41 protein-coding genes (1 of these 41 cut by a window edge) are annotated in these 44,679 nt (G+C 41.9%); 32 read left to right on the top strand and 9 right to left on the bottom strand.

Annotated features, from left to right (window positions below; genetic code table 11):
* From KHM83_RS10905 to KHM83_RS10920, 4 genes are all read left to right on the top strand, one after another.
* Positions 1–1,309: the 3' portion of an ATP-dependent DNA helicase gene (locus KHM83_RS10905; RefSeq protein ID WP_213237048.1), read on the top strand. 1,073 nt of this gene lie to the left of the window's left edge; 1,309 of the gene's 2,382 nt are visible here — the last part of the coding sequence; the start codon falls outside the window, past its left edge; it ends in the stop codon at positions 1,307–1,309.
* Positions 1,306–2,166 (top strand): UTP--glucose-1-phosphate uridylyltransferase GalU, encoded by an 861-nt coding sequence (gene galU, locus KHM83_RS10910; RefSeq protein ID WP_213237049.1) that lies wholly within the window; start codon positions 1,306–1,308, stop codon positions 2,164–2,166. Before KHM83_RS10905 ends, galU begins: the two co-directional genes overlap by 4 nt.
* Positions 2,167–2,651: 485 nt before the next feature.
* Positions 2,652–3,419, top strand: coding sequence for an AzlC family ABC transporter permease (locus tag KHM83_RS10915; protein ID WP_213237050.1), 768 nt, complete (start codon positions 2,652–2,654; stop codon positions 3,417–3,419).
* Entirely contained in the window at positions 3,416–3,709 is a 294-nt protein-coding gene (locus KHM83_RS10920) for an AzlD domain-containing protein (RefSeq protein ID WP_246543050.1), read from the top strand. Before KHM83_RS10915 ends, KHM83_RS10920 begins: the two co-directional genes overlap by 4 nt.
* A 44-nt stretch (positions 3,710–3,753) precedes the next feature.
* Here KHM83_RS10920 and pepV read toward each other — a convergent pair whose 3' ends face one another.
* Positions 3,754–5,136 (bottom strand): dipeptidase PepV, encoded by a 1,383-nt coding sequence (gene pepV, locus KHM83_RS10925; protein ID WP_213237052.1) that lies wholly within the window; start codon positions 5,134–5,136, stop codon positions 3,754–3,756.
* Positions 5,137–5,271: 135 nt separating this feature from the next.
* On the opposite strand from pepV, the gene KHM83_RS10930 reads away from it, so the two are divergent.
* Together KHM83_RS10930 and KHM83_RS10935 are read left to right on the top strand one after the other, a co-directional pair.
* A complete protein-coding gene (locus KHM83_RS10930) occupies positions 5,272–6,462 on the top strand; it encodes a class I SAM-dependent methyltransferase (protein WP_213237053.1) in 1,191 nt (396 codons plus the stop codon).
* Positions 6,463–6,606: 144 nt separating this feature from the next.
* The gene (locus KHM83_RS10935) at positions 6,607–7,890 is read left to right on the top strand and encodes an adenylosuccinate synthase (RefSeq protein ID WP_213237054.1); all 1,284 of its coding nucleotides are present in this window, start codon (positions 6,607–6,609) and stop codon (positions 7,888–7,890) included.
* A 126-nt stretch (positions 7,891–8,016) separates the two neighbouring features.
* Here KHM83_RS10935 and KHM83_RS10940 read toward each other — a convergent pair whose 3' ends face one another.
* From KHM83_RS10940 to KHM83_RS10955, 4 genes are all read right to left on the bottom strand, one after another.
* Entirely contained in the window at positions 8,017–9,375 is a 1,359-nt protein-coding gene (locus KHM83_RS10940; protein WP_213237055.1) for a citrate/2-methylcitrate synthase, read from the bottom strand.
* 142 nt (positions 9,376–9,517) lie between these two features.
* Positions 9,518–10,522, bottom strand: a complete 1,005-nt coding sequence (locus tag KHM83_RS10945; RefSeq protein ID WP_213237056.1) for an isocitrate/isopropylmalate dehydrogenase family protein — start codon at positions 10,520–10,522, stop codon at positions 9,518–9,520.
* A 228-nt stretch (positions 10,523–10,750) separates the two neighbouring features.
* The gene (locus tag KHM83_RS10950) at positions 10,751–11,731 is read right to left on the bottom strand and encodes an ATP-binding protein (RefSeq protein WP_213237057.1); all 981 of its coding nucleotides are present in this window, start codon (positions 11,729–11,731) and stop codon (positions 10,751–10,753) included.
* 9 nt (positions 11,732–11,740) lie between these two features.
* A complete protein-coding gene (locus KHM83_RS10955; RefSeq protein ID WP_213237058.1) occupies positions 11,741–12,769 on the bottom strand; it encodes a DnaD domain-containing protein in 1,029 nt (342 codons plus the stop codon).
* Between the two features lie 379 nt (positions 12,770–13,148).
* Here KHM83_RS10955 and KHM83_RS10960 point away from each other — a divergent pair, with 379 nt between their 5' ends.
* The 9 genes from KHM83_RS10960 to KHM83_RS11000 all read left to right on the top strand — a co-directional run bounded on the left by KHM83_RS10960 (position 13,149) and on the right by KHM83_RS11000 (position 24,895).
* Positions 13,149–14,753 carry a M23 family metallopeptidase gene (locus KHM83_RS10960; RefSeq protein WP_213237059.1) on the top strand — a complete coding sequence of 535 codons (1,605 nt, stop codon included), beginning with the start codon at positions 13,149–13,151 and terminating at the stop codon, positions 14,751–14,753.
* Positions 14,754–14,991: 238 nt separating this feature from the next.
* Positions 14,992–15,684: a response regulator YycF gene (yycF, locus tag KHM83_RS10965; RefSeq protein WP_213237060.1), complete on the top strand. Its 693-nt coding sequence runs from the start codon at positions 14,992–14,994 to the stop codon at positions 15,682–15,684.
* Between the two features lie 263 nt (positions 15,685–15,947).
* On the top strand, positions 15,948–17,732 hold the full coding sequence (locus tag KHM83_RS10970) for an ATP-binding protein (protein WP_213237061.1): 1,785 nt from the start codon (positions 15,948–15,950) through the stop codon (positions 17,730–17,732).
* Positions 17,733–17,866: 134 nt separating this feature from the next.
* Positions 17,867–18,709: a hypothetical protein gene (locus tag KHM83_RS10975; RefSeq protein WP_213237062.1), complete on the top strand. Its 843-nt coding sequence runs from the start codon at positions 17,867–17,869 to the stop codon at positions 18,707–18,709.
* A 14-nt stretch (positions 18,710–18,723) separates the two neighbouring features.
* On the top strand, positions 18,724–20,166 hold the full coding sequence (locus tag KHM83_RS10980; protein ID WP_213237063.1) for a hypothetical protein: 1,443 nt from the start codon (positions 18,724–18,726) through the stop codon (positions 20,164–20,166).
* An 89-nt stretch (positions 20,167–20,255) separates the two neighbouring features.
* The gene (locus KHM83_RS10985; protein ID WP_213237064.1) at positions 20,256–21,104 is read left to right on the top strand and encodes a two-component system regulatory protein YycI; all 849 of its coding nucleotides are present in this window, start codon (positions 20,256–20,258) and stop codon (positions 21,102–21,104) included.
* Positions 21,105–21,148: 44 nt separating this feature from the next.
* Positions 21,149–21,952 carry an MBL fold metallo-hydrolase gene (locus KHM83_RS10990; RefSeq protein ID WP_213237065.1) on the top strand — a complete coding sequence of 268 codons (804 nt, stop codon included), beginning with the start codon at positions 21,149–21,151 and terminating at the stop codon, positions 21,950–21,952.
* Between the two features lie 49 nt (positions 21,953–22,001).
* Positions 22,002–23,072: a M42 family metallopeptidase gene (locus KHM83_RS10995; RefSeq protein ID WP_213237066.1), complete on the top strand. Its 1,071-nt coding sequence runs from the start codon at positions 22,002–22,004 to the stop codon at positions 23,070–23,072.
* On the top strand, positions 23,069–24,895 hold the full coding sequence (locus KHM83_RS11000) for a serine hydrolase domain-containing protein (protein ID WP_213237067.1): 1,827 nt from the start codon (positions 23,069–23,071) through the stop codon (positions 24,893–24,895). The genes KHM83_RS10995 and KHM83_RS11000 overlap by 4 nt, the downstream gene beginning before the upstream one ends.
* Positions 24,896–25,134: 239 nt before the next feature.
* Here the strand turns inward: KHM83_RS11000 and lysA are convergent, their stop codons facing one another.
* Complete coding sequence (gene lysA / locus KHM83_RS11005; RefSeq protein WP_213237068.1) at positions 25,135–26,433, bottom strand: diaminopimelate decarboxylase; 1,299 nt, start codon at positions 26,431–26,433, stop codon at positions 25,135–25,137.
* Between the two features lie 310 nt (positions 26,434–26,743).
* On the opposite strand from lysA, the gene KHM83_RS11010 reads away from it, so the two are divergent.
* Positions 26,744–28,639: a sigma-54 interaction domain-containing protein gene (locus tag KHM83_RS11010; RefSeq protein ID WP_213237069.1), complete on the top strand. Its 1,896-nt coding sequence runs from the start codon at positions 26,744–26,746 to the stop codon at positions 28,637–28,639.
* A 58-nt stretch (positions 28,640–28,697) separates the two neighbouring features.
* Here KHM83_RS11010 and KHM83_RS11015 read toward each other — a convergent pair whose 3' ends face one another.
* Positions 28,698–29,225: a DUF1836 domain-containing protein gene (locus tag KHM83_RS11015; protein WP_213237070.1), complete on the bottom strand. Its 528-nt coding sequence runs from the start codon at positions 29,223–29,225 to the stop codon at positions 28,698–28,700.
* 351 nt (positions 29,226–29,576) lie between these two features.
* Between KHM83_RS11015 and trhA the strand changes: the two genes are divergently transcribed.
* On the top strand, positions 29,577–30,215 hold the full coding sequence (gene trhA, locus KHM83_RS11020; protein WP_213237071.1) for a PAQR family membrane homeostasis protein TrhA: 639 nt from the start codon (positions 29,577–29,579) through the stop codon (positions 30,213–30,215).
* Positions 30,216–30,461: 246 nt separating this feature from the next.
* On the opposite strand, the gene KHM83_RS11025 is transcribed toward trhA, so the two are convergent.
* On the bottom strand, positions 30,462–31,631 hold the full coding sequence (locus KHM83_RS11025) for an AI-2E family transporter (protein ID WP_213237072.1): 1,170 nt from the start codon (positions 31,629–31,631) through the stop codon (positions 30,462–30,464).
* Positions 31,632–31,766: 135 nt separating this feature from the next.
* Here KHM83_RS11025 and KHM83_RS19860 point away from each other — a divergent pair, with 135 nt between their 5' ends.
* The 6 genes from KHM83_RS19860 (at position 31,767) to KHM83_RS11050 (ending at position 35,782) form a co-directional block, all read left to right on the top strand.
* Entirely contained in the window at positions 31,767–31,895 is a 129-nt protein-coding gene (locus KHM83_RS19860; protein ID WP_281415048.1) for a hypothetical protein, read from the top strand.
* Positions 31,896–32,022: 127 nt separating this feature from the next.
* The gene (locus KHM83_RS11030) at positions 32,023–32,982 is read left to right on the top strand and encodes an aromatic acid exporter family protein (RefSeq protein ID WP_213237073.1); all 960 of its coding nucleotides are present in this window, start codon (positions 32,023–32,025) and stop codon (positions 32,980–32,982) included.
* Positions 32,983–33,179: 197 nt separating this feature from the next.
* Positions 33,180–33,983: a CHAD domain-containing protein gene (locus tag KHM83_RS11035; protein WP_213237074.1), complete on the top strand. Its 804-nt coding sequence runs from the start codon at positions 33,180–33,182 to the stop codon at positions 33,981–33,983.
* 1 nt (position 33,984) lies between these two features.
* Complete coding sequence (locus KHM83_RS11040) at positions 33,985–34,350, top strand: DUF134 domain-containing protein (RefSeq protein WP_213237075.1); 366 nt, start codon at positions 33,985–33,987, stop codon at positions 34,348–34,350.
* 636 nt (positions 34,351–34,986) lie between these two features.
* Entirely contained in the window at positions 34,987–35,250 is a 264-nt protein-coding gene (locus KHM83_RS11045; protein ID WP_213237076.1) for a glutaredoxin domain-containing protein, read from the top strand.
* An 85-nt stretch (positions 35,251–35,335) separates the two neighbouring features.
* Positions 35,336–35,782 carry an HNH endonuclease gene (locus tag KHM83_RS11050; RefSeq protein ID WP_213237077.1) on the top strand — a complete coding sequence of 149 codons (447 nt, stop codon included), beginning with the start codon at positions 35,336–35,338 and terminating at the stop codon, positions 35,780–35,782.
* Positions 35,783–35,933: 151 nt separating this feature from the next.
* Here the strand turns inward: KHM83_RS11050 and KHM83_RS11055 are convergent, their stop codons facing one another.
* Positions 35,934–37,073, bottom strand: coding sequence for an iron-containing alcohol dehydrogenase (locus KHM83_RS11055; protein ID WP_213237078.1), 1,140 nt, complete (start codon positions 37,071–37,073; stop codon positions 35,934–35,936).
* 78 nt (positions 37,074–37,151) lie between these two features.
* Between KHM83_RS11055 and KHM83_RS19865 the strand changes: the two genes are divergently transcribed.
* From KHM83_RS19865 to KHM83_RS11095, 9 genes are all read left to right on the top strand, one after another.
* Positions 37,152–37,277: a hypothetical protein gene (locus tag KHM83_RS19865; protein WP_281415049.1), complete on the top strand. Its 126-nt coding sequence runs from the start codon at positions 37,152–37,154 to the stop codon at positions 37,275–37,277.
* Between the two features lie 562 nt (positions 37,278–37,839).
* On the top strand, positions 37,840–38,319 hold the full coding sequence (rlmH, locus tag KHM83_RS11060; protein WP_213237079.1) for a 23S rRNA (pseudouridine(1915)-N(3))-methyltransferase RlmH: 480 nt from the start codon (positions 37,840–37,842) through the stop codon (positions 38,317–38,319).
* A gap of 249 nt (positions 38,320–38,568) precedes the next feature.
* Positions 38,569–40,026: a hypothetical protein gene (locus KHM83_RS11065; RefSeq protein WP_213237080.1), complete on the top strand. Its 1,458-nt coding sequence runs from the start codon at positions 38,569–38,571 to the stop codon at positions 40,024–40,026.
* A gap of 620 nt (positions 40,027–40,646) precedes the next feature.
* Positions 40,647–42,146, top strand: coding sequence for a protein kinase domain-containing protein (locus tag KHM83_RS11070; protein ID WP_213237081.1), 1,500 nt, complete (start codon positions 40,647–40,649; stop codon positions 42,144–42,146).
* Between the two features lie 226 nt (positions 42,147–42,372).
* On the top strand, positions 42,373–43,212 hold the full coding sequence (locus KHM83_RS11075; RefSeq protein WP_213237082.1) for an ATP-binding protein: 840 nt from the start codon (positions 42,373–42,375) through the stop codon (positions 43,210–43,212).
* On the top strand, positions 43,202–43,429 hold the full coding sequence (locus tag KHM83_RS11080; protein WP_213237083.1) for a hypothetical protein: 228 nt from the start codon (positions 43,202–43,204) through the stop codon (positions 43,427–43,429). Before KHM83_RS11075 ends, KHM83_RS11080 begins: the two co-directional genes overlap by 11 nt.
* Positions 43,419–43,667: a hypothetical protein gene (locus KHM83_RS11085; RefSeq protein ID WP_213237084.1), complete on the top strand. Its 249-nt coding sequence runs from the start codon at positions 43,419–43,421 to the stop codon at positions 43,665–43,667. Before KHM83_RS11080 ends, KHM83_RS11085 begins: the two co-directional genes overlap by 11 nt.
* Position 43,668: 1 nt before the next feature.
* On the top strand, positions 43,669–44,031 hold the full coding sequence (locus KHM83_RS11090) for a hypothetical protein (RefSeq protein ID WP_213237085.1): 363 nt from the start codon (positions 43,669–43,671) through the stop codon (positions 44,029–44,031).
* A 245-nt stretch (positions 44,032–44,276) separates the two neighbouring features.
* Positions 44,277–44,573 carry an ATP-dependent nuclease gene (locus KHM83_RS11095; RefSeq protein WP_213237086.1) on the top strand — a complete coding sequence of 99 codons (297 nt, stop codon included), beginning with the start codon at positions 44,277–44,279 and terminating at the stop codon, positions 44,571–44,573.
* The last annotated feature ends 106 nt before the right edge of the window (positions 44,574–44,679 follow it).

A 44,679-nucleotide genomic window follows, 5' to 3' on the forward strand; every position in this document is an offset into this window, starting at 1 on the left:
TGCTTTTGATCCAAGGGTTTACTTAAGGCGCTTTTTTGATGTGCCCAGTGAATCTTACCTATTTCTCGTAGATGAAGCGCATAATCTGGTAGACCGGGCGCGGACAATGTTTTCTGCGACGCTTAGCAAGGAGAAGGTCATGTCGGTTAAACGCATTGTCGGTGACCGAGACCGCTATTTAAAAAAGGAACTCGATGGCGTTAATCGCATGTTTTTAGAGGTGCGGAAAAAGTGTGATGAGACGGGATTATATGTGGATAATGATGAAATTCCGGAGATTTATACACAGCTTAGAAGGCGTGCTGTGAATATTGAAAAGTGGCTCGCCAGTGGTCATGCTTTTGAAGGTTATGATTTGGTACTGGATCTTTATTTTGATATTTTGTCTTATCTTAGAATTAGTGAACTTTATGATAAAGGGTTCTTGTTCTACATGGTGAATGGGCATCGCCCAAGTACGATGATTAGACTTTTTTGCATCAATCCTGCGACACAGCTTCAACGGTTTATTGGTAATAGCAGGGCAACTGTGTTTTTTTCAGCAACATTGTCGCCGATACACTATTACCGTAGGCTGCTGACGACAATTGAGGCGCCGCAGTGCTATCGGCTGCCATCGCCTTTTGACCAGTCAAAAAGACTCGTTTTAACAGCACGTGAAGTCAGCGTCAAGTATAAAGACCGTGAACAGTCACTTGAACAGATTTGTCAGTATGTCCACGTAATGGCTGCGGCCAAGGCGGGAAACTATATGGTTTTTATGCCTTCCTATCAATATATGGATCGCATCGCAGACGCTTTTGTTGAAGCTTACGATGGTATTTATGATATAATAGTGCAGGGTAGGCAAATGTCTGAAGAAGACAGGAACGACTATTTGCAGTCTTTTGAGATACACCGAAAAGGGCGTGCAAATGGTGAGGACGTCAGGACGCTCATCGGTTTCGCCGTACTCGGCGGCATTTTTTCCGAGGGCATTGATCTAAAAGGCGATTTGCTGATTGGCACTGCGATTATTGGCGTTGGTTTACCCATGATTTCGTTTGAAAACAATTTGATAAAGGCGTATTTTGAAGCAGATGGCTACGATTTTGCCTATCGTTTTCCAGGCATCAATAAAGTGATGCAGGGTGCAGGGCGTGTGATTAGAGATCACGAGGATCGCGGTGTTATCTTACTAATGGATACGCGGTTCATGCAGCGGCAATACACGGCCATACTGTCGGACCATTGGGTGCAAAAAACAGTTCACATCGACACCATTGAGGATGTACTACAATCATTTTGGAGAGAGGAGCCTGATTTATGAAGGTTAAAAAGGCCGTTATACCGGCAGCCGGGTTTGGCACGCGATTTTTGCCGGCGACGAAGTCAATGCCAAAGGAAATGCTGACCATCGTCGATCGACCTGCTATTCACTACAATGTGGAGGAACTCATTGATGCTGGCATTGAAGATATTCTCATCATTATTGGCCGCAACAAAGAAGAAATTGTGAATTATTTTGATAAATCACCGGAGTTGGAAGTCTTTTTAAAAGAACAGCAAAAAGAAGCACTCTATGAACTCACCGAGCGCATTGCCAACATGGCCAATATCTTTTTCGTAAGGCAGAAAGAAGCGAAGGGACTGGGACATGCCGTCTATTGTGCGAAGAGTTTTGTCGGCGACGAACCGTTTGCACTGCTGTTGGGCGATGATATCGTCTATTCGCAGACGCCTTGTATTAAACAGCTCATGGATGTCTATGAAACTTATGAAAGTACGATTGTGGGCGTGCAGGGTGTTGCGCGCGATCAAGTGAATAAATATGGGATTGTCGACGGTGTCAAGGTAGAGGACAAACTTTATGAAATTAAGGGCATGGTGGAAAAGCCAGGTGTCGAAGAGGCGCCGTCCAATATTGCGATTTTAGGGCGCTATATTTTAACACCGGACATCTTCGATATGATTGAGAAGACGAAACCAGGCAAGGGTAATGAAATTCAATTGACGGATGCGCTGATCCATCTCAGCAAACATAAAGAACTCTATGCCTATGAATTTGACGGCAAGCGATATGATACCGGTGATAAACTGGGTTATCTCAAAGCAACGGTGGAATATGCACTGAGAACAGAAGCGCTTTCAGAAGATTTTAGAGATTATCTCAGAAGTATTATCTGAGGCAATTGCAATATAGCCTCAAGTTGCCTTTTCACCACAATCTGCTGCATGCCCGTCCTTTGAAAGATGCCGTTTACGCATCTGATTACGGATGAAAGTGCGTCAAGTAAAATGACCGTAAATGATGAAGAATTGTACAATTGCCGAGACAGGGATTCCGTGGCCCCCTGTCTTTTGTTCGTTTTTGAAGATTTTGATGATTATGCTGTATGAGTAGATTCTAGCTAAAAATTTGTCATGGAATATGATTGGGTGCATGCTAAAGCAATTCGTTAAATCATATTGCACGTTTGTATCATATAACGTATAATGCATTTAATATAACGCATTTGACAGGATGTATTTGATTTGATGATTTTCATAGAACGTGTAGAATATAGTACCTTATGACATTATATCAATGGGCATGAATAAAAATGGATGACGAGAGATAATAAGGAGATGACGTGCAATAAAGATTGTGTGGGGATTAGGAGGCTATACGATTGAAGAATGGCGAAGAACCATCAAAATTAAAATTCAAAATACCTTTTAAAACAGCAGCAGCTGGCATAAGAGAAGGCTTGCCGTTGGCGTTTGGCTACCTGCCTGTTTCCGTAACATTTGGTATTCTCGCAAAGGCGTATGGTTTTCCGGTTGCGGTGCCAATCTTGATGTCGCTGCTGGTCTATGCCGGCAGCAGCCAGTTTGTGGGAATCCAGATGATGGCCATGGGAACATCGCCTGTACAGATCGTGCTGACGATTTTTATCGTCAACATTCGCCATTTTTTAATGGGTACGACGATGACACAACGACTGTCGCCTGATTATAAGTCCCGCCATCGTGCCCTTTTAGGGTATTTTCTCACAGATGAGGCTTTTGTCTATTTATCGAGCAGGGAGACACTGCCTGATTTTTGGCATATGGTTGGTTTTGAGTTCTCACTCTACATGGCGTGGATTAGTGGCACTGCCATCGGAACATTTGCCCCCAGTCAGTTATCGCCTATTTTATCGGCGAGTCTGGGCATTACCATCTATGCACTGTTTATCAGTTTATTGATTCCAACGGTTAAAAGAGAAAAGAAAATGGCATTATTGTGCATTGGTGCCGGTGTGTTCTCCTATGTTTTAGCAGCCTATCACGTGCCGACGGGATGGCGCATTATTATTGCGACCGTTGGATCGGCGCTGCTGGGAACTTTATTGATTAAGGAGACGCATTTGGATGGTGAATTTGAAAGAGAGGGGGACGCGTCGTGCGACAAATGATGGCTGTGATTCTCGGCATGTCATGTGTGACGTTTTTGCCTAGGATTGCGTCGATGGTCTGGTTTAAAGATTTAAAGCCAAATGCCTTTTGGCGCCGTTTTTTTAATAATATCCCCTATGCAATGCTCAGCGTGCTCATTTTTCCGGATGTACTGTCCGCCTGCGGCACCGCTGAAGCTTCACTGGTGGGCGTAGCAGCTGCGGCACTGCTTTCTCTGATGCAAAAAAGCGCCACAACGGTTGTGTTGGGCGCTGTTATTAGCGTCTATGGTTTCTTATGGCTGTTTTGACAATCAATGTTTTGAAGCATCGCTGCTGTTTGCTGTTTAACCACTTAACTTAATGCGCGAATGGCCTTTTCGAAAATGGTTAGCATTTTTGAAAGATCATCCAGTGAAATGTACTCATCTTTTTGATGCATGAGATCTTCACTGCCTTCAAAGAGCGCACCGAACGCAACGGCGTTTGGGACACTACGCGCATAGGTACCGCCACCGATGGTAATGGGTTCTGCCTTTAAATCACCTGTAAATTCTCGATAGACGTCCATGAGCGTTGCTACCAGTGGATGGTCTTTTTCATAAAAGAGCGGATCAATATTTAACCAGTTGCCAATTTGAATGCCGCTGTTTGAAATGGTTGTATCAATGCCGCGTTTGACGTCTGCTTCTTTCAAGGTGATGGGATAACGGATATTGATAGTGACACTGGCTTCGGTTTCGTTAAGATCAATCATCCCCAGATTGAAGACGAGTGGGTTGTAGGCGTCTTTAAGGTTTAGATGAAAGGATGTGCCATCTGTTTCAGAGCCGACGGTACGATTGAAAAAGCGAACAAAATTTGCAGCATCGCCGATTTCGAGATCAATGAGATCCAAAAAGCCAAGCAGCGCCGCAATGGCGTTTTTGCCTTTTTCAGGAGTGCTCGCATGGGCGCTGACGCCTGATGCGCGGATGATGAGCGTATCGCCGGCGCGTTCATACGACAAGCTGGTACCCTTTGTTTCATTGTAGGCTTCCAAAATAGGAATGACGGGTTTGGTATCGATCAAAACAGCTTCGGCAGTATCGGGCACCATATTTGGAGCAGTGCCCCCTTTTAAATTTAAGAGGCGTACACCGCCGTCTTCGAGTCGATCGGAAAATGTTTTTTTCAGCTCGAACAACAAGATGCCCATCTCGCCGTGTATGACGGGAAAATCTGCATCAGGGCTAAAGGCGAGCGTTGGTATTTCTGCATGTTCGACATAATAGTCCATGCATTTACTGCCGCTTTCTTCGTTTGTGCCGAGGATGAGTCTGATGCGTCTCGACGGTTTATAGCCGCTGTCCTTTAGGCGTTTCATGGCAAAGAGACATGCCATTGCCGGGCCCTTGTCATCAAGTGTGCCGCGGCCGTAAAGCCGATCCTCGACGAGAGTGCCCTCGAAAGGCGGATAAGTCCAACCGTCGCCTGCGGGAACGACGTCGAGATGGCAGAGGATACCGAGCATTTCTGCACCATCGCCGAATTCAATATAACCGGCGTATTCATCAATGTTTTCAGTTTTAAAGCCATAGCTTTTGCCAAGTGCCAGCATATAATGAAGCGCCTCAGCAACGCCTTCGCCAAAAGGGTATACTGCCGTCGCCCGACCTTCGGTACTGTCGATGTCAATAAGGCCTTTCAACGCTTCAATAAGCATTTTGCCTTCTGACGTTTCTAAAAATGCATTCATATTTTTCCTCCTCTTTACGTGACGCTGCGATGCCATAACACCGACTTGGTCGATAGATGATGAAAATTTGTCTTTGGGAATCCATTGTATATTTTTTCACGGGCATATACAATAGTAGCTGGAGCGGAGGTGTATATGGAACACTTAAATCCTAAAATTACAGAAATTATGAAAGAGGGCCTTTTGCGCGTGGTGCTAAGCAGTGTACGCCGAAATGTTGAGGCTGCCTACTATAAAATTGACGTTAAACCGATTCTCATGAAAGAATTGCGCTTTTTTCACGCCTGTTACTATTTTGATAAGAAGGTAACCCATGAGAATATTCCTGAAAGTGAGTTCGTCGAGTGGCTGACGACGATGCTTGGTCATCAGTTCAAACAGGGGATGCTCTATACTGCCGAAAATAATTATCAAATTCTCATTAGCAAAAAGGGCAAGGCAACTGTGATTAAACAGGCTGCGACCATGAAACCCGCCGAGGTGGATTTTACGCATAACCGTCAAAAACAATACATCTTGAACGAAGGAGAGCCTATTGATTTTCTCGTACATTTAGGGGTCATGGACGATCAAGGCAATGTGTATAAGAAAAAATATGATAAATTCAGGCAGCTGAATAAATACCTTGAATTTGTTTCAGATGCTGTTAAGGAGCTAGAAAGCAGTTCAAATGATGTGCTGACACTCATTGATTTTGGATGCGGCAAAGCTTATTTGACATTTGCACTCTATTACTACTTGGTTAAAATACGCGGCAAGCGCGTTCGCATCATTGGACTTGATTTAAAGGAAGATGTCATCGCCTTTTGCAATGAGGTGGCAATGGCACTCGCATACGATGGGCTGACCTTTAAAGTCGGCGATATTAAAGACTATCAATATAAGGGTAAAGTCGATATGGTGGTTTCACTGCATGCTTGTGATACGGCAACAGATGCCGCCATCGGCAAAGCGGTGGCATGGGATGCTAAAGTTATTTTCGCGGTCCCCTGCTGTCAGCACGAATTGTTTGGACAAATGCAGAGCGATGTGCTTTCGCCGCTGTTGAAGCATGGAATTGTCAAGGATAAACTCGCCACAGTTGTGACGGATACGCTTAGGGCGCAGGCTCTTGAAGTGGTTGGCTATGATGTACAAATGCTGGAATTTATTGATATGACACATACGCCAAAGAATATCCTGATCCGTGCGTATCGGCAAGACGGCAAACGAGAAGAAGATGAAATTCAGATGGCCGCTGAGGACTATCTGAATCTGAAAAATTTCTGGCATGTGACGCCATCCATTGAAAAAGCGTTAGGCGACCGTTTGATTAATCGCCTTTAGCCGAATGATTGTTAAAACATCGGTATAAACATTCGTTATTGTGTTGACTTTGAAGGGCTTATCTGTTAGTATGACTATGGATTATTTTCAGCTTTGTCAAATGCATATGCATTTTTGAATGAATATATTGAAAAGAGGTGTTTTATGTCAACAGTTGTAATCGTCGGCGCCCAATGGGGTGACGAAGGTAAGGGTAAAGTGATTGACTATTTGGCGAAACAGGCGGACGTCGTCGTGAGAGGACAGGGCGGTAACAATGCCGGCCATACTGTTGTCGTCGGAGACAGCAAATTTGCACTGAGGTTGATTCCATCTGGTATTTTGAACAAACACACGATTAATGTCATCGGCAACGGTGTCGTCTTTGATCCGCAGGGGTTTTTAACAGAAGTTGAAGGCCTTAAGGCAAAGGGCGTTGCGACGGATTCTATTCGTATCTCTGATCGTGCACACGTGGTATTTCCCTACCACAGAGAGATCGACCGGCTGGCTGAAGAGGCTAGAGGGGCGGCAATGATCGGTACCACGAAGAATGGTATTGGCCCGTGCTATATGGATAAAGTTGAACGCAGCGGCATTCGCATTTGTGATTTCATTGACCCAGAGGTTTTCGAACCATTATTCAGAGCACAAATTGAAGCGAAAAATCAAATGATTACGAAAATTTATGGCGGCGAACCGCTGGATGTGGATTCGCTCGTTGAAACATATAAAGGCTATGCAGAGTGCATTAAACCGTTTGTAGACGATACATCTGTCATCGTTCACGATGCGGTGCAATCAGGTAAAAAAGTATTGCTCGAAGGCGCGCAGGGAACACTGCTCGACTTGGATTACGGCACCTATCCGTATGTGACGAGTTCACATCCAACAGCAGGCGGTTTTACCATTGGTTCAGGTATTGGTCCCAATGTCATTGGCGAAGTAGTGGGCATTACAAAAGCTTATACGACGCGCGTCGGCAAAGGGCCCTTTGTGACAGAGCAGGAAAATGAGATTGGTGATCGCATTCGCGTTGCCGGTAGAGAGTTTGGGACTGTCACCGGCAGACCAAGACGCTGCGGCTGGATTGATACAGTCATGGTGAATTATTCCGCACGCGTTAACGGCATGACGTGTATTGCATTGATGCTGCTGGATGTATTAACGGGTTTTGAAACCGTTAAAATCTGCAAGGGTTACCAGTACAATGGTGAACTGATGCTTAACTTTCCGGCGAGCTTAAATGTACTCGCGAAATGTGAGCCCGTTTATGAAGAAATGCCGGGTTGGTCGGAAGATCTTTCTGCCTGCGAGTCTTTTGAAGATCTGCCCGAAGCAGCTCAAAACTATATTTTAAAAATTGAAGAACTCACAGGTATTCCTGTAAAACTTGTTTCCGTTGGACCAAAGCGCAGCCAAACCATTGTGAGAGGCAGTATTTACTAATATTATATCTATAAACATAAAATGTTTTTCATAAAAAAATCCGATATCAGCTGATATCGGATTTTTTATCGTTAAGGAAATTGCATCATAACCTTTCAAATGTCTATACCATTTGCATTGGTATGATTAGCGGTTATCCAATGCGATGTATTCTTTTTCATGACTGACGCAAACGTAAGCAGGTCGAATAATCTTGTTGTCGCTCATGACCTGTTCAATGCGGTGTGCACACCAGCCTGCAACCCTTGCAACGGCAAATAGCGGCGTGTAGAGTTCCTGAGGGATATCGAGCAGTTGGTAGACCAGTCCGGAATAGAGATCGACATTGGCACAGATGTCAAGGTGTTCACCCTTTGCTTTTTTTAACAGTTCAATGCCGATGCGTTCGACGGATTCGTATAGGTTGAAGAGATTCATTTTGCCCTTTTCTGCGGCTAGTTCGCGTGCTTTGTCTTTGAGGACGACACTTCTGGGGTCTGATTTGGTATAGACGGCGTGTCCAATGCCGTAGATGAGCCCCGAACGGTCATAGGCTTCACGATTGATGAGCTTTTGCAGATAATCGCGAAGCTGTGCTTCGTCTTCAATATTGTCGACATTTGCATTGAGATCCAGCATCATTTCTCGAACCCTGATATTGGCACCGCCGTGTTTAGGACCTTTCAGGCAGCCGACTGCCGTAGAGATGGCCGAATAGGTATCGGTGCCGCTTGATGAGACGACGTGCGTTGCAAAAGCCGAGTTGTTGCCGCCGCCGTGATCAGCGTGAAGCACCAATGCGAGATCAAGCGTTGCCGCTTCAGTCTCCGTGTACTTATTATCGCTTCTGATCATATAGAGTATATTTTCTGCCGTGCCCAAATTATTTTGAGGTGGGTGTATGAAAAGGCTCTGATGATCAAAATAGTGACGCTTTGCCTGAAAGCCGTAGGAAATAATCGTCGGGACTCTGGCAATCAGCTTGATGCACTGAAGGACGAGATTTTCCATGTCCAAATCGTCTGGGCGATCATCGTGTGAGTAGAGCACGAGAATGCTGCGCTGGAGCTTATTCATAATATCATGGCTTGGAATTTTTAAAATCATATTTTCAGTATAACCAGCCGGAAGATTGCGGTATTCATCCAGCATAGCGTTGAAGCTCTCGAGTTCGCAGGCGGTTGGCAGCTGCCCAAAGAGCAGTAAAAACATCGTTTCTTCAAATAGTCTTTTCCCCGGGCGCCTATCTGAATGGCGGACGATGTTGTAGATATCGATTCCACGATAATACAGGCGTCCTTCCTGAGGCACCTTGACACCATCTTCGATTGTGTAACCTTCAACATTACAGATACCGGTAATGCCGACGAGAACACCCGTGCCGTTGCTGTTGCGTAAGCCGTGTTTGATATTGTATTTTTTGAAATCATCTTTTGAGATTGTATTGTTCTGCATGGCCATTGTCACCAATTGCTGATTGGTTGCCTGGATATCACAGTAATCCATTTATTCACCCTCTTTCCCAAATATTTTGCAGCATTTCAAAGTGAATGCAAATGCCGTCTATGAATGTAACTGTAATTGAATGTAACGAGATTGAATGCATTGCGTTGTATGGTATTGATAACGTGAATGCAAAAGTGTTTGTTTAAAGACTTCCAAGTGATTCTAAAATAGCCTCCGTATAAGCTTTTGTTCCCAATGTCCCACCGAGGTCTTTTGTGCGCTTTGACGGTGTATTGAGTGTGTCCACAACTGCCTGATAAAGTGAATGTGCTGCCTCGATTTCGCCGAGATGTTCGAGAAGCATGACGCCGGATAAAATACATGCCGTCGGATTCGCCAGATCCTGTCCTGCGATGTCGGGAGCGCTGCCGTGTACAGGTTCGAAGACGGCCATGTCATCATTGAGGTTGGCACCCGGCACGAGCCCCAATCCGCCAACAAGACCTGCGGACAAATCGGAGAGGATATCACCGTAAAGGTTCGTCGTCACAATGACTTGATACTTAGAAGGCGTCATGACCAGCTGCATTGCCATATTGTCCACGATGACAGCTTCGAGGTCGATATCGGGATAATCCTTTGAAACCTTGGTGACGCTCTCTAAAAAGAGGCCGTCGCACTGTTTTAAAATGTTGGCTTTATGCACCACGGTTACTTTATTTAGCCCAAGCTTGTGTGCATAGTCAAAAGCAGCGCGGCCAATGCGTTCCGAGGCTTGGCGCGTGGTAATTTTCTCTGCGATGATGCGATCCGGGGAATCGACGCGTTCTACACCGGCATAAAGTCCCTCGGTATTTTCCCTGAAAATAACAAAGTCGATATTTTCATCATATCGCCCTTCAATTATTTTTTTGACAGGTCTTACATTGGCGTAAAGACCGTATTTTTGTCTAAGCTGTACATTGATGCTCTTAAAACCCTTCCCGATCGGTGTCGTGATAGGACCTTTTAAAGCAATTTTGTTCTTTTCCAAACTGTTTAAGAGTACATCCGGCAATATGGTTTCAGCCGTTTGACCTGCATTTTGAATATCCCATGCAATCTTTGGCGATTGGTGCTTTTCCAGAGCAGCTTCGATCAGCGCCTTTGCTGATGCTGTTACCTCAGGGCCAATACCGTCCCCAGGAATTAATGTAATTTGGTACATTGTATACCTCCCAATTCTATTTCCGTCAATTTTTATGCTTTATCATGCATATGTACACAATATAATTGTATACAATTATACAAACCTTGCGATGAACTGTCAAGTGGTGTGTTACAAAAAAGTCATAAAAAGCACCTGAACAAAATCAGGTGCTGAGGTGTGTGCCTATTGAAATGCTTCATTAAAATAATATTTTGTCAAAGCGACGTCTTTGCCGAATGTTGTTTATTAATATTCCCAGCGAATATCGGGACCGAAGAATTTTAAAAGTTTAAAATGTCCTTTGATTCGAGAATCGATACGATCATTGTAAAAAGTAGCGATTTCTGAGAGCTTGATATTTGTTGAGATAATCATGGGCTTTTCACTGAGAATGCGTGCATTGATAATATTGTAAAATTCACTGATGGTGAAGGTGTTTGCCGTTTCTGTACCGAGGTCGTCAATGATGAGCAAATCAGCTTCAAAGAGCTGTTGGTAAGCAATGGTGACCATCAGATTGTTACGATCGGTAAATTGTTTGCGCTCAAGGATGTCGATAATGCTGAATGGTGTTTGATAAATGACGGAATGACCGCGGTCAAGCAGTGCTTTGGCAATGCAGTTGCAAAGATATGTCTTTCCAAGACCGCTGCTGCCGTAAAAGAACAGGTGCCCGACATCTGGAAAAGCGGTAACAAACTGTTCGGCTTCACTCAATAGATTTTTCATGTTATCCCGCTGCGTCAGCCGTTCTTTTGGCAGAATTTCAGCTGAAAACCGCATGAGGTCAAAATGATTAAAGTTTTGACTTTCCAGCTGCTTTTCAATATTGGACATTTGATAAGCGGCTGAAATAAGCTTTTGATTAAAGCAGGTACATCGTTCGTTGGTTTCCAAAAAACCGGTGTCTTTACATTTTTCACATCGGTGCTGCACTTCCAGATATGTGGCTGGTATATTGTGTGATGCCAGTAATGCGGCTTTTTCCCGTTTAAGTTGTGCAAGCGTTTGTTCGAGTTCCATCATCATCACTTCTGTTTGAGATGGATTTTGAAGGATGGCCTTGGCGATTTCAGCACCAATTTGACTCATCTCGAGATCAATTTCCCGAAGCCTCGGCATACGTTCATAAAGTGACAGCTTTCGCATTTTACGGTCATATTTATTATGATCCCTTTGGACGGCGTATTGTTCGAGAATTTGTTTATAGACAGTTGGATCCAGCATGAGAACTCCTTACTTTTTATTCAACAGCATGCTTTCAAGTTCATCTTCAGTATAAGTGCGATCCTTTTCCACGGTATATTGATGACGTCGTTTGGGTGATGAAGCGGTCTGTTTTGTTGGTTTTGTCACCGTTGATAGTTCCGAGGCCGTTTTAAGCCCCTTCCCGTGAAGATCGGTTATCTGCGCCTCAAGATAATTGAAGTTGACATTGGTGGTACGCTTTGACAGCGATTTGATAATCTCGACGAGATCGGCTGGCTCAAATCCATAGGAATCCAGCCAGCGGTCAATGGCGTCGCTTTCCGCTTGGTAGGGCAATCGATGCCGGACGCCGAGTACCGCAAGAATTTCTTTATAAACCGCATAGCGGGCACCGGTATGTTCAATATGTGCCTCAATGGCCTCAATGGAAGTCAGTCCAGCTTTAAGCCATTGATCCAGCAGTATTTTAATGCGTTTAAAGCCAAAGCTCTTGCGCTCCTTGTAGTTGTATACAAAAGCGCGCTTTAAGATATCTGCATCGGGATAGTAGTGCTCATAGAAGTCGGAGAGTTCGCGGTGCTCATTAGGACTCAACGGATGACCGACGATCTGTTCAACTTCGCGGATCAGCGATGAAAAGACTGCCTGCTGAGAACTAAAAGCGTTATTTGACGCCGATTGCGAATAAGGTGTATTGGTGGCATTTGACCGCTTTTTTTGTTTTGGAACAAAATTGTTTTCTATATATAACGCTCTTAATGAGAAAAATTCAACATCAAAATCTGTGTCACTTTCGTGTGGATGACATTTTATGATTCCCTGTCGCTCCCAGTACTGCCAGGCATCAATGACATCTTGAAGCGGCAGCTGCAATGCAGTGGCGAGCGCTCGATTGTCAGCATGATAAGTTCTTTGACTGGCGCTGGCAAACATGGCACCCATCAAGTATACTTTCACATAGGTACCGCTGGCAACTGGCATAAAATCCGTTATAAAAAGACGTTCAATATGCAGTTCGCTTAGATCAAAGTTGGGTGCTTTATTGGCAAAACTCACTGGGGTACACTCCTTATTCGTAAAATGCAACAGGCAATCGTTAAGTTATTTCTATTATATCATTTTACACAGATGTGCAATGAAAAGAAAGAGTTAACAGAAATGTTTCAAAAACCGTCGGTTAGTCGGGACTTTTACCTCAGAAATGTGTTTTTTGAATATTTTCAAAAAATAATTGAATGACAGCAATTGGCATATAATGAGGATTAAGAAGATCACGAACGCTAAATCTGGTAGTTTTTGTCGACTAATGGCGGCAACTGTTTGAAAAGTCTGTCTGGTCAACATAATTTCATTTTCTTGAGATGATTCCTGTGGTATAATGAGAATGGTATTTTTAGAGAGATAAGCACCGCAAATAGTAACCAAGGAGCTAAGAATGGGGAGAAAGAATAGATCGACTCAGAACAAGGTCTATAAGCGTCATGCTCAAAAAGTGTATGTAAAAGGGGATGCGAAGTCATCGCGATGGGACAAGACAACAGATGTCTTTGCGAGAGTCATCGCAATGCTGTTCTATCCATTTTATCTTTTATACACGAAGATTTCAGGTCATCAAAAAATGTCGAAAAACAGTAACGTGTCAAGCAAGGCTTCGACTAAGCTATCTGTTTCGACTCTGATAGAAAAATTAAAAATGCGTTTAAGAACATTGGATTTTTCAGCTTTGAAAGCGCTTGATCGCGAGAAAATCAAAGCGATAACCAGTAAATATGCTTCTTTTCTAAACCATCATAAAGTGGTTGTTTCAGGTGTTATCGGCGTTATGGTCGTTGCATTAATCGGCGTTCAAGCACTTTCGAGCTTTAATGCAGTGGATGTTACTTCCGGCGAGATGTCTGAAGCGCATATGGTATCTGTGACAGAGGCAAAAACGTCAGATGCGGCACTGGAACCGCTAGAAGCGCTTCCAACGCTTCCGGATATTAGTTTTGCAGCTGTCAGAGCTTATGAAATCGTTGTCAATGATACAGTCCTTGCGAAGTTTAAATCAGAATCAGAATGTGATAATGTTTTAGATCAGCTGGTTTCAATGTATACAACGGTTGGTGAAGAGGAGACATCAGAAATACTGGACTGGTATTACAGTGAAGATGTCAAGATCTTGCACGGTTTTGTACCATTAACTGATTTTGAAGGTTATGATGATGTTGAAGCAATGCTTGCCTATATTGTCAAAGGTACAAAAGAAGAGCGGACGCATATCGTACAAAAAGGTGAAAACTATTGGGTAATCGCAGCCTATTACGGCATTCAGCCGTCAGACTTGGAAGCTGCGAATCCAAATGTTAAGCCTGAGGCACTTCAAATTGGCCAGGAGATCAGCTTGGTTGTACCGAAACCAATGATTAGTGTTTGTACCGTAGAACGCGCAGAATACATTGATAATATTCCTTTTGAAGTTACTTATGAAGATACATCATCCCTTTATCGTGATGAAACGAAAGTCAAAGTCAAAGGGATTGAAGGGGAACGCGAAGTTGTTGCCAATGTTACGAAACAAAACGGTCGAGAAATCGGACGTACTGTTTTAGAAGAAACCGTGTTATCAGAACCGACGACGAAAGTCGTCTACAAGGGTACCAAAGAGCCGCCGCCTCGTATGGGGACGGGAACACTTAAAAGGCCCGCTTCACGCGGTTCTGTTACTTCCGAGTTCGGATGGCGATGGGGTGCACGTCATGAGGGCATTGACATTGGCTTGCCGGTTGGTTCTGATGTCAAAGCGGCAGACGGCGGCGTCGTTACATTTGCAGGCTACAGTTCTTCATATGGTTATTATGTTATGATTGATCACGGCGGCAACATTAAGACAGTCTATGCGCATTGCAGCAAGTTGCTGGTGAGTAAAAATGATAAAGTCTATCAGGGACAGGTTATTGCGCGCAGTGGTAATACAGGACGCAGTACGGGACCGCATCTGCATTTCGAAGTTAGGGTAAACGGTACACCGGTTAACCCTAGAAACTATGTTTCATTTTAATAATTGCCATTAAGTGCACTTCTCCATTGGAAGTGCACTTTTGTTATGATTGAGAAAAGCTGGCTGAATAGCGTCATAGTGATGCTAAGCATAATTGTGGACAGATAAAACGGTAAAAGACATACTATGCAGCCTAACCATATGAGGCAATAAAAGGTGTTCTGAAAATGATAGCTTTTCTCCCGATAAAGAATAGGATATAATGTTAAAAGAGTAAACGAGTATGAGGAGGTTTCGAATGAATAAGAAGATTCTTGTTGTTGACGATGAAAAACCGATTTCAGATATTATAAAATTTAATTTAAGCAAGGAAGGTTATGAGATTGACACGGCTTTCGACGGCGATGAGGCGCTAAAACGCGTCTATCAATTTCAGCCTGATTTAGTGCTTCTGGACGTTATGCTGCCGAAGCTCGATGGTTTTCAAGTATGCAAGCGGATTCGCGAGAGCTTCAACATGCCGATTATCATGTTGACGGCAAAAGAAGAGGAAGTTGATAAAGTCTTGGGATTCGAGCTGGGTGCAGATGATTATATCACCAAGCCTTTTGGCATGCGGGAACTGATTGCAAGGGTAAAGGCTAATTTAAGACGTGTTGAGTTGACTGATCTCGGTGTCGGTGACAACAATAACATCGTCACTGGCAGTCTTTCAATTGATTTGGATCGCTATGAAGTAAAATGTGAAGAAGAAGTGATTGAATTAACACTGAGAGAATTTGAACTCCTGAAATTTTTAGCGACGCAAGCCAATCAGATTTTTACACGTGAGCAGCTTTTGAAAGATGTTTGGGGTTATGAATACTTTGGTGATATCAGAACAGTAGACGTTACGGTTAGGCGCTTGCGTGAAAAGATTGAAAGTGATTCCAGTAATCCGGCTTATATTATGACAAAGCGTGGTGTCGGTTATTATTTTAAAAAGAACTGATAAGAGGCTTTATAACATATGGGCATAGGGCGCTGAGATGTCGGCGCTTTTTGTTTTCCCGTTACACGGCGTTGCAAGTATTTTGATCGCTTATTTTTCATCAATCTCTGTATTTAGCCCATTTTAGTTTATACGATCTCAATATTAATTTATAAGATTTCAATACTATTTCAAAATTAGCTTATATTCGTTTAGAGTTGACATAAATTTATTTGATGTCTATTGAAGGGTGAATGCTTTTTAACGCATTCATTGAGGGACTTATGTTTAAGAGTATTCGTTCAAGATTCACAATGATATACTTTCTATTGATTTTTATTGCCATGATTATTGCCGGCGTTTTTATCATTCGTTCTTTTGAGGATTACAATCTCAATGTCGCCTCAGAGCGACTGGATGATATCGCCCAGATTATGTTGACAGAATTGGCAAAGATTCAGGATGGTGACCTAATTGCCAACAAAAATGTGATTCAGGCATCTATTGATAACCATGCTGATATCGGTCTCCGAGAGGAAATTTACGTTATTGAGCAGTCAACGCAGCAAATTGTCGCTTCCAGTGCCGAAGTAGGTGGTCGTGCTGTCTCAGATATATTGAGTGATGCATTGGTGGTCGAAGGCTTACTTGGGAACGTAATGGAAAAGAATATTCAGATCAGCGATTCGGTGCGGACGAAGGATAAAGTGTATCCGATTATTGATGATGATCAGCTGCGCGGCATTATTTATTTGCGTTACGATTTAAAAGATATCTACAGCAGTTTGAGCACGACGCGGCGCATCATTTTGCAGGCTATCCTGACGTCGCTTTGTGTGACAATCGTCATCAGCTACTTTCTCTCAAAGAGCATTACCGATCCAATCAATGAAATAACGGCGAAAGCATCTAAACTGGCAGAAGGTGATTTTAGTCAAATGGTTGAAGTGCGTTCAGAGGATGAAATTGGCGAATTATCCAAGACGTTCAACTTTCTGTCTACAGCACTAAAAGCCAGTATCAGTGAAATATCCAGTGAAAAGAGCAAGCTCGAGGCCATTATTGAATACATGGAAGATGGGCTCGTGGCGATCAACGCCGAGGGTGAAATTATTCATAATAATCCAAAGGCACTGGCGTTGTTTGGTGTCGAAGCCATTGAAAATGAAGATATCGTCGGTGATTTGTTATCAGTTTACAGTTCCGGACGGCTTTCAGAAGATATTGGGACGAAGAATATCACTTACCGGGATAAGATTTTGAAAGTGAATTTTGCACCTTATTTAGACGATTCATTACAGAAGGCAGGCGCTGTATTCGTTTTGACGGATATTACAGAAGAAGAACGCCTCGAGAATATGCGGCGAGAGTTTGTTGCGAATGTCTCACATGAACTAAAAACGCCGCTGACGAGTATTAAGAGCTATACTGAGACCATCTTAGAAGGCATGGTCGATGACCCTGAAACTGAGAAGACATTTTTGGAAGTCGTCAACTCAGAAGCAGACCGCATGTCGCGATTAGTACGGGATTTACTGGAGTTGACGAGTTTTGATTCTGCTTCGGTCAAGCTCAAGTACGCACAGCATAATATCAACCGACTGATCTCAAACTGTATTCTTAAGGTTAAAGTCACGGCTGATCAGAAGCGGCAGGCTATTGTGAAAAGACTCGTAGATGAGCCGATTTCAGCGGAATTTGATTATGATAAAATTGAGCAGCTCGTGTTGAATATACTTTCTAATGCCATTAAATATTCCGGTGAGGAAGGCATTATTGAAATTGATCTTAAATCATATGAGAAAACCTTTGATCTTGTGATAAAGGACAATGGCATTGGAATACCCGAAGAGGACATGAACCGTATCTTTGAGCGATTTTACAGAGTTGATAAAGCGCGTTCTAGGATGCTCGGCGGGACGGGGCTGGGACTCTCCATTGCCAAGGAAATTGCAGAGGCGCACGGTGGGGCGATCGGTATACAATCGGTTTATGGACACGGTACGGTCGTCACCATAAACCTCCCCTATACCCAAGGGGTTGGAAACAGCGAAACTAACGTCGTTTAGCAGTGTGTAAAACAGCTTGGAATCTACTGATTGCAACAAGTGTAATGTCATCTTAAATCTGTTGTAACGCGATTGTAACAATCATGCCGTATAATGAAATAGTGTAAAATTATTCGTGTATTCGGAGGCGTTCAATGTTGTTGAAAAAGTGTTTATTTATGATATTAACAGGGGTCATCATGCTAGCGGCATCCATCAGCATGGCGAATGTTGACAGCGGTGAATATACTTCGGTATTGTCACCGGATGAGATTATTATTGCAGAACCTGTAACGGATCATGTATTCAACGACAAGGATTTATATATTACCATTAACATTATTGACGCCGACTTTTTTTCAAAACTAATGGATAATCCACTGACAATATCGTTGGTAAAACTTGAAGATACATTGCCGTTCGCTGATGATCTCGGTGAAGACTTACGCGTTCCGGTCGTGAAACTGTCATCCGGTGCTGCCATGGAGTGGCTTTCAACAGCTGGGCTAACGGAAGAAGAGTATGTCCGAACTGATGATAAGTATACTGCTGAGACACAAATTATCAACCAGTATTTTCAACAGCTCGAAATCATAAACACGCTGAATACGCAGATCAATGCGGCTGTTAGCAAGTATCGATTTAACGCTGTCGATGATTTTGATATGGATACCGCTGAAGTATCCGCGGATGTTAAAGAAGCGTACCAGACATATATTCAGCATTTAAGTGCGCTTGCCGAGCAAAAACGCGCCTTTTCAGAAATTCAGCGAAAATATCTAAAACTGTTTGAAGTGATTTGTTTAAAGGATACGATTAATTCGCCGAGTTACTTAAAAGATGTTGGGATGTTGGATGAAGGCGATTACCGCATTCGCATTTTTGATGCATCGAAGACGGTGATCAAGGAGCTTGATTTTCAAGTGCTCGCAAGAGACAAAGCCATTAATGACATGATTGCCGATCCGATATCGGTAGAAGATAAAGCGAAAAATTAAGAGGGATACGTCAGATGACATCGTTAAAAGAAACGATTAAGTCCATAATGCTGGTGAGTTTAGTGATCGCAGCAGTGGTGCTCAGTCGACTGGTTCTTTTAGATGGTCAGACACGCGTGCTCGAAACGGTTAACGTGATTGAGACGTCGTCTGTCAATGTTGCAAAATATATCAACCCCCAAAGTTATTATGTTAGCTTTGGGGGTCTATCATATACAAAGGTATATGATACAGAGATGCAGCAAAAGATCTGGGATGCACTGAGACCGATTGTTACAGATGGTTTGGTAAATTATGAAGGTGTTGAAGTCATTGAAATGACGGATTACATTGAAGCCTTTGCCGACAAGAGTATTTTGCTTCGCTTTACCATTGACTTAAACTGTGCAGAATGGCTGCCGCTTTATGACAGTGAGATTGAGGTTCCCTCTGCTGTCAGCAAGTGGGTGCCGTATGAAATTCTGATGCGCAGTGATTTGCCAAATAGCCTTTTCGTATATGATCGAGACGAAGAGGCTTATTATCGTGTGGCAATAAAGGGTACAGAAGCAGAAAACAGCGTTTCTGAACTGGTGGATACGATGATGGCGAGTGATTTTGTTGAATACCGAAAAATCAGTGACCGTTTTAGTTTGGCAAGTACTGTGCCGGATAGTCTGTCGCGCTATAATTACGAACTTTTGCCTTATCAGTATACCCATTTGACACAAGGCGTTAAAGTAATGAATGAAGTGTCCACAGACGCGGAAGCATTTGATGCTTCAGTGGCGTCGATCGCCAATGAGGTGTTTGGAAATCGACTGGATTTTGTAAAACGCTTAGAAGACGTCAACGGTTCAATTGTATTGATGTACGGTTATGGCGACAAGGCGTTAACGGTTGCACAAAATGGCGATATCATTATGAATCAGAAATTCAACAGCTCACTTGCGCACGAAATGGGTTTTCGACAGAGTTTGGCGATCGGCATTGGCGGTATGGAACAGTTCGGCGAATTGCCCCAAGGTGTTCAGTTGGACAGTGTTGTCACTGTGGATGAAGATTATACGAAGTATCGCTTCAACTTTTCATATAAGCTGGATGACACAGTGGTTTCAGCGCAGTCAGGCGGCATTCAAGTTACCGTTAAAGGCGGACAGGTTATTGCCATTGAAAAAAATGTTAAACAGATGATGTCTCGGGTTTATACGAGCTTGGATCAAATGTATTCGATTGATAACTGTATTACACAAAACTATCTTGAAGTCAGCCTTTATTATTTGCAGGACAACGATATTTATGATGCCACGCTAAACAGCATACAATATTATTTTCCCATTAGAAGTGACATTGAGCGCATTGAAAGACAGTATTATCAGCAGGATATGACGATGATTCCAATTTGGCGCGTCGTCATCAGCGGCAGGACGTATTTATTCAATGCCTATACGGGAGCGCTCATTGAGAATTATCGTTAACGGGCGTGATTGACATTAGGAACGTGCAGGTTTATTAGATGCTTATTATGGACGAGAATTATTAATGATGTAAAAGGTGATGTGACGCTATGGATTGGTCGAGGATCAAGACAATTTTAATATTGGTATTGCTGATTACAAATGTGTTGCTCGGCGCAACTTACGTGCAGAGCAAGCTGGCCTTTGAAAGAGAAAGAGAAGAGCAGCTTGATCGCGTTGTAGCGCTTTATGAGCAAAATGATATTGGTCTTGACGGTGTAGAACTCGATTTTCCAGATAAACTCGATTCCATAGCCGTTTCGTTTGAAAGCCATACAGAGGCGGATGTTCAGAAGTTCTTGGGTGATGATTATGAAACCAATAATAATCAGTATACGAAAGGGAATTCCCGCATCGTACTCAGTGAGATGTCACTCTATTATGAACTTCGGGAAATTCCGGACGAAGTGTATGATCAAGGGCTTCCAAGTGAAGTCATTGAAGATGCGGCAGCGCGTACGAAACTTTCAAAGATGGCAGACGAGACGATATCGGATTTGGGCTATGCAGCGGATTACAGTATCTCAGGGTATTTTCAGCGCGATGAATACCGCATTGTCAATGCCAAACAAGTTTACCAAGGGTATGTCATGGATGACGCACTGATGACGTTTATCTACTATCGTGATTCGCTGGTGGCATTTCGAAGAACATGGCTTCATATTAATACCGACCATTCTACAAATAAATATGATATAATTTCTGTAGATCGAGCGCTTTACGTCACGCTGTCAAAGCTGGATGAAGGCGATGAAATCACTGAAATAGGCATTAGCTACAAACTGAATGACAGCGGTGCCGTCGTCAGCAACCTGATTGCAGGTGAAGCGATGCCGTTTTATCGCATTGCGGTTTCAGATGGCAATACGTATTACGTTAGGGCTATTTCAGAAAATTGATTTAAAGCGACGAAGAGAAGTCATCATAAATGAGAAGAGGAACTATGGCATTAACATTTTGTTCTCTGGCGAGCGGAAGTTCAGGGAATTGTCAATATATTGCATCCGAGCGTACGAAATTACTCGTCGACGCTGGGATGAGCGGAAAATATATCAAAACGTCATTGCACAACTTGGATGTGGACATCAACGGAATCAATGGCATATTGCTGACACATGAGCACACAGATCACATTAGCGGTCTGGGTGTTTTAATGCGTCGGCATCAGATCCCACTGCATATTACAGCAAAGACGTGGGAGGCGGTTAAGCTTAAAATCGGCAATGTAAACAGTGAACTCCTTCGTATTTACGATACGATTGATATGCTGGAGATTGGTGATATTATCATTCAGTCGGCACGGATTTCACATGATGCCGTTGACCCGCTCTGCTACGCCTTTATGAATGCGGGCTCCAAAGTAGCTATTGCAACAGACCTCGGCATGCTGAACGATGAGGTCGTTTCGAAGTTCAAAGACAGCGATTTGATGATGATCGAATCGAATCACGATATAGAAATGCTGAAAATGGGTAGTTACCCAATGTACTTAAAGCGTCGGATATTAAGTGAATACGGACATTTATCCAATGATGATGCCGGTTATTTTGCAAAGGAAATTATTGCTTACGGCAAGACAAAACATGTTTTACTCGCGCATCTCAGCAAGGAAAACAATGTGCCGGAACTGGCTTATGAGACGGTTCGGGGTATTTTAGAGTCGGCGCAAATTCGGATGGGGGTTGATGTCAATCTCGATTTAACTTATCGAGATAAAGTTGGCAGATGCTACAAACTGGTGAAATAGCGTGAAGCGGTTAATCGGTGAGTGAGTTGAAATTGAAATGGAGGGCACGATGGATCTTAAATTCATGGCGGCACTGTCCAGCGCAAAGGGCGTATCTGGATTCGAAAAAGAAGTCGTCGAGGTAATCAGGCAATATGTCGGTGATCGACTGACAGTAACCATAGATCAAATGCATAATGTTATTTTAAGGCGTCCTTGTGACAATGATAGCGATGATGTTCCCGTCGTCATGCTGGATGCACATTCCGATGAGATTGGTTTTATTATTCAATCCATTCAAGCCAATGGCACGTTAAAATTTTTGCCGCTTGGCGGATGGAGTGATCAAAATGTATCGGCTCAAAAGGTATGGATCAAAAATGCAGAGGGCACTTATATTCAGGGGATTGTGGCGTCAAAACCGCCTCATTTCACAACGGGACCGGCGAAGCTCACGCCTATCGGCGAGATGAGTATCGACGTCGGTGCCACTTCGTTTGATGAGGTCGCATCAATTTTTAAGATAGAACCCGGTGCGCCGGTTGTCCCTTATGCGACATTTTCCTATATTGAAGAAACGGGGATCATGTGCGGCAAAGCATTTGATAATCGCCTCGGATGCAATGCCGTCGTTGAAACGATGCTGGCGCTTGCAGACACGCCATTAAATGTGAAGCTCGTTGGTGCTATTTCAGCGCAGGAAGAAGTCGGGCTGCGCGGCGCAGGCATTAATGCAAGAAAGATTAAACCGGACTTGGCGATTGTCTTTGAAGGAACACCTGCGGATGATACGTTTAAGAATGCCTACGATTCACAAGGAGCCCTTAAAAAGGGAACGCAAATTCGCCATTTTGACCGTTCGATGATTGCCAATGCCGACTTAATTGCCTATGCGATTGCAACGGCGAAATCAGAAGGCATTGCCTATCAGCGCGCCGTGCGGGAAGGCGGCGGAACCAATGCCGGAGCTATTCACTTGGCTGATGACGGCGTCCCATGTCTCGTGCTCGGGACACCAGTCCGATATGCCCATACCCATCATGGTTACAGCGCCGTTGCAGATCAAGAGGCGACCATCGCTTTGGCAAAGGCCATTATTCAGAAAATATCACCTGAAGATAAAGAAAGGTTGTTATTTTGAAATTAAGATTTCATAGATACGCATTCCTCGCCGTCTGTTTGATCGCTATGCAGATTGCTATGATGCTGCCTGTATTTGCCGATGACGCAGCGGCGTCCATGGATGAAATCATAAAATATGAAAGTGTTAACTACAATGTTCCCGGAATCGCTGTCAGTATTGTCAAAGACGGCAAGATCCTTTATGAAGTGACGCAGGGAATGGCTGATTTAAGTCAAAGCGCGCCGTTAAATGCTGAGACGACTGCGATTCAGACGGGGTCTATCGGTAAGGTCTTGACGACGATGGCGCTTTTAAAATTGCTGTCGCAGCAGTCTATTGATTTAGATGATACGATTTCGGGCTATCTGATTGATGCCTACATTCCGGACGCTTCATTGACCTTTCGCGACTTGCTGCAGCATACGACGGGCATACCTTCAGTTCGGGCAGATACAGCTGAAATGATGAATCCGCTTGAACATGAACCGTTAAAGTTTTCAGATTACGCGGGGGACTTTATGACAGACTATCGTCACCGCGCTGTTTTGTCACCGGGTGAAGACACTATCTATTCTAATGTTGGTACGGTATTGGCAGGTTTGCTGATAGAAGCTTTATCCAATACGCCGTATGAACAGTATGTGGCGGAATCAATTTTAGAACCACTCAATATGCAAATGAGTGCCTCATTTCTCATGGGAACTTCAACGGATTTGGCGAGTGTTGCAAAAGGTTATCATATCTTTGGCGGCGAACAGACTGAACAGCCGCCTTTTAAAAGCAAACTCATTGCCTCTGAGGATTTCGTTACGACGACGTCTGACATGACGACGCTGCTTCAGGATATGACCCGTTCTGCCTATGCACGAGCTGATTACCGAGATATGTTTACCCGGCAGGTTAGTGCTTACGATGATCTTTTGGGACGCAGTCTTGGGTTTTCCATCAAGCAGGATGAAGGTGTCGATTTATTCCTTCAGGACGGTGGTATTCCCGGAGAGACATCACGGATGTTCTTTATTCCCGAGCTGGGGCTCGGCGTTTTCATCTGGTACAATTCAGATGCAACAGCGCTGCGTGATGAACTGACAGATGAGATCCTGTCGCTTTATGCACAAGATGCTGCACATCATACCAATTCGGTATTGGCGAATTTTGACGAGGGCGAATATCAGGACTTAATCGGTGCGTATGCACCAATGAATATATCAACAGAGACTATTGAACGCGTAACAAAAATTATTCGTCAAATTCGCGTATCGGAGACAACAGGTGGTCTGGTCATCGACAAAGTAATGTATGAACCCATTGGCAACAGTGTTTTTTACAGCGAAGCAGATGACAATTATGCTAGGTTTATCTTTGATGATTCGAATAAGCTGGAATACCTCGTAATCGACAATACCTATTATCAGCGCGTTGGTATGTTTGAGAGTATTTTCTTTGAAATGCTGGTGCTGTTCCTAGCGGCGCTCTTTAACTTCATTGCTGTGATTTTTCTATCTGCACGCTGGGATTCGCTGCGAGTTAATCGTATTAATGGTACACCAAGAGCGGTATTGCTTTTGGAAACGCTGTTTAGTTCTGGAAGTCTTGGGCTCATTGTATGGATTGCATTGCGTTACAATGCATGGCTCGTGGTCTTTAACGCGGGTTCGTCAACGATGTGGGTAAAAGTAACGGGGATCATAGCCGGTATTCTTTATATCCCTTCGATTATCATGTTGGGGCGCGGTACAACAGATTTTAGGTGGCGTGGCGGTACGACATTTATTTTTAGAATGCTGCTTGCCTTCAACCTATTGCTTTTGATATGGATGTGGCGTTATAATTTTATTTAGGCACTAAAACTGTACACAAAAGTCTTTTTTTGTGGATAACCTGTGCATAACCCCGTATTTATCCCCAATTTACTGTTTTCTTTGTGAAGAATTGGTGGATTAGTGGGGAAAGTATGGGGACAGATATTACAAAGATTAAGCCGATCACCTGAACTGTCTTGACAGACAATTTATCAGGTTGATCGGCTTTTTGATTTGCGTTCATTATGAATGTATGCTTATCAATACTGACGATGAGCTTAAGCTTTTAAATGTGCGGGGATGACATCTTTTGAGACGAGGTCTTCGTAGGTTTCCCGTTTTACAATTTCATAGGATTGATCACCGGAGACGAGTACGACAGCCGGGTTAGGGTGTTTATTGTAATGAGAAGCCATGGCGTAGGTATAGGCGCCAGTGCTGAAAACGGCAATGATATCGCCGGCTTCAATATGCTGCATCGGAATGTGTTCGATGAGGATATCACCTGATTCACAGCATTTGCCGCAAAGTGTGACCGTTTCATCTGACGGCGCATCGGCGCGATTTGCGACGATGGCTTCGTACTTTGCTTGATAGAGTGCCGGGCGAATGTTATCGGTCATGCCGCCATCAACGGCAACGTAGGTGCGAATATTCGGAATGGTTTTGATCGCGCCGGCTTTGTATAAGGTAATGCCCGCTTCACCAACAATGGAACGACCGGGTTCGATAAAAACTGTCGGCCGAAGCAGTCCTTCAGATTTACAGAGACTTTCAAGCGATTCCATAATGGCGTCTGTAAAGTATGCCGCGGGTTTTGGCGTGTCGCCCTCGACGTATTTAATACCGTAACCACCGCCTGTATTGAGCTCGCGAATCTCATATTGATAGCGGTCTTTAACAGCTTTTATGAGGCTGACGGCAACTTTGGTTGCAGCGATGTGCGTATCATTTGTAAAGAGTTGTGAGCCAATGTGGAAGTGAAAGCCTAAGAAATCAATGGCTTTGCTTTGAATGGCAAATTCGATTGCGGGAAAGATGATGCTTTCATCCAGTGCAATGCCAAATTTTGAATCCTTTTGTCCCGTTGCAATATAGTGATGGGTACCTGCTTTAATGCCCGGTGTAATTCGGAAGAGTATTTTTGCTGTTTTGCCTGCCTTTTCTGCCATTGCCGCAAGACGGTGGAGTTCGCCGACGTTATCGACGACTATGCGGCCGACGCCATAATCCAGTGCCATTTGCAGTTCTTCATCTGATTTATTGTTGCCGTGAAAGATGATTTTGGCCATTGGAAAAGAGGCGTGCCGTGCCGTATAGAGCTCGCCGCCGGAAACGACGTCGAGGTGAAACCCCTCTTGTTCGACAATGCGCACAACAGCTGAGGTCAAAAGCGCCTTGCTGGCGTAGGCTGCCTGTACCTGTTCGTATTTGTCCATAAAATTTGCTTTGATATCACTTAAATTGCTTCGAAGAGACGATTCGGATAAGACATACAGCGGTGTGCCGTACTGTGCAGCTAAATCGACTGCTTTTATCTGCTCGACATAGAGGTCGTGACCTTTAATTTCAAACATAGTGCCTCCCAATATTTTTTATTGTATAAAGTTAACGCAATAATCGTGCCAATATGCATTTGTTTATCGAAATCGGCAAGGGCGCTTGAAAAGGGCGTCTTTATTCTCTATAATGGAAGCAAAAGCATTGATGTGTGCGAAAAATCGGAAAAAGGTACGATAAAGCAGACTGAAATGTCGGTGTCTATGCCTTAACGGGTAAGCCGTAGCGCCGCAAAGTCGCAAAGATATAAAGACGTATCGAAGCGAAAACACTTTAGATGAAAATCAATAGATGCGAACCAGATCATTTTGAACGGAGAAGTCGATTATGAAAGTGAAAAAACAGAAAGATGATGCATATGGCAAGCAGATGCCATTCATAGATGATGAAATACTAGATAAGATTGATGAAGGCATTATACTGCTGGATCAATCATTAAAGATCAGAGCATTTAATGAGAAGGCAAAGCGTATCACGGGCATTTTGCTCTCCGGTGAAATTTCACATGCCGCAGGTTGTTTGGAACCAGGCGATTTTGTTTTTTTTATGAGCAATATGCTTGGAGAAGATGATGGTGAACTGACGCCGGAACTGTTATCACGTGTTGGTATTGATGCCAAGACGCTAAAGCAAGGCGATGCGATTGTCGGCATGGGTATTTTTGATGGGGATGTGACGAAAGCATCTTTTAAGCAGGCTTCGGCAACGGCACTTTTGGAGCAGCTTGTCTATCAAACGGACTTTATGGGACATGATGTCAAAATGGCACTGGATTTTTATGCGAAGCGCATGATGATTACCTTAGATGGGCAAGTATTTGAACAGCGTTATGCGAAATCTTACGGCCATATGGTGGTTTTAAGCGGAAAAGACGGGGCGCTAAAATTTTATCAAGATAAGGGATATACCATTCGCCGGGAAGCCATTGGCGATTTGCTGAGAGGCGGCCGGTTTGGTGCGAAGGGCATTGCAGATGATGGGTCATTAAACGGTAGGGAGTTGGCGTCATTGTTTGAATCAGAAGTGCTCTTTGAACAGTTGGCGCGCATGTTGGCGCTTCAAGCGACACATCGTGGTGAAATTCAACGCCAGAAGCTCTATTTGGATTTAAACTTCAGGCCGGCATTTTGTGTGCTTGAACGGTTCTTTGATCGGTCTGATGGGATCTGTCTCATGATCAAATTTCGAGATCTCTCTGAAATGCAGGTACTGCTTTCAGAGCACGAAGCGATTTTAGAAGACATGGAAGCGCTGAGAACCACGGCGCGACGCGTACCGGATCCGGCTGTCCTCTCAAAGTTCGAGGCTATGTCAGGTCTTGGCGATGCCATGATTAAAGTGAAGTTCTTGGCAGACCGAGCTGCGCAGATTAAGTCAAATGTGCTGCTGACGGGTGAAAGCGGCACGGGTAAAACCCTCTTGGCGAGACTGATTCACGACAACAGCGGTGTGAATGGTGAGTTTGTCGAAGTCAACTGTGCGGCGATTCCGTCCACACTCTTTGAAAGTGAACTTTTCGGTTATGAACGCGGGGCTTTTACAGGGGCGAGTGATCAAGGCAAGAAGGGTTTTTTTGAACAGGCAGCAGGTGGGACACTTTTCCTCGATGAGATTGGGGAAGTGCCGCCTGAGATTCAGGTAAAGCTCTTACAGGCGCTGCAGAGCAAGCGGTTTTATAAGATCGGGGCTTCAATTCCGACGCGTGCCAGCGCGAGGATTATTACAGCGACCAATAAACAGCTTTATGAAGCTGTCAAAGCGCATCAGTTCAGGGAAGATTTATTTTATCGGATAAATGTTTTTCCTATTGAAATACCGGCGCTTCGCGAACGGCGGGAAGATTTGTACGGATTGACGAAACAGATTATGCAGAAACTTTCGATGCAGCTCGAAATGCCTGAAAAACAGCTTTCCGCAGAGGTATACAGTCTGCTCCGAAGCTATGCATGGCCCGGCAATATCAGGGAACTTGAAAATGTACTAGAGCGTGCAATGGCCGTCTGTGTGGATGAGACCATTATGCCGGAACACATTATATTGTCTCATCTTTCTGGAAAAGACGGAAACGCAAAATCTTTGAAAGAACAGCTGATGGATTATGAACGTCAGGTTATTTTAGAGACACTGCATAAAACAAAAAGCCATCAAGAGGCGATGGCGGTGCTAGGGCTAGCGAAATCTAGTTTTTATGAACGGCTTCGTAAATTTCATCTCAATGGATAGCCGGGATCAAATGGAGGATGCCTCTGTCTGATCAGGATACGATACGGTTTAATTGCAGCTATATCTCCACGGTATTTAAAGTGTCCATATAATACTCGGCTCTTTGCTTCTCAATGACAGCCGAGAGGGCATAATGAAGAACCGTATCGACATTGGCTGTATGCGATTCGCTACCATTGATTCGGCTTTTAGATGATTTGTCATCAGATGTTGATGGCGGTTTTGTCGTTAAAGCAGTAACGCGGTTTTTAAACGTTTCATAAGCGGCGATTCGATTGTCTTGATGTGCATTCATAATTAAAGTCACGAGGGCCGCAGTGTCATTAATTGAAAAAATTTGCTTGAAGTAGTAGACCATCATTAATTCAATCATGCTTTCACGTGCGTACTTTTTTTTGACCGGCGGGGTAATGACGCCGGCTTTGACATAGTTGTTGACCATTGTCTTCGTAAAGATGACGTCTTGGCTGCTGCGTTTTAGTGAGCCAAGGTAGTGATCGAGAAGCTCAAGCAGTTGGTCCATATAGAGTCCGATTGTGGGCATATCTGTTATTTCAGGCAACTGGTGCACAGTGTACGGTGTCATAAACATCCCCCTTATTTAATCAGATTATAACATACTTTTGAAAAATAGCTATTGCAATTTGAAAAAAGAAGTGATAATATGCATGTATGACGTGATGTAGTATTAAAAACTAGATAAGTGTTGTTAGTTTATGACACCGATCGTTGCTGTTTTATGAGATTGTGTAAAAGCGTTGCGAGAATGTTTTTCTTTATTTTAGCGTGTGATGGACATTGACCTTGCGGACGCGTGATGCAATAGGGGAAGAAAGCCATATGCAAAACAATGAGCAAAAACAACAAGTGAAGGAACAAAAAGTGAAAAATATAGCAATAATAAGCGATGTAGAAATTGACATAGCGAGGAGGGCATATGCGCGTAAGAGAACCAATTAATATGTGGACACATTTTGCAGGCATTATACTGGCGGCAATCGGCTTAACGGTTATGGTTTGGCGTGCCGTTCTAAAGCACAATCCAAGTTTGATTACGGGGGTTGTCGTCTTTGGCGTCAGCATGATTCTGCTCTATACGGCGTCGACCGTTTACCATGGTTTTAACGGTAAAAAGGAGATTATTTTAAGACTGCGCAAATTAGATCATGCGATGATTTTCGTCCTGATTGCCGGAACGTATACGCCGATTTGTTTGACGGCACTCAAGGGAAAATTAGGATACGGCCTTCTAATCGCCGTTTGGTCTTTGGCGATTATCGGCATCGTGACAAAGGTGATTTTTATCAATATGCCTAGATGGCTTTCAGCGGGCATGTATTTGTTTTTAGGTTGGCTGAGCATTGCGTTTATTTATCCGATTTTTAAGGCAATGCCCGTTCCGGGTTTTGTTTGGCTTTGCCTCGGCGGTGTCTTTTATACAGTTGGCTCGATTATCTATGCGATCAAGTCCGACAAGCTTCGCATAGGTGCCTTTGGCTTTCATGAGATTTTTCATCTCTTTATCCTGCTCGGCACAATCTCCCACTTTATCATGGTGAACAATTATATGATGTAGTGAGTGGGTGTATTCAAAGAAATGAGGCAATCGGAACGATGATGCAAATGTACACAAAGTAATGCAAATGCATATATGATGATGCAGGTGCTTATCGGTATAAATGAATAGTTCTTTTAATGAATCAAAGAGCGGGATCAATGACATGTGGTGTTCACATACAGTTGATCCCGCTTTTTATATGCGTATTTTTTTCAATGACTGTAAAACGCTGTGACGGTGACGCTTAGAGGGCATTTGCCTCCATTATCGGTTTTCCGATGGCGCGTCAGGTAGGCTGGCTTTGTCAGCTGAGCCGGGTTCGTCTGGCGCGTCAGGTTTATCTGGTGGGCTAGGTTCATCTATTGCCGCAGGCTGATTTTTTGTGACCAGACGCGTAATGATGATTTTGACGACGGCACCTAGCGGAATGGCGAGAATCATGCCGAGCAGTCCGCCAAATCCACCGCCGAAAGCAATGGCGAAAATAATCCAAAGGGGCTCTAAGCCAATGTAATTGCCCATGACGCGTGGGCCGATGACATTGCCGTCAACTTGCTGAAGAACGATGATGAAGACGGCGACCCAAATGGCTTTAATGGGGTCGTACATCAGGGTTGCAAGGACTGCGGGCACGGCACCAATAAAGGCGCCAAAATAAGGAATCATGTTGGTGAGACATATGATTAATCCGAGAATTGGCGCATAGCGTACGCCCATAAGACTTAGGCCAATGGCGGCGAGAATGCCGACGATAATGGCTTCAACCAGCAGTCCCGTAAAAAAGTGACCGAAGATGACATTGACTTCTTTTAAAAAGGCAATGAGCTGATCGGTTCGCTTGCGCTTGAAAACGGCCAGCGACAATTGGTGAAATGCTGACTGCAGCTTTTGTTTATCCGAAAGCATGTAAATAGAAATGATAATGCCTAGAACAATATTAAATACGGTGGTCGTAACGGCAAAGAGCATATCGACAATATTTCTCAAAAGGCTGTTGGTGAGTGTAGACAATAGCTCTGTCAGTTTGCTCATTTGGGTAGTAATCACTTCTTCATAAGGTCCAAAGTCAAATTGCTGAACCCATTTTGGAATATCCACAGCCCAGCGCGAAACGTCATTGATGAGCCCGGCGATATTATTGCCGAGTAGCGGTGTGAGAATAATCAGTGCGCTGCTGATGATGGCAACAAAGGCTATGTAAATAATGGCAATGGCCCACCCGCGTTTGATTTTAAGACGTTTTTCAATGGCGCTGACCGGTGCGTTGAGAATATAAGCAACAGCAAACCCTATAAAGAAAGGGGTCAGTAATGTGAAAAATTTTGCAATTGCGAATTTGATGCTGTCAATGTCTCTGCCGAGCCAATAGGCAATGGCGGCGACGATGAAGAAGATCACGACGTACTCTATATATTGTTTGCGTGGGAGATTCATAAGCGCCTCATTTCGTCTTTTTTATTATTATAACGAATCCTCGGATAAAGGGGAATGGCCTGAGCCATGTCTTTATGCAATCTTAATATTGTCATGTTTAGATGGCAAAGGCGAGGCTAATTGAAGGTAGAGATTATGATAAAGCGAAAGCTTAAAATAGAGATAATACTGAAAAAGCGAAAGATGATGATAGCACTGATGCTGACACCAGTGAAATTGCCGGCGAAAGAACAAATGATCATGACGATGTTGGTATGCTGGTAGGAGCGCTGATCTGGCGAAGGGACTTCGATGCGTAAAAAAAGTGTTAATGGGGTATAAATAATCATCAAGGTTATCGAAAAGCATGGTCCCATGCTTTAAACAATAGAAGCAATCAAAGGGAGGCGTTATGGTGATTAGGACGTTAAAAAATGTCGTTGCAGCCGTCGGCGCTGCTTGGATTGCGCAGATGCTGCACTTAAATTTTGCAACGGCGGCAAGTGTCATTGCGATGCTCAGCTTGCTGGATACACAAAAACAGACGTTTTCAGTTGCATGGAAACGTTTTTACACGGCGATTATCGGGCTGGTGATTTCGCTGGCTGCCTTTAATCTGTTTGGCTACAATATTATTTCTCTAGGTATTTTTCTGCTGGTGTTCGTGCCGGTGGCAACGCGACTTAAAGCCAAAGAGGGTATTGTCGTCAATACGGTTATTGCGACGCACTATTTGAGTTATGGCGTGATGACGATGCCCAATGTGCTCAATGAAATGATGCTGCTCGGTATTGGCATTGGTGTCGGGATTTTACTCAATCTTCACATGCCGAGTCTGGAGCCTGATTTAATTGAGGCACAGCAGGATATCGAGCAGTCGATGAAGCAATTCTTTTTAAACATGAGTGAAAAGCTCATACAGATGGATCGCAATGCAGGGTCGGACTTTGAATCGTTTAAAGCGCTTGAAAGACGCATAAAAAAGGCGAAGAAAAAGGCGTCAAAGGCACAGGAAAATTTTATTTTTTCAAAACATCAAGATTACGTTGCCTATTTCCAAATGCGGCTTGACCAGTTTTACTGGATGCTCTATATGCAGAAGCATTTTGAGCGCATTTTCGTGACGCAACGGGAAGCAAAGGCTATGGGTGAATTTATACACAAAGCTGCACATCAATTTACACCTACCAATGATGCCAGCTTTCTTTTGATAGAACTCGCTGCGCTTCGTGAAGATTTTATGAAAAAGGAGCTGCCGAAAGATTTGCTAATTTTTGAAAACTATGCATCGCTGTTTCAACTGATGAATGATTTAGAAATTTTTTTAGAGTTGAAAGTAAAGTATTTGGAAGATGATTTGATGCCGGTGTGATAAAAGAACTAAATGCGTTGGTGATTTGATGGATGGTTAAGGGTAAATTTTCGTGAAATTCAGATAATAATGGTCTTTTGCCAATAATTTATGTGATAAAATTGTATCATGAAGGTTGGTGGGACATATCTTACCGTGGTATAATAGACAAAACACAAAACATGATCCAAACGCGAACTGGATCATTGGAGGCAGCCGTGAAACCTGGAGTTGAGATTTCCAAGAATATAAAGCATCACTTAGCGCAAATGGATCTTTATCTTGATCAGATGGTGACGGATGATTACAATCATCAGAGCATTCACGAATACAGAGAAGCCATTCGACGCCTTAGGGCATTGATTTATTTTTATAAACCGGTATTGAGAAATAGTGATTTTAAGGATTTAGATTTTATTTCAAAACGAAATTTTGACCATACATCGTTGATAAGAGAAATTGACGTCTTCGAAAACGGCTATCGCGATTTTATGCTGCCGGGAGTCATTGCGAAGCTCTGCGATTTAAAAGCGCCGCTTTTGACAAAGCTGAAATCGGACGTCCAAATGATGAAAACATTTAACTTTGCGCAGTTTGAAGTGCGCTTAAAGCCGAGCAGCAGTCACAAACCCGCTTACGAAATATGGGAAAAGCAGCGGCATTTTGAAGTGATTCAAGCGTTTATCAATATCGACAAAGTGTCGAACGCTGAAAATTTGGAGCGCTATATTCACGAAAAACGAACGCTGGTCAAGAAATTGCGCTATGTCCATCAGATTCTTATGCAGGATGATAAGACGTTAACCCCAATTAATGCCGTACTGGAAGATTTTCAAGACGTGGCGAGACGTCTGCACGATGTCTGTGTCAACTTGAGATTTATCGGCCAGTACGCACTCAATGATCCGGGACTGCTGGAAAAATTAATTGAAAACCACGATGCTTTTTTAGCAGAAGCTGACCTCAAATACGAGGAGGCATGCAGGCTTTTAACACAGTATATGTCAAGATCGGAGGCATGATATGGCAAGACCTAGAAAAGGGAAAATAGTATGTGAAATGCCTAAATATGCCCGATTTGGCCCGAAGGGGCAGGGGTATACGGGCAACGCCAATTTGGTGATGACGGTAGAGGAGTATGAAAGTATCCGGTTAATGGATTACGAGGGCATGAATCAGGAAGAGAGCGCCAAGAAAATGGAGATTGGCCGTTCGACGTTTCAGCGGATCTATGACGATGCGCGCAAGAAAATTGCGCAGTCGCTGGTGGAGGGAAGGACGATTAATATCGAAGGCGGCGACTATAAAATCTGTGAAAACCTTGGCGAATGCCGTAAGGGAGGATGTTGTCGGCGTCAGCAGATTAGAGGTGTTCATCAGGAGCAGTAAAAGGCACTGTGTCATTTTTGGCTTTATTGTGGTTTTTATTGTTATTTTTACACCCTGCGTCTGTTGCAGTAACGGATATGAAGCTGTGGAGATCACATTGGCTGCATGATTTATGAATATGTTGTATGTTTGGGCATCTATTAGATGCCCATTTTTAATAGGTGTATCCATGGTAATTTTACTTTGCCGCGTATGTAAACCGTATGATTAACGGCTTATTGTGTGCCCTTGATGGGATCGCAGCGAGTATAATTGTTTCTTATTTAAATGCAAAAAAATAAATATGGCGCTGTGGTTAACAGCGCCTGAGTTTAGGGGAGTTTGACACGTGGGTCGACGTGCCAAAAGGGGTTATGAACATACGATTGGGGGATCGTATTTAAGGGGTTTATCTATTTAAAAGTAAGTAAGCGTTGGTTAGCTTTGCTTATGTACTTATCATACTGAATAAATGTAAACTGGATATTAATCACTTGTTAAAGAGTCAATAAGAAAAGATGAACAAATTATGATGTTGTATACAGTGAATTAAACAGCTGACAAACTTTTGCAAATTTGAAGATGTTGGTGTAATTTTACGATGTATCACTTACCGAAATATGGTAAAATGTAAAAGATATAGAAAAGAGGTAGTCAATGAAATTAATAAAGGTGTATACGTGGGCGTTCTGCCCATATTGTATTCAGGCAAAAATGCTGTTAGACAGAGAAGGCATTGCCTATGAAGAATACTGTATTGACGGTCAAAGAGATGTACTGATGTCACTTAAGGCAAAAACAGGTTCTGGAACGGTACCGCAAATCTTTGTAGACGACGCATTCATTGGGGGATGCGATGATTTGCAGGCGCTTCGAAGAGATGAAACGCGATTTAAAACCGTTTTTGGCCTTTCATCCTAGGGAAGGATGCTAATTATCAACAAAATCGGTTGGTTTGGGTTAACGGGTCGTACGCAAAAAGAGAGATACTGGGGGTGGCGATGTTTTGCGTGCAAAGGAAATTGAAAAGAAATATGTATACGAAAGGGATTTAGGAACTTGTTTTATCTGCGGGAAGCCGGTAAGACGCAATAAGATGACGTTGGATCATTATTACCCAAAGAGCATGGGCGGGTCGACAGAGGTCTTTAATTTGGTGTGCTGCTGTAAGCAGTGTAATCGGTTAAAGCGCAGTCAAGTGCCAAAGGACTGGGAAGCGGTCAATATTGCACTTTTTCAAAGGGCAATACTCGACCGACGGCTGAACCTCAGCAGACTTGCACAAACACCTGCTGAAGTCTATACGCTTAGTCAAAGGGTCAATGCCATTATTCGAACGCGTTACAATGTTATTTTTGAAGCGCCGGGCATTCGGTTCTATGTAAGTGATGGCAGTATTTCAAAAATTGTATATTTCGACGTTCGTGAGGAGCCGCTTGATTTCGTGCTGTGAGTTTGTTTTGCAGTTTTAAAGCAGCACGTCCCAACAGAGGCGATCATGAATAAAACGATGCTGAACAGATTAAAACCTCCTGCTTATAATCGTAAACAGGAGGCTTTTTGCATGGGAAAATTGCCATACATATTTAAGTGTCAAAACAGTGTTAGAGGGCGTCGATTTTATAGAAAAGCGCTTCGTAGTCATCAGCGGTCATTGGTTTTGGATTACTCGGATTTGAGCCGTTTTTCTCGGACATTTCGGCGAGCTTTCTAAAATCCTTTGGATCAATGGCCAGTGCTTTAAATGCCGGCAGGCCGATATTGGCTGAAATAGACTGGATTTTTTCAATGCCGAGCAGTGCTGCCTTTTCCGGGTCGCTTTCTTCAATGCCGAGAGCACGTGCCACTCGGGCATACTTCGCGGTGCAGTATGGCAGGTTTTCGCGCATTAGATGCGGCAGAATAATCGAATTACAGAGACCGTGTGGTCGGTCATACATGCTGCCAAGGGCTTCTGCCATACAGTGAACGCCGGCAACATCGGCGTGGCTAAAAGACAGCCCTGCCAACAAACTACCCATCATCATGCCGTCGCGTGCTTCGACATCATTGCCGTCTTTGACAGCCCTTTCGATATACTTGCCAATGTATTCAACGGCATAAAGGCCCAATGCCTCTGCAATGGGTTCTGTGCAGGTTGCCGTATAGCCTTCAATAGCATGGGTCAGCGCATCAATACCTGTTGCTGCGGTAATGGATGCCGGCAGCGAATAGGTCAGTTCGGGATCGACCAATGCCACTTTGGCTGCAATGGCAGGACTCTTGACGGTAAACTTAAAATTCTCCTTCGTATCGGTAATCACCGATGAAAACGTGACTTCGCTGCCTGTGCCTGCGGTGGTTGGGATGGCAATAATCGGCAGGCAGTCAGGACCGATTGCCCGCTTGGTATAATCGCGTACCTCACCACCCTGCTTTGCCACGACGGCAATGGCTTTTGCCGCATCGATGGGACTGCCCCCGCCGAGCGCAACGATGAGGTCAACATCATTGTCGCGTGCAAACGCAGCACCGTTTTGAACATTGTAATCCTTTGGATTGGCTTCGATGTCGCTGAAGACGACACATGTTTTATCATCGGCTAAAAGCGCTTTGACGCGTGTGTAGATTCCCGCGTCGATGATGCCCTTGTCACAAATGAACATGATTTTTTTAGCACCGAGCTGGTCGATGATTTGATTGAGTTCTTTCACGACGCCGCTTCCATAGCGAATCGTCGAAGGCAGGACGAAACTGAATTGCATGGCATTGCCTCCTGTATTTATATTTTGCTTACACGCATTTGGTTAAGTGTAAAAAATGAAAAATGAAAAGTATAAAAAATGAAAAGAATGAAAAAGAATGGTGGTATCAAATGTGCGGTAACGCTTATGATGCCGCATCTTTTAAAAGGTGATGTTCTTAGAACCGCCCATGGAACAGACCATGGTGCATTGCTGCCTGATTAGATTCGCAGCATACTGTCCCTTACAGCTTGGTCATCACTTAATTATAGTTCAGTTATAGTTCAACTATAGTTCAATTATAGCTCAAACAAATGTGGTTTTCACGGCAAATGTTAAAATTATTTGATAAGATGGATAAAAATACATAGAACCGAGCCATAAGCAAAAGGGCTGAAAACGAATGCAAAGACACTTTGCCAGTACAGATAGATTTTTGTTAAAATAGAATTAGGAAATAGGAAATGGAAAATGTTAAAAAACAAGAAATGGTAAATTGAAAACAAAATACAGAAAAATGGGAAATTGAAAATCTGAAAAGTTGAATAATAAGAAGCTTGGAAGATTAAAAATTTAAAAGGTCAAAAGCATAAAAGATCAAAAGCTTGAGAGATTATAAGTTTGGAAAGACCAAGAAGAATTGAACGCGTTGTTTCAAGGTAGCGTGTAGAGTGTTGTGTGGTGCGACGCGTGGGTACAGCGAGAAGATTTCAAGCGGACAAACACAATGATTTTATGAACGTTTATTTGAAAATGAAAAGCCAAGTGAATAAAAGGGGAGTCACGATTGAAGATTACATTAATTACGGTGGGAAAAATAAAGGAACGATTTTTTGAAGATGCGATTAAAGAATATTCGAAGAGGCTCAGCAAATACTGTCAGCTCAATTTCATTGAGGTACCCGACGAAAAGGCGCCGGAAAACCTAAGTGACAAAGAGATGTTACAGATTATGAGTAAAGAGGGCGACCGCATTCTCTCGAAGATCAAGGATTCGCAGTATGTGATTACGCTTGAAATCCTCGGCAAGCAATTGACGTCAGAAAACTTGGCCGAAAAAATCGAATCCCTCGGCCTTGAAGGCAACTCAGACATCGTTTTCATCATCGGCGGCAGTCTCGGTCTTTCATGCAACGTTATCAAGCGCTCCAATTTCGCTCTTTCGTTCTCAAAGATGACCTTCCCACACCAGCTCATGAAGGTGGTGTTGCTAGAGCAGATTTATAGAGGGTTTAGGATTATTAAGGGGGAACCTTATCACAAGTAACCCTAAAACTGAGTGGGGTAGATGAACTATTTAGCAAAACCAATATACTTAACTTGAAATTATATGTTGATAGAACAATGATTATTAGTCTTAAACGTATAATCTAGTGTATAATATATCTTGTAGAGAAGAGATTAATGATGAATCCTCTATAGAAGTTGACAGACAATACCATTGGGTGTATACTTTAGTTAAATAGATATGACTTAGCGGTTATATCACCACCGAAGACGCTGGAGAATATCAGGAGTGCCAGTAGAGGTTATGCTTTGGTTGGTTGCGCCAATACCTGAGAGAACGTTTTGTTCGAAAAAAAATGTAACCGAAATTGTATGGAAGGCTTTAACCAGTTCTACTGTGTTAGAGCCTTTATTTTGTATAGAGGTGTATATGGCTGTTATAAAAGGAAAAATACGTAAAAAAGACAGTGCTATTGATATAGGCGCCGACTTCAAGAAATTAGCTGATGAGTATACAGCATTAATGAAGTATAGATATAAATTTGTCTTAGAAGACCTTGAAGATATAGACTTTAGGTTTAGTGACGATGGATTCTTTCATCTACTCGGTTTCCACAAAATTAAAGATGCTACAATTGTAGAGTTGGTTGAAGGTAAAAAAGTAATTGCTAAAGATGTATTTTACAAGAATGTTGTAGATGGAAACATCAATTATAATTATCTAGATATCGATAGTATTCTTGATGAGGAAGAAAAGGTCAGTGCTAGTCATAAGGGTGTTGATATTACGAGTATCAAAACCTATAAGGATACTATTCATTATAAAAGCGAGCTAGGTAAGGTAATTAGTAATAGGTGGCTTTGCTTTAGTAAGGATAGGATTTTAAATATATTTGGTCGTAGACTAGTATTGGATTTTGATAAAGATGACCATAATTCTCTCATCGATGCAGATAGGGTATTTTTTCAGTTTTTAAAAGATAAGGGACGGCATGTTAACCTTTTTGTAAAATATAATAGTGATGACAATGCCCATTATCCAGTGACATTTTTCTTAGAGGATACACCAGATAGCTTTACAAAGAAGTCAGATGGAGCAAGACAAAGGAAAATTAACATACTTGTTAAGAGAATAACTGACATTCATACGAATGCTGATATAGATGTCGAGATAATATGGTCAAATGTTAGAGAAGAACTAAAGACGGAACCTGAGTTCTATGCTCAGAAGGATTTGTTTACAGTTTTCTCAAATAATTATCATATTAAGTCGAAGGAGCTTGAAGAGAAGATAGCTGTTGTAAAGGAGCAAGTGCCTCAGATTCCTGATATTTTTAAAAGGATGGAGAACAAGGAACTTGCATTAGAATGCGTAGCATATTATGAGAAGTACCTAATAGCAGAAACTAAGGATGAAAAAGAGGAAGTTGAAACATTCTTCATGGAGTTGGATGAATGTATAGATATTGAAGATAAAGAGACTCACAACCAGTTTGTTGGGGATTGCTCACGGAAAGCTTTGAAAAGGTATAATCAAATAGTAAGATACGAGAACATGTTACCACTGCTATTGAAACTCGAACTTATGGAAGTTAGATATATTTATGGGAAGTTTTTTGATGTATCAGAGTGGTCTGATGACTTTATAAGAGAGTTGATTGATGTGCATAATTGTTATGGTAATGAACTTTCTTTATCTAGGTTAGAAAAACTAGCGAAGGAACGTTACCCTATTAACGATAGGTAATAGTCATATATTTGATAATTTAGCTGATCGGGTTTAACTTTATTTACATTTGATACTTTCTACAAAAAAGTTTAAATGATGCAAATTTAGGCGGCATCAATATTAATGGACAGTTTAGATAGCCAAATGACAGTTGAATTTCAGAAAACGGACATAAATGAACACTAATTGAACATATAAATATGAGGTACTATATCCTGATTAGAGGAACAAAGAAGAAAGTAAGGAAGAATACCATGCTAGGGTAATTGGTGAAATGCTTATGATAGAAGGCTATGAGTGAGGTAAACCATGGTAATGGTATGGGAGTAAAAGCATAAATATCGAGTTGAAATTGCATATATATATTTTGCCTGTAATACCATTGTCAAGGTTTACAGGCTTTTTTATATGCATTTAAGGGTCCTGGAGTACTTTACAATTGAAAAACAAGCCAAAATCTGGCAATTCAGGTTGTTTAGCAGTATAATAATTTATAAGAGTGTAATCAAAACATTAAATATTTTGCATGATGTTGCGTGAGGTCAATATGGTTAGTGGAGTGAGTTTGTCTGATTTTTTATTAGAGATATAATTAGTGAAAAATATAGACCAAATTTAAATGAGGGGGGGACGGAGTAATGTTAAGTGATGCAGGATTTAGGACTATTGCTGAAGTATTGAATGGTGACATACCAGGATATTACTCTTATAAATCAGGTGGAAAACTTGTTGAGTTTTTTAATGCAAATTTTGGATTTGCTGATGTATATAGGTCGGGGTTTCCATCAAGATGGCTTTATGCTTTGGATAAAATAAAGATTCTATGGAATCAAGGTAGGTTTGATACCTTTTTGAATTTAATTCTTTCTAAGAGATTTGTAATGATAGATAGTGGGATAAATGAAGTACAAGCTCTAGAAAAGATTGATAAAATCGTTGTTTTCTTAAATGAGCAATTAAATATTGAGGGTTACAAGATACATAGAATGAATCAGGAATATAAGTTAGTTTCAGAAGATGGAGACCTCGAATTCATTGGCGAGGGTGGGTTTGCAAATGTGTATAGGTCACGCTCGACAAGATTAATTGTGAAAAAGCTTAAAGATGACTTTAAAACATTGAAAGGGGTACGACATAGATTCAAACGTGAGTTCGAATTGACGAGTAGTCTATCTGATTTGTCAGGTGTAATTGAGGTGTATGATTTTAACGCTTCTGATTATTCTTATACGATGGAAGAAGCTGAATCAACGCTTGAAAAGTATATTACCGATTATGAACATAATGAGAATACAAAAATCGTTGTGATAAGGCAAATACTTTTTATTATGAAAACAGTGCATGAAAGAAACATTATTCATCGTGATATTAGTCCGAATAATGTCCTTCTTTTTAAGGGACAATTGAAGCTCTCTGACTTCGGTTTAGGTAAAGATTTGGATATGTTCCATTCGCATAGGACGATGAGAACCCATTCAATGGGACAGTACTATTATTGTGCTCCTGAGCAATTCATGCAGCTAAAAGAGGGAGACAAGCGAAGTGATGTATACTCATTGGGTAGTTTAATAAATTTTATTATGACAGGTGACCCAAGAAATAGTATACACTTTCTAAGGAATCCAGTTGAAAAGGCAAAGAATGAGAATCCAAGTGTACGTTATTCAGATGCTGGAGCACTTCTTCAAGGGGTAGAGAAAGCTATTGAATATCATCAAGACAAAGCAAGATTAGAACAGATAGGTTCAAAAATTAATAATGGGATATTTGATGATGATGTCGATAACTATATTTATGGTCTTAGCTCTAATGAGCTCTGTAGGGCGATTGTTGACATACCAGGTATGACTTCCGCTGTACTAAATTTTATTGAGTCAGATGAAAAACGTACAATTGAAGTTCTTCAGATGATTGAGAGTGAGTATTTAGGTGTTTGTAGAACTTGGGTAGATTATGATGGATTCGGGCATATTGCTTATAACGTAATACGGAATAACTTAACGTATGTTGCTCAAGAGATTGCTGCAAGAATTCTTCATGAGGTGGCATATGAAAAAAATAGATTCAATATGCAACATCTAATTGATGAACTTATTGAATTAGGGATAGACCCACTCATCGAGGGCATGTTGAAGTAGGTGTTTTAATTGATGAACTTGATGTTGAGGAGATAAGCATCAAATTTGAAGTTAAGTCTATAGACGTTATTAAAATGCAGGAAATTGAAGTCAAAATGGATAGTTTTAACTTAAGATATTAAGAATTTGGATGAACGATAACGGAATTATATGACGATGTTATATGGGGTATCTTATTAATAGAGATATACGGGAATTATTTATTAAGGTAAGTAGAGAGGTTTATATGGATTATGTTAAGGACAATTTAATTTTTGGGCTTGATGACAAGCTAAAGAAAGTAAGTGGTTATTGTGATGCATTCTTACAAGGAGGCGATGAGTTTGATATTGTAAAGAATAAATTGTCAATAACTCCAACTTTCTTATTTTATGGATTGCCAGGTACTGGCAAAACAACAATAGCCAACGAAATATATAGAAATTTGAGAGATAATCATAATATTGATTCTTATTATTTAAGAATAGATGAACTACTATCATCAAATTTTGGAGAATCATCTAAGAATTTAATTGAGTTTTTCAAAGATATTGAGGTTAAGAATGTTGAAAATAACTCAAAAGCTTTTGTAATAATTGACGAACTAGATTCATTTACAGTTAACCGTTATCAAGCGGATAGCGAGAGTGTCAAACGTGTATTATTAACTTTTAATACTATCATTGATGATTTGTTTATTAGGGGGATTATTCACGATTTTATTATAATTGCGACTACAAACATGGAAAATAGTATTGATACATCTGTCCTTAGAAGATTCTTTTTTCATGAAAACTTTAATATAGAGTTGAAAAAAGATGAGTTTTTCATGTTTATTAAGGAGATAAAGTCAGTATCTAATTCATTTGACTGGTTTGATGATAAAAAGACATCACAATTATATAATCTGTACATAGAAAAAAAGTATACTCTAGGAGAGTTAAAGATTATTTTTGCACATTTATTTATGAGACTGAAGTCTAGTGATTATACAAAATTTGAATGGGAGTCTATGTTTTTAAAAGATTCCTATTACGAAATTATAAACAAATATCAAAGGGAAGGAGGGGAGCCAGTTGACAGATGAAGATAAAATGATAAAGAAGTTGGAAGAACATAGAGATGGGATTAAATTGATTGTAGAAATTGGGGAGTTAAACGATGTTGAAGTAGTTCCAACAACAGGGAATGACTCATCCGGTGATTTTACATATCCACTTGAAGATGAGGAAAAATTAATTAATGCTATTGATAAGTATTTAGGTCACAGAAAGTATATTAGGGAGAAAGCTGATGAAGAATAAGAAGTATGGAGAAGTTAAAACTAGAAAGAATCTTTTTCCTCAAGATGCTAGAAATATTGTGTCTAAAGGAAGTATTCGAATTTTGATTTCACAATGCGAAGTAAGTAATACGACAAAGAGCATTTTAGACGAAGGCAATGTAACTTTATATGAAGGTGTTGAAGCTGAAGAAGTCAATGAATTAAGGGAAAAAGTAAGAGAAAAATTACTGGAAAAAGGTGAACAGGAGAGGGAATAGAATGTTAGATTTAATATATTATTCAAGAGATGGCTTAACAAAAAACGTATGTGTTACCGATACAAACTATGAAAGACTTGCAATGTTAGGACTTGCAAATATTGTTACGTATGAAGAAAAAAAGGTTGTGATTGAAGGTGATGAGTATTCAATCAATGCGGCTACACTTAATTATTCTTCTCGTAAGCTTTTTATTAACTTGTTAGAAGATACAAGGCATTCAGAGTTAGTAAAGTTATTTGAAGAGATGGATATAAAACCAACGGTAAAGGAAATTAGAGAACAGTTTGATTATGTAAAATTGCTGACACATCTATGCAAAGAGTTTAAAGATGAAAATAATATTTATTTCTCATATGAGTAAGAAACAAAATTCTATTGAATAAGTTTTAATGATTGAGGATAGAACTATTTCATTACACTTAGTGTAATTCTATGCCCAGTTAGTTTTGCAACTTGGGCATTGATTTTGATTAGTGATTTACACAAATGAATTTATTGAAGAGCAAATTCTATGGACATCACATTTGTGGTGTCTTTTGTTTAATAATGAGTAAGTTTTAATGCTTAGTGGCAAGTATATTATTTATTGAGAAAGTAGGTGTGAGTATGTATCTTAAAGAGCTCAGATTGTGGAATTTTAGAAAATACATAAGTAGTGATGTAAATGGAGAACCAGGATTAGTAGTTAATTTTAAGGAAGGGTTAAATGTTTTAGTTGGTGAGAACGATAGCGGTAAAACAAGTATTGTAGATGCAATTAAACTAACTCTAGGAACAAAAAGTCATGATTATGTAAGAGTAGACATACAAGATTTTTCTGTTGCTGATGATGGGAGTCGAGCAAATGAGTTAAAAATCGAATGTGTATTTAAAGGACTTGATGATACATGTATTTGGCAATAATAAAATACATGAAATGGCAATTAAAAATACAATTGCCAGATAACGACTTTACTTGGTTAATGCATACCGCTTTCTGTAGCTCTCTTTGTTGAAGAGAAGCAAGTGA

The sequence above is a fragment of the Fusibacter paucivorans genome, from assembly GCF_018390735.1.
Classification (GTDB): domain Bacteria; phylum Bacillota; class Clostridia; order Peptostreptococcales; family Acidaminobacteraceae; genus Fusibacter; species Fusibacter paucivorans.

Bases quoted from the DNA above. Each gene is read 5' to 3' on its own strand.
- galU (WP_213237049.1), top strand. From the start codon at position 1,306: ATGAAGGTTAAAAAGGCCGTTATACCGGCAGCCGGGTTTGGCACGCGA.
- KHM83_RS10920 (WP_246543050.1), top strand. From the start codon at position 3,416: ATGATGGCTGTGATTCTCGGCATGTCATGTGTGACGTTTTTGCCTAGG.
- pepV (WP_213237052.1), bottom strand. From the start codon at position 5,136: ATGAATGCATTTTTAGAAACGTCAGAAGGCAAAATGCTTATTGAAGCG.
- KHM83_RS10930 (WP_213237053.1), top strand. From the start codon at position 5,272: ATGGAACACTTAAATCCTAAAATTACAGAAATTATGAAAGAGGGCCTT.
- KHM83_RS10935 (WP_213237054.1), top strand. From the start codon at position 6,607: ATGTCAACAGTTGTAATCGTCGGCGCCCAATGGGGTGACGAAGGTAAG.
- KHM83_RS10940 (WP_213237055.1), bottom strand. From the start codon at position 9,375: ATGGATTACTGTGATATCCAGGCAACCAATCAGCAATTGGTGACAATG.
- KHM83_RS10945 (WP_213237056.1), bottom strand. From the start codon at position 10,522: ATGTACCAAATTACATTAATTCCTGGGGACGGTATTGGCCCTGAGGTA.
- KHM83_RS10950 (WP_213237057.1), bottom strand. From the start codon at position 11,731: ATGCTGGATCCAACTGTCTATAAACAAATTCTCGAACAATACGCCGTC.
- KHM83_RS10960 (WP_213237059.1), top strand. From the start codon at position 13,149: ATGGGGAGAAAGAATAGATCGACTCAGAACAAGGTCTATAAGCGTCAT.
- yycF (WP_213237060.1), top strand. From the start codon at position 14,992: ATGAATAAGAAGATTCTTGTTGTTGACGATGAAAAACCGATTTCAGAT.
- KHM83_RS10970 (WP_213237061.1), top strand. From the start codon at position 15,948: ATGTTTAAGAGTATTCGTTCAAGATTCACAATGATATACTTTCTATTG.
- KHM83_RS10975 (WP_213237062.1), top strand. From the start codon at position 17,867: ATGTTGTTGAAAAAGTGTTTATTTATGATATTAACAGGGGTCATCATG.
- KHM83_RS10980 (WP_213237063.1), top strand. From the start codon at position 18,724: ATGACATCGTTAAAAGAAACGATTAAGTCCATAATGCTGGTGAGTTTA.
- KHM83_RS10985 (WP_213237064.1), top strand. From the start codon at position 20,256: ATGGATTGGTCGAGGATCAAGACAATTTTAATATTGGTATTGCTGATT.
- KHM83_RS10990 (WP_213237065.1), top strand. From the start codon at position 21,149: ATGGCATTAACATTTTGTTCTCTGGCGAGCGGAAGTTCAGGGAATTGT.
- KHM83_RS10995 (WP_213237066.1), top strand. From the start codon at position 22,002: ATGGATCTTAAATTCATGGCGGCACTGTCCAGCGCAAAGGGCGTATCT.
- lysA (WP_213237068.1), bottom strand. From the start codon at position 26,433: ATGTTTGAAATTAAAGGTCACGACCTCTATGTCGAGCAGATAAAAGCA.
- KHM83_RS11010 (WP_213237069.1), top strand. From the start codon at position 26,744: ATGAAAGTGAAAAAACAGAAAGATGATGCATATGGCAAGCAGATGCCA.
- KHM83_RS11015 (WP_213237070.1), bottom strand. From the start codon at position 29,225: ATGACACCGTACACTGTGCACCAGTTGCCTGAAATAACAGATATGCCC.
- trhA (WP_213237071.1), top strand. From the start codon at position 29,577: ATGCGCGTAAGAGAACCAATTAATATGTGGACACATTTTGCAGGCATT.
- KHM83_RS11025 (WP_213237072.1), bottom strand. From the start codon at position 31,631: ATGAATCTCCCACGCAAACAATATATAGAGTACGTCGTGATCTTCTTC.
- KHM83_RS19860 (WP_281415048.1), top strand. From the start codon at position 31,767: ATGATAAAGCGAAAGCTTAAAATAGAGATAATACTGAAAAAGCGAAAG.
- KHM83_RS11030 (WP_213237073.1), top strand. From the start codon at position 32,023: ATGGTGATTAGGACGTTAAAAAATGTCGTTGCAGCCGTCGGCGCTGCT.
- KHM83_RS11040 (WP_213237075.1), top strand. From the start codon at position 33,985: ATGGCAAGACCTAGAAAAGGGAAAATAGTATGTGAAATGCCTAAATAT.
- KHM83_RS11045 (WP_213237076.1), top strand. From the start codon at position 34,987: ATGAAATTAATAAAGGTGTATACGTGGGCGTTCTGCCCATATTGTATT.
- KHM83_RS11055 (WP_213237078.1), bottom strand. From the start codon at position 37,073: ATGCAATTCAGTTTCGTCCTGCCTTCGACGATTCGCTATGGAAGCGGC.
- KHM83_RS19865 (WP_281415049.1), top strand. From the start codon at position 37,152: ATGAAAAGAATGAAAAAGAATGGTGGTATCAAATGTGCGGTAACGCTT.
- KHM83_RS11070 (WP_213237081.1), top strand. From the start codon at position 40,647: ATGTTAAGTGATGCAGGATTTAGGACTATTGCTGAAGTATTGAATGGT.
- KHM83_RS11075 (WP_213237082.1), top strand. From the start codon at position 42,373: ATGGATTATGTTAAGGACAATTTAATTTTTGGGCTTGATGACAAGCTA.
- KHM83_RS11085 (WP_213237084.1), top strand. From the start codon at position 43,419: ATGAAGAATAAGAAGTATGGAGAAGTTAAAACTAGAAAGAATCTTTTT.
- KHM83_RS11090 (WP_213237085.1), top strand. From the start codon at position 43,669: ATGTTAGATTTAATATATTATTCAAGAGATGGCTTAACAAAAAACGTA.
- KHM83_RS11095 (WP_213237086.1), top strand. From the start codon at position 44,277: ATGTATCTTAAAGAGCTCAGATTGTGGAATTTTAGAAAATACATAAGT.